The sequence below is a fragment of the Staphylococcus sp. HMSC062H10 genome (genome assembly GCF_001836945.1).
Lineage (GTDB): Bacteria > Bacillota > Bacilli > Staphylococcales > Staphylococcaceae > Staphylococcus > Staphylococcus aureus.
Genome location: NZ_KV830972.1, coordinates 553,675 through 594,133 on the forward strand (window position 1 = coordinate 553,675; position 40,459 = coordinate 594,133).

Below are 40,459 nucleotides of genomic sequence, written 5' to 3' on the forward strand. Positions count from 1 at the left end.
TGGTCAAACTTCTTTTTGAACCTACTACTACTCACACCTTCATTTAAACGCAACCCAAGAAACATTTCTTCTTCCATTCTCTCAGTCAAAGAAGGTTTATTTGATACTAAAATTGCTTTGCTTTCTTTATTTATAGCTTTGATATAATGATTCACTGGATTGATATTCGTATAACGAACACCATCTACATAACCACTTGCACCTGCTCCAAATCCATAATATTCCTCATTAAACCAGTAAACCTTATTATGTTCTGATTCATGGCCATCTAATGCAAAATTAGATATTTCGTATTGATGGAAAGGAGATTGTTCTATCTTAGACATCAGCAACTGATACATGTCAGCACCTAAATCCTCATTAGGAAGTTTGAGCAAACCTTTTCTATACATATTATAAAATTGGGTTTTAGGTTCAAGTATTAAGCCGTAACTCGAAATATGTTGAATATCCATATCTAAAGCTAGATCTAAACTTTGTTCAAAATCTTCAATCGTCTGTTTCGGTAAATGATACATTAAATCTAAACTGATTGATTTAATACCTGCGTTTTTAGCATTTAACACCGAAGCGTAAATATCTTCAGTATTGTGCGTTCTACCTAAAACAGACAATAACTCCGGCTTGAATGTCTGAACGCCCATTGAAATTCTGTTTACTCCATATTTCTCTAATAGTTGGACTTTCTCTTTAGTTAACTCATCAGGATTTGCTTCAAATGTATACTCACCTGTGATTGTAAACGTATCACGTATTGCTTTAAGTAATCTTTCCAACTGATTAATAGAAAGGGCCGTTGGTGTGCCGCCACCTACATACATGGTCTTTAAGTTCCTATATTTTGCTGTAGACATTTCTGTGATTAGTGCATCTAAGTACTCATCTACAGGTTGATTCTGTATAAAATATTTATTGAAATCACAATATGTACATATTCTTACACAAAATGGAATATGTATATATGCACTTTGTACCGTCATTTTAATGCCCCGCTTCTCAGACTTTTTATCCAATCGGCTATATCCTGTTGGACTATCTGCAATTATTCTTACTTTTAACTTTAACGTTTAATCAATGATTGTCTAATATATCGATTCATTTTAATATTTATAAATGTTAAGAGGGAGTGAGATAGAAATAATAAAGAACCACTAATGATTTATTATGTAGTGGCTCTTACACATTAGCCGGAGGTAATATGTACTTAAAAATAGAATTACATGAGTTAAACTCATGCATAAGGGAGTGGGACAGAAATGATATTTTCGCAAAATTTATTTCGTCGTCCCACCCCAACTCGCATTGCCTGTAGAATTTCTTTTCGAAATTCTCTGTGTTGGGGCCCCATTGTTATAAGCTCATTTTAACTCTGTCGATGACTGCCAATATAACATTGTAAAGCCCAGGACGTTAATTTATCCTAGGCTCCCTCTTTTTAGTTATTAAACTTTATTCATTGTAAATTGTTAATAGATTTTTTAAAAATTATTCGTCATCCATTTTCAATACAGCTAAGAAAGCATCCTGTGGTATTTCAACATTACCAACTGCTTTCATCTTAGCTTTACCTGCTTTTTGTTTTTCAAGTAATTTACGTTTACGGCTTATGTCACCGCCATAACATTTAGCTAAAACATTTTTACCCATTGATTTAATATTTGTACGTGCTACAATTTTTTGTCCTATTGCAGCCTGTACAGGCACTTCAAATTGCTGTCTTGGAATTAACGTTTTAAGTTTTTCAACTAATGCTTTACCACGTTCATATGCAAAATCTCTATGAACTATGAAGCTTAGCGCATCCACTTTATCACCGTTTAATAAAATATCCATCTTCACTAAATTACTTTCTTTATTTTCGATGAACTCATAATCAAATGATGCATATCCTTTGGTATTAGATTTAAGTTGATCGAAGAAATCAAATACAACTTCAGCTAAAGGTAATTCATAAACAATATTTACACGAATATCATCTAAATAGTCCATATTTATAAATTGTCCACGTTTACGTTGACATAATTCCATTACTGCACCTACATAGTCATTTGGAACCATCATAGTTGCACGAACATATGGCTCAAATATTTTATCAATTTTATCACGATCTGGCATTTGTGCTGGGTTATCAACCGTCACTTCTGAACCGTCCCTTAAAATACATTGATAAATTACAGATGGTGCGGTTGCAATTAATTCAATGCCAAATTCTCTTTCAATTCTTTCTTGAATTATTTCCATGTGTAACATACCTAAGAAACCAGTTCTATAACCAAAACCTAATGCTTGTGATGATTCAGGCTCGAATTCTAACGATGCATCATTCAATTGTAATTTTTCTAATGCTTCTCTTAAATCATTATAATTTTTGTTATCTATCGGGAACAGTCCGCAATATACCATTGGATTCATTTTCTTATAACCTTGCAATGGTTCTGATGCAGGTCTACTAGCTAATGTGATTGTGTCACCAACCCTAGAATCATCAACATTTTTAATACTTGCAATAATATAACCAACATCACCAACTGTTAATTCATCAACTGGAAGCTGCTTAGGTGTATTAATTCCAACTTCTGTTACTTCGAACTCTTTACCAGTGGCCATCATTCGAATTTTATCTCCGGCTTTAACAACACCGTCTACAATTCTTATCGATGAAATTACCCCTCTATATGGATCATACTCAGAATCAAAAATTAACGCTTTTAGTGGTGCTTCTGGGTCACCATCTGGAGCTGGCACAACTTCAACTATTTTCTCAAGTATCTCTTCAATTCCAATGTTAGATTTAGCACTTGCTAAAACAACATCATCTTGGTCTAAACCTATCATATCTTCAATTTCTTGTTTCACGCGTTCAGGTTCTGCAGCAGGTAAATCAATTTTGTTAATAACAGGCAATAACTCTAACTCATTATCTAATGCCAAATAAACATTTGCTAATGTTTGTGCTTCGATACCTTGAGCCGCATCTACTACTAAAATCGCGCCCTCACAAGCTGCCAAAGAACGTGACACTTCATATGTAAAATCGACGTGTCCAGGCGTATCGATTAAATGGAATGTATAAGTATTTCCATCTTTAGCTTCGTACTTTAAACGTACTGCGTTTAATTTGATTGTAATACCACGTTCTCTTTCTAAATCCATTGAATCTAGTAACTGATCTTGCATATCTCTTGTTTCAACTGATTTGGTATTTTCTAAAATTCTATCAGCCAATGTAGATTTTCCGTGGTCAATATGTGCTATAATCGAGAAATTCCTTATATTCTCTCTTCTTTTTAAGCGTTGCTCATTATCCATTTTATCCTTCTCACTTTCATAAAATAAACCCGTATTATCTTTCGCATCTTTGATATAATAACGTTTTTAATAGGTAAATGCAAACGCCATAATCTTGGATGAACTTTGAAATTATAACAATCTTTATTTAAATACATACTTGCGATATGTTAATATGTTAATTACGTACTTATAATTATAAAACGTATTGATTGTGTTTCCAACACAATTTATTAAATCTGCAAAATTTTAAGCTAACCCCATCAAATAAATGATTGCACAACGGTTAGACTTTTGTTAAAATATTTCTTGTTGTAATCAAATAAAATTTTGATAAGATGAACTCACTTTTAGGAGGTGACAGAAATGGCAAATATCAAATCTGCAATTAAACGTGTAAAAACAACTGAAAAAGCTGAAGCACGCAACATTTCACAAAAGAGTGCAATGCGTACAGCAGTTAAAAACGCTAAAACAGCTGTTTCAAATAACGCTGATAATAAAAATGAATTAGTAAGCTTAGCAGTTAAGTTAGTAGACAAAGCTGCTCAAAGTAATTTAATACATTCAAACAAAGCTGACCGTATTAAATCACAATTAATGACTGCAAATAAATAATCTTTTTAAATAAAAGTTCAAGCGCATGCTTGAACTTTTATTTTTTATAAAGATAGAATGAATAATTCCAGTATTAACTGTTTATCCATATATGATGATTTAAGTTTATAATCAGTTTCCGCACAAGCATCTATAATATTCAATAATTCATCAAGTTGATAATGTCTTACTTGTCCTAACGCTAATTTTACTCTGTATGGATGTACGCCTATTGTTTTAGCAATTTGCTGTCCACTATATCCTTTTTGACTCAGAATCTTACATTGATAAAATAATCGGTAATTACTTGTAATTAGTGCAAGTAATTTAATAGGTTCTTCTTTCATAGTTATTAAATCTTTTACTAAATGAATTGCTTGTTCTTTATTTCTTTTCTGAATGTATTCAGTCAGTAAAAATACATTTTGTTCTAAACTTCTATTAATAATTTGGTTAACATCCTGCTTATTGATTGTTGGTCTATCGCCTAAAAATAAAATCAACTTTTCTATCTCTTGTGAGACAATATTAAAGTTAATACCTGTCAACTCAATAAATAAATCTAATGCATCTCTTTTGATATCTTTGAAATTCTCATTTAATTTACTTTGAATCCATTTTTTTATTTCTTCTTCAGACATTTGCTCTATTTTTTTAAGTCTTGCATGCTTTTTTAGAGTTTTAGTTAACTTTTTTCTTTCATCAAGTTTATTTTGATATATCTCAAAGACAATCAAATTTTCGCCATCATATTTTTCAATAAATTCTATTAATTGATCTACATTGTGAGCCATATCTTTTGGTGATTTTTCACCTGTAAATATATATGCATTTTTAACCAAAATTGCTTTTTTATCTGAAAAGAAAGGCAATGTTAATGTTTCTTCAACAATTGGTGCAATCTCTGTTTCGTATAAATTATATTTCACAAAGTTAAAGTCATCTCTATCACTTTTCAAAAATTGTGATATGATTTCTGCACTTTGTTTTTCAACCAATTCAGGCACATCTCCATAAATAGCTACAATATTGTCGCTCATTCAGTACACCCTTTCATTCGTTTAACACATCAATAGATTATATCATGTTTCTGTATCTATAAACCACTTGCATTTCTATAAGAGTTTGAATCAACTTTTAAATTATCATCTAAGTCAATTGTAACTTGACCGTTTTGTTGACTATTGTAAATGCGACTGCGAATCCTTTGCAATCGTTTAACAACTTCTATGTTAGGAAGATGATACATATTGTTCTTCCCAGAAGAAATCAAACTTATTTTAGGCTTAATCATCTCTATAAATTCTTTAGAACTACTTGTCTTGCTCCCATGATGTCCTACTTTTAAAATATCAATCTCCGGCAAGTTATATTTTTTTAGTAGTAAATATTCATTATTTTTACTAGCATCGCCCATTAATAAAACTTTTTTATTTTGATATGTAATCATAGTAATAATCGAATATTCATTTTTATCTCGGCTATTTGGAATAAAACTATCAAAAAATAGAAAACTACTATCTCCAAGTTTAAAACTACTAACTTGTCTTACATCCATAAGTTTAATGTTGTACTTATGGCTTAATTTCGATAATAACATCAATGTATTACTACTATATCCTTTATTGTATATCACTATATGTTTAATTTTAATATGACTAATAATATATTCCACTTCGCCAATATGGTCATTGTGTGGATGTGTTAAAATTAGGTACTCTAATTCATTTATCCCTCTTTCATTTAACGTTGGTAAAATATGATATTTAGAAATTGAATAACTAGGTTGTTTAGTATCATCAAACACTTTCCCACCTGTATCAATCAATACATTTTGGTTCTTACCACCTTCATATAAAATACTGTCTCCTTGTCCCACATTTAACATTGTAATTTTGTGATGTGAATTTGTTGGAAGCGTTATTAATAATGTCAGAATAATTATAGTCCAAAACGTAACCAATATATATTTACGTTTAGCCAATAACCAAAATATGTAATAAACAGAAATTATAAATATTATAAATATCCAATCATTAAACTTGGGAACAGAAAAATGTGATTGCTTGATTCTTGTGAATAAGTCTAGTAACCAGTCATGAAAATTAAAACTTAGGTCAACCAAGTAATTTAGCGGCGTTAATCCCACAATAAAATGACTTGTAATAAAGAATAAAATAGATAGCGGAAACAATATAATCGAATAGTACGGTACAAAAATCAAATTAGATAAAAATCCCACCCATTGAAGTTGATGAAAGTTTGGAATGGCAACGATAAATGAAGCTAATTGTGCAATAAACGTAATTATGAATAATGATTGTAACTTTGACAATTGCTGTAAAAAAGGGAAAAGCAGCATAATAAAAAATGAAATGATGAATGAAAATTGAAATCCAATATCATAAACAACTAGCGGATTTAAAATAAACATAATTATAAATGCAAATGCTAATAGTTGAATACCCTTTATTTTAATTTGCTTAGTAATAAGCAGTACAAGCGTTGTCATTATTATAGCTCTTACAGCACTAGGTGCATAATTTGTGTATTGAGCAAATAAAGCTAATACAATGATTGTAATTCCTTTAATGACAAATAAAGGTAAATTTAATCGTTTTAAAGGTTGGTAAATTAATAATACAATTGCAGCTATATGCGAGCCACTAACTGCCAGCAAATGATATATACCTATTTCTTTAACACGTTCCTTAAATTGCTCATTAATTTCTTTTACGTTACCAGTAATCAATGCCATAATACGATCCGGAAACTTAATACCCGAATCATAAATTCGATTCATTATAAACTGTTTATGTTTCTCAATTAAATTAGACCGGTTCGATTCTAGGCAGCTTTGTACAACTATACTTTGTAATTTAAGAGTTACAAACTTATTGTCATTAACTTTGAATTGTCCTTTAACAATACAATTACGACTTTCAATTTTCTTTAAATCAAAATTCTTTTTATTTGTTAAAAAGAAAGGATATATTTCATTTTTTAAACTTAATCTACCTTTATATGTGTCACTACCTTGACGTTGAATTTGGATTACTTGAGCACGCTCATTAAACTGAGAATTACGTTCAATATAATTGATATAATTAAATATTGCTTGTTGTGAATAATGTAAATACCATGAGGAGAAAATGATTAAAAAGAGAGAAATAGGGGCATAAACGATTTTATTTTTACGATAAGCAATATACAAAAGTAAAATAAAAAGAAATGTAGAGAGCACTTTGCTAGAATTCCAAAGTACTCCTACAATCATTGATAACGCGACATACAGCAAAACATTAACCTTTAGTCAGATATTTAGCAACATATTCTGGTGAAAATGGAATTTTTTTAAATTCAATACCAGATTGTTTGAGTAATTTAGTTGCATATTCATGGTTATGATAATCTTCTGCATAGTAGATACGCTTTATACCTGCTTGAATAATTGACTTTGTACAATTTAGGCATGGAAAATGAGTAACATAGATTGTTGCACCTTCAGTAGATACACCTTGTTTTGCACATTGTAATAAAGCATTCATTTCTGCATGTATCGTTCTGATACAATGTCCATCTTCAATTAAACATCCTTCATCTATACAATGCACCTCGCCAGCTACAGAGCCATTATAACCACCAGCAATAATACGATTATCCTTAACAATCGTTGCACCTACAGATAATCTTTGACAAGTTGAACGTAATGCTAGCAAATGACTTTGTGCCATAAAATATTCTTCCCATTTGATTCTTTCCAAGATGTTCACCTTCCATACTTAAAATTTAGTAACATTTTCTAATAATATAAGGTTAATCACAAAAAATAAAATTTGCAATTAAAATAATCCATTATGTCGTGAAATAAGATTTCAGTTTATCAAAAGTTTTACTTCCAAAACCTTTTACTTTTTTCAAATCGTCAATTTCTTGAAATGCACCTTGTTGGTTGCGATATTCAACAATTGCATTAGCTTTAGCTTGCCCTACTCCAGGAACAGACATCAATTCTGATACAGATGCCGTATTTAAATTTACTTTAGTATTATTTGTGTTCCCATTTTTTACGTGCACACTGTTTTCTCCAAATTGTGGTTCAACATTCTTTTGTCCTTTATGAGGAATGAAAATCATTTTTTGATCTGTTAATTTTTCAGACAAATTAATTTGACTTACATCTGCATCATCCAATAATTGTGCTTTATCAAGTAAATCAACTACTCTATCCTTAGATGTCATTTTATAAACATTAGGGTGTTTAACAGCACCTTTTATATCGACATATACAGGACCTTTATTTTTGGAATTATCTCCATCTTTGGCCTGGACATCTTCTAATTTGGACAAACTACTATTTTCACTAGTGCTTTGTTTCAGAGCAGTATCTTTATTTTCAAAATCTCTTGAAGTATAATCATCTTGTCTCCAGAATATAAAACCAATTAATACCATAATTAAAACAACAGCACTTATAATATATAACTTCCATTGAGTTAAAAAATCTTTATAGCGTAATAAAAATTGATACAATAAAACCACTCCTCAACTTTATACACGTCTGAGCGAGTGGTTTTACTTTTATTTTTTCGCAATGAAAAACAATCTTTCTGCATCTTCATTATGTTCATCTATATTAAAATCAGTAAATGTTTCAACATGTTTAAAACCAACTTGAGCTAACCAAGACAAATATGTCTTTTCATCAAATGTTCTCTGAAAATGAGACTCATCAAATCTTGAATATGTTTCATCTTCATGTCGAATGAAAAATGTCATATCATGATAAACACTTAAAGGTAGATCTCCTTGCACAGCATCCCATGCTAAAAAAATGTCCCCTTTATCATCAATATAACTTTGATTATTAAACAAAGTCATCATTTTATAAACAGTATGTACATCAAAAATAAATACACCTGAATCAGTCAGATGATGATAAACGTTGATGAATGTTTCAATAACTGCAGTTTCATCTTGCAAATAATTTAGAGAGTCACAAAAAATAGTGATGATATCAAATTGTTGTTGCAAATCAAAAGATGTCATATCTCCTTCAAGCCAATTTACATTTGCTGATTTTTGAGCTGCAACAGTCAACATATCAACACTTAAATCCATACCAGTAACATTACCTAAAGCTTCTAATTGAACTGTTAAACTACCAGTACCGCATCCAACATCTAAAATATTTGATTCATCTTTGCAGTGATTTTTTACAATTTCAAACCATTTTTCATATGGTTGATCTTGAGTCAATTGATCGTACACTAGGCTCATTTCTGCATATTGCGACATAATTAATACGCAACCTGACCATATGATTCTAATGGTGCATCTTGATATAACTTTTCAATATTATAATAATTTCTTTCGTCTTTATGGAAAACATGAACCACAACATCAGCTAAGTCAATTAATATCCAACGTGCTTCATTGTATCCTTCCATACGTTTTACTTCTATATTTTGTTCATTGGCTACTTCTTTCACCGCTCTAGCAATCGCTTGAACTTGTCGTTCATTATTTCCGTGCGTTACAACAAAATAATCTGTCATATCGCTGATACCTTTCATTTCTAAAGAAATCGTATCTTCGCCTTTTTTATTGTCAATTGCATCCACAGCAATTGCTAATAATTCTTGTGAATTCATTTAATCATCCTTTATTCTTTCGTCACTATAGTTATAATAATTTAAACAGTCAATTGTCTTATTATATACCGTAATATCTTTCTGTATTAAAAATAGTACTGTGCGTTTAGAAATTTCATAAATTGTCTTATCTAAACTATCTTGATTGTATGCCATATCTCGAATATCATCAACTCCTGGGATTGTTCTACCAGGTTCGATGTAATCTGCAATAAAAATCAGTTTTTCAGTTTTTGTCATTTGTTGACGTCCCGTAGTATGGTATTTGATAGCCATTAATACTTCCTCATCATTGATACCATATTCATGTTCCATGATTGCTGCACACACTGGGCCATGTAATATTTCACTACCATAACTCAGTAGATCATTACCTAATTCGTATTGTCGAACAATTTGATACATTTTACCTAAATCATCATATTTACAGAAATCATGTAATACACCTGCTAATTCTACTTTACTAGTGTCTCCATCATAAATTTCTGCTAATTTAATCGCTGTTTCTGCAACTCTTAAAGAATGATTATAACGTTTCTCTGGCAGTTTCTCTTTTGCAAGCCGTTTTGCTTTATCAATGTTCATATAATCCTTCCCCCTTAATATAGTTTTCAACGGATTTAGGAACAAGAACTTGGATAGACTTCCCTTCACTAACTCTTTGTCGAATCATTGTCGAACTTATATCTACCCTAGGTATCTGAATTGCAATCATACCATTTTCAACATTTTGACTATTTTTGTCTCGATTTACAACTACAAAAGTAACCATTTCTTTTAAGTATTCAATTTGATACCATTTCTCTAGTTGGTTATACTGATCCGTCCCAATAACAAAGTACAACTCACTGTCTTTGTGCTGCTCCTTGAAAGTCTTGATTGTGTCATAGGTATAGCTTTGACCACCACGTTTAATTTCATCGTCGCAAATATTTCCAAAACCAAGCTCGTCGATAATCATCTGTATCATTGTTAATCTGTGCTGAACGTCTATAAAATCATGGTGCTTTTTCAATGGAGACATAAAACTAGGTAAAAAATAAAATTCATCTGGCTGTAATTCATGAAATACTTCGCTAGCTACTATCATATGTGCAGTATGGATAGGGTTAAACTGACCGCCGTAAAGTACTATCTTTTTCATTATTATGGCAATTCAATTTCTTTATTATCTTTAGATTCTCTATAAATCACGATCATAGATCCAATCACTTGCACTAATTCACTACGCGTAGCTTCGCTTAATGTTTCAGCTAATTCTTTTTTATCATCAAAGTTATTTTGTAGTACATGTACTTTAATCAATTCTCTGTTTTCTAACGTATCATCTATTTGTTTAATCATGTTTTCGTTGATACCGCCTTTTCCAATTTGAAAAATCGGATCAATGTTGTGTGCTAAACTTCTTAAGTATCTTTTTTGTTTGCCAGTAAGCATATGTTATTCTCCTTTTAATTGTTGTAAAACTGCTGTTTTCATAGAATTAATATCAGCATCTTTATTAGTCCAAATTTTAAAGCTTTCCGCACCTTGGTAAACAAACATATCTAAGCCATTATAAATATGGTTTCCCTTGCGCTCTGCTTCCTCTAAAATAGGTGTTTTATACGGTATATAAACAATATCACTCATTAAAGTATTGGGAGAAAGATGCTTTAAATTAATAATACTTTCGTTATTTCCAGCCATACCCGCTGGTGTTGTATTAATAACGATATCGAATTCAGCTAAATACTTTTCAGCATCTGCCAATGAAATTTGGTTTATATTTAAATTCCAAGATTCAAAACGAGCCATCGTTCTATTCGCAACAGTTAATTTGGGCTTTACAAATTTTGCTAATTCATAAGCAATACCTTTACTTGCACCACCTGCTCCCAAAATTAAAATGTATGCATTTTCTAAATCTGGATAAACGCTGTGCAATCCTTTTACATAACCAATACCATCTGTATTATACCCTATCCACTTGCCATCTTTTATCAAAACAGTATTAACTGCACCTGCATTAATCGCTTGTTCATCAACATGATCTAAATACGGTATGATACGCTCTTTATGAGGAATTGTGATATTAAAGCCATCTAATTCTTTTTTTGAAATAATTTCTTTAATTAAATGAAAATCTTCAATTGGAATATTTAAATCTTCATAAGTATCATCTAATCCCAAAGAATTAAAATTTGCTCTATGCATAACGGGCGACAAGGAATGTGAAATAGGATTTCCGATAACTGCAAATTTCATTTTTTAAATCACCTTATAAAATAGAATTTCTTAATACAACATCAACATTTTTAGGAACACGAACGATTACTTTAGCTCCTGGTCCTATAGTTATAAAGCCTAGACCAGAGATCATAACATCACGTTTCTCTTTGCCTGTTTCAAGTCTAACAGCCTTTACCTCATTAAGATCAAAATTTTGTGGATTTCCAGGTGGCGTTAATAAATCGCCAAGTTGATTACGCCATAAATCATTGGCCTTCTCCGTTTTAGTACGATGTATATTCAAGTCATTAGAAAAGAAACAAACTAACGGACGTTTACCACCTGATACATAATCTATGCGCGCTAGACCGCCGAAGAATAATGTTTGCGCCTCGTTTAATTGATATACGCGTTGTTTTATTTCTTTCTTAGGCATAATAATTTTCAATTCTTTTTCACTAACTAAATGCGTCATTTGATGCTCTTGAATAATACCTGGTGTATCATACATAAATGATGTTTCATCTAATGGAATATCTATCATATCTAAAGTTGTTCCAGGGAATCTTGAAGTTGTTACTACATCTTTTTCACCAACACTAGCTTCAATCAGTTTATTAATCAATGTAGATTTCCCAACATTCGTTGTCCCTACAATATACACATCTTCATTTTCTCGAATATTCGCAATTGATGATAATAAGTCGTCTATGCCCCAGCCTTTTTCAGCTGAAATTAATACGACATCGTCAGCTTCCAAACCATATTTTCTTGCTGTTCGTTTTAACCATTCTTTAACTCGACGTTTATTAATTTGTTTCGGCAATAAATCCAATTTATTTGCTGCTAAAATGATTTTTTTGTTTCCGACAATACGTTTAACTGCATTAATAAATGATCCTTCAAAGTCAAATACATCCACAACATTGACGACAATACCCTTTTTATCCGCAAGTCCTGATAATAATTTTAAAAAGTCTTCACTTTCTAATCCTACATCTTGAACTTCGTTATAATTTTTCAAGCGGAAACAACGTCTGCAAATCACGTCATCACGAAACATATTATGCTCTGGTACAAAACCAGGTTTATTTTTATCTTCAGATTGAAGTGGCGCACCACAACCGATACATTTTAAAATGTCAGACAATCAATTTTCCTCCCATGTGATATAACCTTTTTTACTGAAATGACGTAATAATCGTCTTTCAATTAATCTATTAAACTTAGTAATAAAGCCATCCGTTCGTTTAACTGGAACGACCATAATTGTATATAAACCTCGACGATTACCACCAAATACATCAGTAAGCATTTGGTCACCTATAACAACAGTTTGATCAGGTCTGATATTCATCTTAGTTATTGCTTTATCAAACGCTTTTCCCATTGGCTTTCTCGCTTTAAAAATAAAATCGATGTCTAGATGCTGACTAAAACTAGCAACACGAGACTCATTATTATTAGACACGATTGTAATTGTGATTCCTTTTTCATTAGCTTCCTTAAACCATGCTTTAACACGTTCTGTAGGTTCCTTAACATCCCAACCTACTAGCGTATTATCTAAATCTGTAATAATACCTTTAACGCCTTTGTCCACTAACTTGTCTAAATCAATTTGAAATATTGATTGAACATATGAATTCGGCATAAAAAACTTGCGAACTAAACCCATTTAACTCACCTTTACCTTTTTATAATTGAGACACTAATGCTTCAACAGTTTGACTTGATGATACAGCTGCTTTTTCTAAAAATGCTTCGAAGCTCATTTCCGCTTCTCCATTTGCTAAGTCTGAAACTGCACGAACTACAACAAATGGTACATTAAATTGATAACACGTTTGTGCAATTGCAGTTGCTTCCATTTCAACCGCCATCGCATTTGGAAATGCTTTTTTAATTTTTTGGCGTTGTTCAACACTACCGATAAAGCTATCACCACTTACAATTAAGCCTACTTTAGCTGTTAATTGTTGTTGTTGTACAACTTGAGATACTTTTTCTATTAAAGGTTTACTTGATTGAAATGCTACCGGCATCTGTGGTACTTGTCCATATTCATAACCAAATGCTGTTGCATCCGCATCATGATATTTTACATCATCACTTATAAGAACGTCACCTACATTTAAACTTTCATCTAAAGCTCCAGCAGAACCTGTATTAATAATGATGTCCGGTTTAAACTTATTAATTAATAATGTCGTAGAAATTGCAGCATTAACTTTTCCAATGCCGCTTTGGGTAATCACTACTTCTCTATCTTTTAAAATGCCAGTATAAAATTTAACATGTGCAACTGAAATTTCGCTTAATTGTGTTAATTTATTTTTTAATATTGTTACTTCTTCTTCCATGGCACCAATTATACCAATCATCCTTTGATTCACCTCTTTTAAAAAATCCTAGCATTTGTTATTTTATCACATTTTAATCACTACAACGACAAGTATCATAATTTTCGTTACTGTATAAAACTTTTGCTTTATTTTTATAAAAAGCTTTCACAATAACGTGGTATCATAAATAATTATTTTTGAACTCATAACAGTGAAATCGATGCTTCTAATTTGTGTATTTTTCAAAAACTAATCATATCAATTACATCAACCAATGGTGTCAAGAAACTTTATTAAATAACGAGAAAATGCTATGTTTAAAATAATAATGATGAAATAAGAGGATTTTACAATGGCTGAAAATAATCAAAATAGTCTCGTAACAAAGATAGCTACATACGGCAGTTTTATTGCAATTGCGTCGTTTGTCATTTTATTTATAAGTATATTTTTAAAGTTTTCATTTAATATCGAGTTTACAGCAACAATTATGAACATATGTCGCTACACTCTAATTCTAGGATTTATACTTATGTCCTTACCTAATGTTGTTGATAAAAACATCAAGAAAATTATATTCGATGCATTTATTATCATCGTCTTTATCTTCTTTTTACTTTAGTAGTTTTATTTTGTAATTACACAGTTAATCATATTTGTTTCGTATCGAATTCCTGTGTGCATTAAAGATTATTCTAATAGAAAACAGCAGTAAGACTTTTCTGAGTAATAGCCTCCTTACTGCTGTTTTTATTTGTAACAATATAATGACAGGTACTTTATATTTCACTGACAAAGATCATTAATGATTAACTCACTTAAATTATGATTTGAATAAATAGATATCTAAATGCAATTTGTCACTATTGATAGTTTTATTATCAGCATACATTTTTAATACCTCATGACCATACTCACCATTTAAATTATAAAAATCATATTCTACATTTTTTTCATCATCATTATGATATTTAACATACCCTTTAACAATGTCGCCACCTTGTTCGTACAACTTATACTTCTCATTCAAATAATTTCTTAATTGAACATCTAATTCTTGAATGGTAACAATTTTCTTTTTCGTTTTTACTGCAGTTAGTTCTATTTCTGTTTGATGTCCGTCAATCCATAAATTACAAGGTATATTCTTATCATTATCGTACTTATTATTGTCACTTAAAGTAACCCCTCCATAACTACATTGCGTTTTATTGGTTTCTCCCCCATGACATCCGTATCCATAATTTCCAGCAAATATATCGATATCCTTATTTATAAATTTCTTTGAAAGTGCCTCATTTTCGAATTCAACTTTAAAATCTTTTTTCCAATCATCATTTACGAACATGTCATGAAATAACAAATCATGCTTCAACAGTCTATCGTTTGTTTTTTTATTTTCAAGATCAGTTGGATTAGCAAATGACACCTTAGCATTATATAGACGCTTTGAATCAAGTTTACTTTTATGATGTAAGTCTGAATATTCGATTGCACTTGCTGAATTTGTAAAAATTCCTTCTAACAATAATATTAAAATAAATCCTGTTAAATATTTAACTTCAAACTCCCCCAAAACAATTATTAATTTACATTTGAGAGCGAGACATAAATGATAAAGAACCACTTATGGTTTATTATGTAGTGGTTCTTGAGCCTACAATTTTGATTATGTATCACGCTCATAATACTTTTCAATTTGAAATACCCTGTTCGCAATTATTAGTTGAGTTATATCAACCAATACAGTGTAGCGTAAAAATTCCAAACCGTTTAACAGTATATCAGAAAAAAATGATAATTATTTCAATTATTTTTATTAAATTTCATAATGATTCATAAAATATTCGCATTAAAACATCACAATACTGATACACAACAAAAAGAGCAGTACATTTGTCATGCACCACTCTCAAAAAATATATTTTTTCAATGAAGCAATTACGCGATCTTACAAATACTATAAGTATAGCTGAATCACATATTACATTTATTTTATAATTGAATTTAGAAATTCATCACTTATCTCATAAATTGTTGGTCTACTTTTAATTTTAACTAAGTAGTTACCATATTTTTTAATTGTATTATTAATTTTTACTCTTCCTACTCCCAATATGTTTTCTAAATCAATTAATGTTAATCTATTTCTTTTATTGCCAAACAATTTATCCATTGAAAGGAGATACAAAAATTCATAATCTATCTTTTTATAATGACTAGTTAAATAAACCGTTAATTTTTCAGTCGCATCCATTTTTGGTATTAACTCATCAAGTATTCTTTCTTGTCCTGCTATCAATAAATCAAGCATTGTGTCAATAAATTCCGTCAAATCACCACAATTCAAATGATTTGAAGCAGTCATAAACGCCTTGTAATATTTCGATTTATTCCTATTTATAACATATGAAAATGTCAAAGCAGTATAATTATCATAATAATCACTCAAGAGCTTGGCAATTATAAATCTTCCAACTCTACCATTGCCATCATAAAAAGGATGTATATATTCAAACAGATAATGACTAGCCATGATTTTGAACGGCTGAGGCGCATCAAAATATTTTAAAAATGTTAGCATTTCACCTATATATTCAACAATTTTGGTTTCAGGTTGTAACCCAACATGTATATATTTATTCGTTGACCCATCATGCACACCGACAAAATTTTTACGAAATAGCTCTCCATCTAACTTATCTTGTTCGTTAATTTCATTTGAAACTAATTTATCATAAATCGCTCTAATGTCTCTTACATTATCAACTTTAATTTTTTTATTAAGTTCTATCTCTTTATATTGATCCACGAGGCCCCTGAACTTAAGAAAGTCTGATGATTGGTTATTTAACGCATGTGCAATCTCTTGTTTAGTACTAAATACATTTTCAATTTCATTAGTACTTTGTAATTCATCGATTAATAAATCATTAAAATATTGTTCTCTAGCTGCATATGGTAAAGAATTAAGTGCTCTATCAATTTTTCTACTATTAATTGATATTAATTCTTGTTTTTTTGATAGATTTTTAGTCACCATAAAGAATAGAGGATATTCCAAATCATTAACTTTTTTTCCATTTCCCATAGGTATGATATTAATATTAGTATTGAAAGAAGTTAAAGAATTAAATCTTTTAGTATACTCGTCTTTCATTTTACTTTCGTTATGCTCATGAAAAATAGTTTTTAAAGTTCTGTAACCCATTTGCAACCTCCTCTACTTATTTAAAATGTATTTTTAGTCCAATAAATCCATTTTCATTAGATTAGCTAAATATTATCACTTTTTTCTTTAAAAACTATATAAATATCTATTTATCCAAACAACAGAAACAGAAGTTTCATCATAACAAAAAAAGAGCTGTACATTTGTCATGCACCACTCTTCCTTAAAATATATCTAATTATGCTGTATAAATGAATCACCGGAAATCAAAACACATTTCGGCCTAATACTAACAACATTTACAGTGATGCTATTAGTCGAAATGTCTTTTAAAATAACTGAAGTACTTCTTTGAATGAGAATATACCTGTCAATATTGTAACAAGTACTGCAACGATACCAAAGATGAACATCCAATTTGGGTGTTTATAATCACCGACAATTGATTTCTTTTTACTTGCAATCAAAATTGCACCTAACGTAATAGGTAAAATCCATCCATTTATCGCGCCTGCTATAATTAAAAGGCTGATTGGTTTTCCAATAATTAAGAAAATCATTGTTGAAATAACGATAAACACAATCACAATTAAATTACTTCTTTCGTTAAGTGATTTATGAAGTGTTTTTAAAAATGTTGCGCTTGTGTATGCTGAGCCAATTACTGATGACATAGCTGCAGCAAATAACACAATACCAAAAATATTCTTTCCAATTGGTCCAATTGCGTGTTCAAAAACTGACGCTGGTGGATTTTCAGAACTTAGTGTCACACCTGTTACAACAACTCCTAATACCGCTAGGAATAGTAACGTTCTCATAATACCTGTAGTTAAAATACCAGCAATTGCTGATTGATTTACAAATGGTAAATATTGCTTACCTTTAATGCCAGAGTCTAATATACGATGTGCACCTGCAAAGGTAATATAACCACCTACAGTTCCACCAACTAACGTAATGATTGGCAAGACTAATTTCATTGGATGTTCTGGCGCAAATGTATGCACAAAAGCATCACCATAAGGTGGATTAGAAACAAACATCACATATGCCACAACTAAAATCATCACAATACCAAGAATCATTGAAACAACGTCCATAATTTTTTGGCCACTTTTACTTACAAAGATTAATATTGCAAAGATTGCAGTAATAGTTGCGCCCCATTTTACATCTAATCCAAAAATTGCATTTAAACCTAAACCGGCACCAGCAATATTACCAATATTAAAGGCAAGTCCGCCAAATGCGATTAATATTGAAATTACAGTACCTAGCCCAGGAACAACTTTATTTGATATTTCTTGACCTCTTAAGCCAGTGACAACCAATATGCGCCATATATTAATTTGTGCACCAATATCAATAATGATAGATAGTAAAATTGCGAATGCAAAACTCGCCAAAAATTGCGATGTAAATACTGCCGTTTGTGTTAAAAATGCTGGTCCTATTGCAGAGGTTGCCATTAGAAATACAGAACCTAACAATAATCTCTTATGGTTTTTAGTAAATTCGAAATCACTTTCACGATGTTTAAGCTTTAAATTTCTCCCCATTTTTTAGCCCCCTATAAGGATTGAATATCAATGCCTTCTTTCATTAAAATTTCTCTAATTTTCGAAACAAATAATAATGCATGTTCTCCATCACCATGCACACAAATTGTATCTGCTTGTAACGTTACTTCCTTATTGTTTTTTGAAATAACTTTATTTTCCTTCACCATCTTCAAAACCTGCTTAAGTGCTTCGTCAGTATCAGTAATCACAGCATCACTTTCTTTTCTACTAACGAGCTGCCCATCATCTTCGTATCGTCTATCAGCAAACACTTCAGAAGCTGTAATTAATCCGACATTCTTTGCTTCTGAAATTAGATATGAATTTGCTAATCCTACTAACACTAGTGATGGATCAAAGTCATAAACAGCTTGTGCTATAACGCTTGCTATTTCTCTGTCTTTTGCACCCATCTGATACAATGCACCATGCGGTTTAACATGATTAATTTTAACTTGATGAATGCGACAAAACCCTTGTAATGCACCTAATTGATAAATCATCAAATTATAAATTTCCTCGTTAGAGATATCTATATTTCGTCTGCCAAAGCCTTTCAAATCAGGTAAACCAGGATGTGCACCTACTGCAACATTATGTGCTTTGGCAAGTTTTACCGTTTCATTCATTACATTTTCATCACCAGCGTGAAAACCACAAGCAACATTCGCACTAGTAATTAACGGAATAATTTGATGATCACCACCAAAGGAATAATTTCCAAATGCTTCTCCTAAATCACAATTCAAATCAACTCGCATTATAATTCCACCCCTTTAACAATTTGATGTTTTTCTAAAAATTTAATATCAACATCTTTTGCATCTCCATCACGATATAGTGGATAATTTAAAACTGCATATAAAAAATCGGCAGTTGTAGAAAATCCATCTATCACCATTTCATCTAAGGTGGCTTTCAATTTATCAATTGCTGAAGCTCTATCATGAGATTTTACAATCACTTTAGCTACTAAAGAATCATAATATGGTGAAACTTGATAACCGTGATATAGTAAAGAATCGACTCGCACATTAAAGCCTTGTGGTAAATGTAACGCTGTCACTTTACCTGGTGTTGGTTGAAATTTCTTTTCAGGATTTTCGGCATTTATTCTCGCTTCTATCACATGACCATTAAATTGAATATCGCTTTGTGAAAATGGTAAATGATTATGTTCCAATAAATACAATTGTGCTGCAACCAAATCACGTTCTGCTCGCATCTCTGTAACAGTATGTTCAACTTGAATTCGAGCATTCATTTCAATAAAGTAATGTGCGTTATCAGTTACTAAAAATTCAATCGTACCTGCACTTCTATAATTTGCTGCACGTGCAACTTTAACAGCATCGTTACATATTTGTTGTCGTCTTTCTTCAGTTAATGCTGCACAAGGAGATTCTTCGATTAATTTTTGATTTTTACGTTGTACAGAACAATCACGTTCCCCTAAATGTACATAATTATCCTGCCCATCCCCCATAACTTGAACTTCAACATGTTTTGCAACAGGTATAAAAGCCTCAACATAAACACGATCATCATCAAAGTATTTTTTTCCTTCACTTTTAGCTTCTTTAAATGCCTTTTCTAAATCTTCAGCTTTCTTTACAATACGTATACCTTTACCACCACCGCCACTGGCAGCTTTGATAACAACTGGATAACCGATGTCTTTGGCAAGCTTCTCAATTTCAGACACATGATTCACAGCATCATTTGATCCTGGAATCACAGGAACACCTGCATGATGAACTGTTTGTCTTGCTGTTATTTTATCCCCCATCATTTCCATCGTTTTTTTAGTAGGCCCTATAAACGCTATGCCTTGTTCCTCAACGATTTGAGCAAATTTTGTTGATTCTGATAAAAAGCCATATCCTGGGTGAATTGCATTAGCACCAGTGATTTGTGCAGCAGATATGATGTGGTCAATATTTAAATAACTATCTAAAGCATTAGCTTCTCCAATACATATAGCTTGATCTGCTAAATGTACATGCAAGCTTTGCTCGTCCCCTTTTGCATAAACTGCTACAGTTTCAATCCCATATTCTCTGCAAGCTCTTATAATCCTTACAGCAATTTCACCTCTGTTCGCAATTAAACAACGAAGCATTTACTTACCCCCTTTACTTAATACGTACCAAAGCTTGGTCGTATTCAACATTTGTGCCATGATCAGCTACTATTTCAGTGATTTCTCCAGCAACATCTGTTGTTACCTCGTTTAATACTTTCATCGCTTCAACATATCCTATAATATCTCCTTTGTTAACTTTGTCCCCGACTTTCACAATTGGTTCAGTTAATTCTTTACTGTCTTGTAAAAAGAATGTACCTACCATTGGTGATTTAATGTCATGATAATCATTTGTCGAAACATCGGAGTTATCATGCGCTTTTGAAGCTGTCAAATCATTATTGTTCATACTTTGATTTGATTGATTACTGTGTGCAGCCAAATGATTCGAGTCAGTGAAGTCAATTTCTATTTCATCTTCAAAATTTTTATATTTAAATTTCTTAACATCATTTTCCTTCACTAATTTGATTATTTGTTCGATTTTTTCAATATTCATTTTACAAATCCCCTTTTAAAATTGTTGCTAATTTTTTCGAAGTATGTCGCATGCTAGTTGTATCAAAAATTGGAGCCTTTTGATGACTCTTAAGAATTTCATTAAACAGAAACATTTGTTCACGATTCTTATCTACAGCTTCTTGGATTGATATCCATTTAAATTGAATTGTATCTTGTGGTTTCATCTGTGCTAACTTTGGCAGATCAAATTTGCATACAGTTGCAATTTTGGTATAACCACCTATCGTTTGCTTATCATTAAGCAGAATAATAGGTTGACCATCATTTGGTACTTGAACACTGCCTAGAGCAACCGGTTCAGAAATGATATCTGCTTGATTAATTGGTGCAACGCTGTCACCTTCCAAACGATATCCCATACGGTCTGATTGTTCAGTAATTAAATATGGATGATTTACAATTTTCGCTCTAGCCTCTTCAGAAAATGCCTCGAATTGAGGTCCTTGAAGAATGTGTATAATATTATTTTCTGGCAATAAATCGTCCTGTAAATGAATAGTCTTTCCAATGTTTTCTTTAAAGTCATTATTTATTTTCACTGTTATTACATCATTAGCTAATAACTTTCTACCTTTGAATCCTCCTATACTGCTCCGGGTATGTGTTGCATAACTTTCAGCAATAGGAGGTACGTTGATAGTATGACCAAAAGTAAGATAACCGCGTGCACCTTTAGTTATAGCACCTATTTTTAAAATGTCACCTTTCTCAGCTAATATGACAGAATTCATTGATATAGTTTTATTATTTAGCGAGGCATTAACACTACCACCGGTTATAACAAATGTATTTTGCGTATTGAATTGAATGGTAGGACCAATCAAAGTATATTCAATCGCTGGACCATCATTGTTAATTAATGACTGCGCAACCTTAAAACTAAATTGATCCATGGCACCTGCGCCTGAAAATCCAATATGTTCATAACCTTTTCTTCCAAGATCTTGTACCGTTGAAAAGAGACCTGGTTGTAAAATCTTAATTGACATTTTCAATCACCACCCAGTCATCAACATTAAATTTGCCATCTGATATATCTCTTTCGATTTGTATAAATTGCTGTTCATCTATTGCATAAAATTGTATCCAATCTCCTGCTTCGTACATTGACATTGGTTCACGCTCGCTGCTAAATACTTTTAACGGTGTGCGTCCAATAATTTGCCATCCGCCTGGAGAATCTGATGGATATAGTCCTGTTTGATTATTCGCAATACCTACAGAACCTGCATGAATTTTTAACCTTGGCTGATTACGTCTAGGTGTATGTAGTTGTTCATCAAGTCCGCCTAAGTATGGAAATCCAGGCATAAATCCTAGCATATATATTAAATAAGGTTTACTTGTATGTTTTTCAATAACTTGCTCAACAGTTATTCGATTATGCTTTGCTACTTCTTCAATATCAGGTCCATATGTACCACCATATTGAACAGGTATTTTAATAATACGATTGGTTTGATTCACAGCATGAACATTTTTTTCATTAAATTTGTTAAGTTCTAAATTTTCAATTAATTTAGAAGGTGTTATAGCTTGTTCATCAAAATATATTAGAACTGCTCGATACGAAGGGACAATATCTTGAATTTCTAATATTTCTTTTTCTCGTATCCACCGTACCATTGCTGTGACATTTCGATATGTCTCTTCGGATATTTTATTTTCAAAATAAATCATAATTGTCTGCTCGTTAATAAATCTTACATCCACTCTAAATCCCCCTTTGTATTGCAATAAACCAGTATTGAATACCTTTTCATTGTATCATTGAGAAGCACAAGTTGTTTAATAAGTAATTCAAATCGTATACAATAACAAATGATAATCAATTTGTTTTCTTGGAAATATTTTGCTTTTTTTAAAATGGAGTAGTTAATATTGAAGCTCTTACACTAATTTAGGTTCTGCTATCAATCGGTCTGATGGAAAATTTTTACTTTTCATCTGTCCGATTTTTTGATTTTGAATATAAAAAAGCACGACCGAAGTATCATTAACACACTTCAATCGCACAATTAAAAAATCTATTTAATCATTTATTGGATATTAACAATTTTTACGTTCATTTCGCCACCATTTGGTAGTGGAACACGAACTTCATCATCTAAACCTTTACCAATTAACGCTTTAGCCATTGGTGATTCATTTGAAATCTTTCCATTAAATGCATCTGATTCAGCTGAACCAACGATTTGATAACTTTCCTCTTCATCACCTGGTAATTCTACAAACGTTACTGTTTTACCAATTTTAACAACGTTGTTATCTCCAGTATCTTCAATGATTAATGCGTTTCTTAACATATGCTCAATTCTTTGAATATCTTGTTCGATGAATCCTTGTTCATCTTTTGCCGCATCATACTCAGAGTTCTCTGATAAGTCACCAAATGAACGTGCAACTTTAATTTTCTCTACAACTTCAGGACGCTTAACTGTTTTTAATTCTTCAAGTTCACGCTCTAATTTTTCAAAACCTTCTTGAGTCATTGGATATTGCTTTTGATTTTCCATATTGTCATCTTCCTTTACTGAATTATACTATTGCTTGCTAACTAAAGACTGAATTTTTGTTGTCATAATATCTATTGCAACTTTATTGCTCCCACCTTCAGGAATAATTATATCAGCATATTTCTTAGTCGGTTCAATAAATTGGTCATGCATAGGTCTAACAACACTTAAATATTGATTGATAACAGAGTCCATTGAACGCCCACGCTCTTTAGTATCTCGTGTTAAACGGCGTAATATTCTCAAGTCTGCATCTGTATCAACATATATTTTAACATCCATCATATCACGTAATACCTTATTTTCTAAAGCGAAAATACCTTCTACGATAATAACATCTTTAGGTTTAAAATCAATGGTAATATCACTTCTTGTATGACTAGCATAATCATATGTCGGTACTTCTACTGCTTTACCATTTTTCAAGTCTTTAAGATTTTCAATTAATAAATCATTATCGAATGCAAATGGATGGTCATAATTGGTTTCTAGGCGCTCGTCGAAAGTCAAGTGCTTTTGATCTTTATAATAGTAATCTTGAGCAAGTAAAGCGACACTATGACCTTCTAAGTTTTTCATAATTTCGTTAGTTACAGTTGTTTTTCCTGAGCCAGATCCACCAGCTATGCCAATGATTGTAGTAGCTTTCATTAGCCAATTTCCTTTCTCATCATGTTGTTTGGATATATCGGGCGATCCACTTTAATTTGAACGATTTGTAATGGATGGCGCGCCGCGTCTAAGCTGTTACCTTCTTCATCATAAATTGCTTCTACTACTTGTGTAAATGTTTCAATTTCTGGACCAAAGAATTCTATTTCTTGACCCGGTTTAAAGTTATTTCGTTGTTGAATAGTCGCAATTTTTGTATCTTCATTATAATCTAATACCAAACCACAAAAATCAAATGGTGATTTTTTAGATTGTTGTTGACCAAACATCTGTTCTTCATAACCAGGTGTACCCTCAAAGAATGCTGGTGCAGTGTCCCTATTTGCACATTTATCTAACTCAATTAACCATTCCGGATTAATCTTAAAGTTGTCTGGATCTGCCGCATACGCATCAATGACTTTACGATATACTGAAACAACTGTTGCAATATAATGAATTGACTTCATACGTCCTTCAATTTTTAATGAGTCCACACCAATATCCATCATTTGAGGAATAGATTCGATTAATTTTAAATCTTTAGGACTCATCGCAAACGGTGTAACTTCACCTTGATTATAAAATACATCAAGTTCACCATTATCATCAACTTCTAATAATTCATAATCCCAACGACAACTTTGACAGCAACCACCTCTGTTGGAATCCCTTGCGGTCATATGATTACTTAATGTACATCTACCTGAATAGGCGATACACATAGCACCATGAATAAATGCTTCGATTTCAATATCTACTTTTTCCTTCATTTCACGCATTTCCATCGCGCCGGTCTCACGTGCTAATACAACACGATCCAATCCTTCTTCTTTCCAATATTCTACAGCTTTGTAATTAGAAAGTGATTGTTGAGTAGATAAATGAATTTCAAGTTTTGGCGCAACTTCTTTACATGTTTCAATAATTAAAGGATCTGCAACAATGATACCTGTCGCACCAGTCTTTTCCAAATTACGCAAATATGATTCTAGACCTTCAATATTCTCATCATGTGCAATAATATTTGTCGTAACATAAATTTTGGCACCGTAACGGTTCGCAAATTCAACACCTTCAGCTATTTCTTCCATCGTGAAATTATCAGCATTTGAACGTAATCCATATTCTTGACCACCTAAAAATACGGCATCAGCGCCATAATGTACTGCTATTTTTAACTTTTCTAAGTTTCCAGCAGGTGCTAATAATTCTGGTTTCTTCATAACTGTTTTAGGAGTTGATTTAATCTCTTCTATTGTCTTCATGATTAACCTCCTTAATATACTGTTTGTTTATATAAGAAACCTTCGTCAAATGGTCGATGATCAGGTTGAATTTCTTCAATTGGGTCCATCAACATAAATTTCTCATCTTCATAGATTTCAGGATCTTCATTGTACAAATCTATCGCTTGACGATACTGTTCCGTTACCACATTAATATATTCTTCCGTTTGTAGAATACCATCGATTTTAAATGAATCTATTCCCGCCTCAAAAAATGGTGCTAATTCTTCAATTAAACAAATGTCGTTTGGTGACATAATGTGCGTACCATTGTAATCTTCGTAAACTGGGTAATTATTTTGTCTTTCTTCATCATAAAGTAATAAAGATTGTTCATCATTGCGACGTTCAATTTTCATTTGGCGATCTTGGAACGTATAATAATTGCCTAGTAGCATACGCTTTGATTGGAACATACAAGTCATTCCTTGAACTTGCACCTCAATTTCCACATTTGAATTTTCTTTTATATTAATAATTTCATCCAAATTCAGCTCACGTGCTAAGACAGCTCTTGATGCGCCTCTTTTACCCCAGTAATTACATTGAAAATGATTAGTTACTAACGTCTCTGCATTCCAATGAAGTGGTATTGGATTCTCTTGCGCCTTCACATACATTACTACTGCTGGATCCCCGAAAATAATTCTGTCAACTCGTATTTCATGTAAAAAATTAATATAATCTTCTACAGCATCTAAATGATAATTATGAAATAATCCATTCACCGCCGCATATACTTTTTTATCGTTTTTGTGAGCTAATGCGACAGCCTCTGTCATTTGTTGTCTATTGAATTCCCCTGGAAGTCTTAAACCAAACTTTTGCTCGCCAATTACAAAAGCATCTGCACCTAAATCAATAAGTGTTTCCATATGGCTTAATGACTTGGGTGTGACAAGTAATTCTGTCATAGTCATTCTCCTTTAATTGAAATCGCTAATCCATCGTCTATATTTAAAAAATTCGTTGTATATCCTGGTTGCTTTATTAACCACTCATTATAATCTTGAACCTTTTTAACCATTTGTCTTACATTTCTCGATCTAACAATCCCAATATCCGATACAAAACCGTGATATAAAACATTATCAGTAATTACGAGACCTTGGTGCTTTAAAAGTGGTGTATATATTTCAAAAAATTTCTTTGATTGCGCTTTTGCTGCATCAATAAATATCATATCATAAACTTTGTCATTTACATTTTCAAATTGCTCTAAAGCATTACCTTCAATAATTCGAACCTGGTTTTCAAAATGATAAGTAGCTAAATTTTGTTTAGCATATTGAATCATCGTTTCATTACGCTCTATCGTTGTGACATGAATGTCATCAGATATAGAAGCGAATTGCATAGAACTATAGCCGATTGCTGTCCCAATTTCTAAAATATTTTTAACATTATTCATACGAATTAATTGCTTAATTAAATCTAAAGTCAAACGATCTACGATTGGTACTTCATTTACTTCGGCAAATTCACGCAAAACTTCGATTGAACTATTTTGATGTTGATGTAAATCTATTAAATATTTTTTATTTAGGTCATCCATGTTTTAAACTTCCTTTATGTAAAATAAGTCAATATGATTATGACAATAAAATAAATCAGCCTTCACAATTGATTATAATTTTGCCAACCAATTAAATGACTGATTTCGTGTTAGACGCAAAGCTATTTTATTTATAGAAGCGAATCATTCATATAAAATTTAACTTTAGATATTTTACCATATTTTCAATAAAATTATAAGCGTTAATTATTTATACATTGCTTGACCTAAAAAAATACTCTTGCCTCCCCATCTTAAGGTTAGCAAGAGTATAATCTTTTTAATTATTCTTCCATTTCAGTATTTACAACTTCTTCAATCATGTCCCATTCTTCATCAGTTTCGATTGGTACTAACTTACCACCGTCACCTGACTCATCTGGTTCATTGATCATTGGTACAAGCTCAATCATATCATCTTCATCTGATTGAGCACCTTCTTCAGCTAAGATAACATACTCTTTTTTGAATTCAGGATGATAAAATTCTAAAACTTTTCGGTATAAAACTTCATTTCCCTCTTCATCGAATAAAGTTAATAATTCTTCTTCGTTATTAATTTCTAGTTGTGAATCATGATTATGTTCAGTCATAGTAAAATCTCCTTTTAATGTAGTGAATCTAAATAGCCTTGTAAAATAAATACTGCTGCCATTTTATCAATCACTTGTTTTCTTTTTTGTCTTGAAACATCTGCTTCTAATAATGATCGTTCAGCAGCCATTGTGCTTAATCTTTCATCCCACATCACAATCTCAATAGAAGGATAAGCTTCTAATAATTTTTCTTTATATGTTAACGAAGCTTCGCCTCGAAACCCTATTGAATTATTCATGTTTTTAGGTAGTCCTATTACGACTGTACCCACATTATGTTTTTTAATAATGTCTACTAATTGGTCAATACCTAATTCATTATTTTCTTCATTGATTCGGAGTGTGTCTAATCCTTGTGCCGTCCAACCCATTATATCACTAATTGCAATTCCTACCGTTCTACTACCGACATCGAGTCCTAAAATTTTATGTTGTAACATAAATTATTTATTTTGCTCTTTTAAATAGTAAGAAACAAGCTCTTCCATAATAACATCTCTATCAATATGACGAATTTGATTTCTTGCTTCATTTTGGCGTGGAATATACGCAGGGTCACCTGATAATAAATAACCTACAATTTGGTTTACGGCATTATATCCTCGTTCATCTAATGTTCGATAAACATTATTTAAAACATCTCTTACATCTTGTGTTGGAAGTTCTTCATAGTCGAATTTCATTGTTTTATCAAAGTTTTCCATTTGCGACACTCCTTTAATTACAAATATAACTCACTATCATCATACAATATTATGGCTTTAAATTATAGATTTTTAATGTAATCTTTAATAAAGCTTAATGATTTTGAGATATTTTCAGGTTGTGTACCGCCACCTTGAGCCATATCTGGACGACCGCCACCTTTACCACCAACGATTGGTGCCATTTGTTTGATAAGATCACCGGCTTTAACGTTATTTGTTAAAGATTTAGGGACAGTTGCAACCATCGATACTTTATCATCAACATTACTTGCAAGAATGATAATTGTATCTTGTAGTTTAGATTTAAAATCGTCCATTGTCGAGCGAATTGCTTTCGCATTTGGTACATCCACTTCAGTAACCAATACTTTATAGCCATTGATTTCTTCAACTTGATCTTCAATATTACCCATTTTAAGTGATGTAATTTCTTTGTCACGTTGCTCTAATTGTTTTAATAATGCTTTTTCTTCATCTTGTAATTGTGTTAACTTATCAACTACTTGATCATTAGATTTCACTTTCAGCTGTGATTTCATCGTATTAAATTTCTCTTGAATATCTTCTAAATATAAGAAAGCTGCTTTACCTGTTAATGCTTCAATACGACGCACACCAGCTCCTGTACCTGACTCACTTACTATTTTGAATAAGCCAATTTCAGAAGTATTGCGGACATGAATACCACCACATAATTCAATTGAAAATGGTGCCATATTTACTACACGCACAACATCACCATATTTTTCACCGAATAAAGCCATTGCGCCCATTTCTTTAGCTGAAGCAATATCCATTTCTTGAATGTTAACGTCAATACCTTTCCAAATCTCTTCATTTACTAAGCGTTCAACTTGATCAATTTCATCATTAGTCATTGGACCAAAATGAGAGAAATCAAAACGTAAACGATCTGCTTCTACTAGTGAACCAGCTTGGTTAACATGATCACCCAGTACTGATTTCAACGCTGCATGTAATAAATGTGTTGCACTATGGTTCTTTTGAATGTCACGTCGATCATTTTGGTTCACTTCAGCAGACACTGTAGCGCCAACATTTACTTGGCCAAATTGTACTACTCCTTTATGCAAGTTTTGACCATTTGGTGCTTTGGTTACTTCACTAACAGCAATTTCAAAATTGTCATTATAAACAATACCTGTATCCGCAACTTGTCCACCACTGACTGCATAAAATGGTGTTTCCGTTAACATGAAGTATACTGTTTCACCCGCTTCAACTTGTGAAACTTCTTCACCATTATATATCAAGTGTGTTAGTGTTGTTTGAGCTGTCGCAGTATCATAACCAACAAAAGTACTTGCAGATGTAATATTTTTCAATACTTCACTTTGAACTTGCATTGATTGAGAATTTTGACGTGCTTGACGTGCACGATCACGTTGTTGTTGCATTTCTGACTCGAATGTTGTCATATCAACTTTCAATCCTGCTTGCACTGCTATTTCTTCAGTTAATTCAATTGGGAACCCGTACGTATCATACAATTTAAATGCATCTTTCCCATTAATTTCATTTGTTGTCGCTTTAGCTTTTTTAATTAATTCATTTAAAATCGCTAAACCATCTTCTAATGTTTCACGGAATCGTTCTTCTTCAGATTTTATAACACGCTTAATGAAATCTGCTTTTTCCTTAACATTTGGATAATATGGTTCCATAATATCTGCAACAATATCAACAAGTTTGTACATAAATGGCTCATTGATTCCTAACGTTTGACTAAAACGAACGGCACGACGTAACAATCGACGTAATACATATCCTCTACCTTCATTGGCAGGTAATGCACCATCAGAAATTGCAAATGCAATCGTACGAATGTGGTCAGCAATTACTTTAAATGCCACATCTTGTTCGTTGTTTACTAAATATTGTTTACCTGATACTTTTTCGATTTCATTCATTATAGGCATAAATAAATCTGTTTCATAGTTAGTACGTACATTTTGAGAAACTGAGGCCATACGCTCAAGCCCCATGCCGGTATCAATATTTTTATTAGGTAATGGTGTGTAACTATGATCTTTATTATGATTGAATTCACTAAACACTAAATTCCACACTTCAAGATAGCGTTCATTTTCTCCACCTGGATACATTTCTTCTGCCGGATCGTCTTGTCCATATGCTTCTCCGCGATCATAGAAAATCTCAGTGTTCGGTCCTGAAGGTCCTTCACCAATATCCCAGAAGTTACCTTCAATGCGAATAATACGACTTTCTTCAAGCCCAATATCTTTATGCCAAATGTTGTATGCTTCCATATCTTCCGGATGAATCGTAACGTACAATTTATCTGGCTCCATACCCATCCATTTATCACTCGTTAAAAATTCCCAAGCAAATTCAATCGCTTCTTGTTTAAAGTAATCACCAATTGAGAAGTTACCTAACATTTCAAAGAATGTATGGTGACGCGCTGTGAAACCAACATTTTCAATATCATTTGTACGAATAGCTTTTTGAGAGTTTACAATTCTTGGCTTTTTAGGTGTTTCACGTCCATCAAAATATTTCTTTAATGTTGCTACACCTGAATTAATCCATAATAAGGTATCATCATCAATTGGCACTAATGGTGCAGAAGGTTCAACCATATGTCCTTTTTCAACAAAGAAATCTAGATATTTTTGTCTAATTTCACTCGCTTTTAACTTTTTCATCATTTACACATCCTATTTACTGTTTTTAAATTACCATTCCATAAAAATTGATGACACAGATAGTCGATTTGAAAAACTAGTATAAATCAATATCATTTTTAATTATTAAAAAATAAAAAACGCCCATCCTCAAAAGGGACGAACGTTATCGCGGTACCACCCTAGTTATAAATGCAATTCAACACATTTATCACTTTAAATCGACTATACAGTTGTGCATAAAGTAGCGTTCACTAATGTTTGTTGTACTTTTCACCAACCAGTACATCTCTGATAAACAAATCATTAACTACTCATCTTTATACGAATTTAATTCTATTTTAGTTACATTTACGCTTGTTGTCAACGTTCTATAAAGTCATACGGCGTGATTTCTCCCATATTAATCATTGGATCAATTTTAAACATTGTAGCTTCCGTTAATACATTTGTATCTGTTTTTATTGAATCAGACGTAACTTCTTCACTATCATTCGATGAAATTGGCGCTTCTACTTGATCATTTATTGTCGTTTGTGAAGCTCCTGTATCATTAGTTGCTGTATTTTCCAGTATTTCTTCATCTTCTGAATTAAAATAATTTTTCAACAATGTACATAATTGTGTTAAACGCGCTTGACCATTTGTTTTTAATCCAATATCAAATGCTTCTGGATCACCAAGTAAAACTAAACTCGTTTTCGCTCTAGTTAAACCAGTATATAATATCGGTCTTTGTAACATTCTAAAATACTGTTTAACAATTGGCATGATAACAATAGGAAATTCTGAACCTTGTGATTTATGGATTGATGTACAATATGCATGCGTTAATTCCATCATATCTTGTTTCGTAAATGTAATTTCATTACCTTCAAAATCCACAACAAGTACATCTTTATTAAGAGCATTTTCTTTCGCCCAAAAAATACCAACAATAACTCCTATGTCACCATTGAATATGTTATCATTTGGCCTATTAACAAGTTGTAATACTTTGTCACCTTTTCTAAAAACTACATCACCAAACTCAATTTCTCGTGTGTCTTTCTTTTTAGGGTTTAAAATATCTTGTAAAACTTGATTTAAACGTTTAATACCGGCATTTCCTTTATACATTGGTGCAAGCACTTGAATATCAGCCATAGTATACCCTTTATTAACAGCACTAGTAACTACCTTCTCAACAACTGTTGGTATTTGGTTTGCCTGACAGTTAATAAAACTTCTATCATGAAAACGCTGTGTAATATCAATTTTCTGACCCAACTTCATTCGATGTGCTAATTCTATAATGCTTGAACCATCTTGTTGACGATATACTTCAGTCAGATTAACTCGTGGTATAGCTTTCGATTCAATTAAATCTTTAAATACTTGACCAGGACCTACAGAAGGCAATTGGTCCTCATCACCTACAAATATCAATTGTGCATCTAAAGGAACTGCACTTAAAAATTGGTGGAACAACCAAGTATCTACCATAGACATCTCATCAATGATTATGAGTCGTGCGTTTATTTCATTTTCTAATATATCCTCTGGCTTTGTGTCTTGATTCCAACCTATTAAACGATGAATCGTCATAGCTTCTAATCCAGTTGACTCTTGTAGTCTCTTGGACGCTCTTCCTGTTGGCGCTGCTAATACAACTGGATAATCATCATTAACATAATCATCATAATCTAATGATAAGCCATGAATCTCAGCATATAATTCTACAATGCCTTTAATTACTGTCGTCTTTCCTGTTCCCGGTCCACCGGTTAATAGCATCACCTTAGAATTGATAGCCGTTTGCAAAGCTTCTTTTTGTGAAGCTGCATAGTTCACTTGATTCGTATCTTCTATTTCACCAATATGCATTTGTAAATCTGACTGTTCAATTTCCGTAAGTTTATTTGTATGCGTCTTTATTCTGAATAAGTTTTGAACACTTTTGATTTCAGAATAATACAAACTTGGAATTGCAACTTGTTCATTGTCAATAATTAGTCGTTTTTCCTCATTTAAGTATTGCAACATTTCGTCTAATTTTTCAGGTTCAATGACCTCTTCATCTTGATAATTTAATACATCAACTGTTAAGTCTATAACAACATTGATAGGCAAATATGTATGTCCCTGTTTAATACATTCTTCTTCTAACGTATAGAGCAACGCAGCTTTTAATCGTTCATTATCGTTATAAGCGATACCAATATTTCTAGCAAGTTGATCTGCTTTATTAAAACCAATACCTTTAATATCATAAATCAATTGATATGGATTTCGATCTAAAATAGTCAGTGTATCACCGAGATAAAACTGATAAATTGCCATTGAAAGTTTAGGACCAAACCCTAAATCATGTAAACGAATCATTATTTTTTCAGATTCTTGATTTGCTGAAATTTGTTCTGCAATTTGTTTCTGTTTCTTTTTAGATAATCCCGAAACTTTTTCTAGCACTGAATGGTCATCTAATATATCATTTATCGCATTGTCACCTAATGTATTAACAATATTTTGAGCTGTCTTTTTACCTACACCTTTAAACAAATCACTTGATAAATAACTTATAATTGCTTCTTTCGTTTGTGGCATTTCTTTTTCAAAAGTCTCTGCTTTTAATTGTTTACCATAACGTGGATGATCAACAACTTGCCCTTTAAATGTGTAGACATCGCCTTCAACAATATTCGGAAGAAACCCTACAACAGTTGGCATTGTATCAAAGTCTTCATTTGTTTCAATAGTATCTACTTTAAGCACTGTATAAAAATTATCACTGTTTTGAAACAATATCGCTTCAACAGTACCTTTGATCATTGAATAATCAAATAGTGTAGGGTCTGACATGTTACTCCTCCTCTTTCATTTTAGTGAATGTTTTCAGCGCATGCTGACTTAATAAGTGTTTAGGGTCGATAGTCACAGCTTCTTTAAAATGAGTTATGGCTTCATCAATATCTTCATTTTTCATAAATAACGCTAAACCTAAATTGTATCTTGCATCAACATGATTTTTATCAATCATTAATACATGTTTAAGTTGAGTTATGGCTTCATTAAACATCTCTAATTGACATAATACAAGACCATATTGAAATTGAACTTCTGCATCTTTGTCTTTATCTAGTTCCGCAGCAGTCATTAAATACGGCAATGCCAGCTTAAATGATTCTAACTGATTAAACGCCATACCGATCATATAATTACAATCAACTTGTTCAATCTCTGTTTGTAATGCTTGTTGATATAATTTAATAGATTCTTGATAACGTTGCTGATTATAATATACATTTGCTAGATTATAAAATACGACGCCATTCTTCGGATCTATTGTTAAAGCTTTTTGGAAAAAACGCTCTGCCTTTTCAATCTCATTCGCATCAGCAAGTACGATACCGGCATTAATATAATTTTCAATAATTGTAGGATCTTCTTCGATATTTCCGAACAATGCTTGTAACGCTTCTTCTATTTTTCCATTTTGTATGTATTGATAAATTGTTTGTTGATCTATCATTTACGAACCTCATTTCTCATCAATTATAACATCTTGATAAATTGTATGTCTCGAATCACTTAACAACGAATAAAATATAATCTAATATCATCTTCATTCATGAAAAAGCGGGAATGGAATGGAAATGCTAAAGAACCATTAACGGTTTATTATGTAATGGTTCTTCCACATTAGCCACCACTATTATGTACTTAAAATAGGAATACATAATTAGACTCATGCATAGGGGTGAGACAGAAATGATATTTTTACAAAATTAATTTCGTTGTCCCCAACTTGCATTGCCTGTTGAAATTGGGGTTCCAATTTCTCTATGTTGGGGCCCCGCCAACTTGCATTGCCTGTTGAAATTTGGGTTCCAATTTCTCTATGTTGGGGCCCCGCCAACTTGCATTGCTTGTTGAATTTTTTTACGAATTTCTCTGTGTTGGGGCCCATCCCCAACTTGCACATTATTGAAATCTGACTTTCCGTCAGCTTCTGTGTTGGACCCCGTCCCTAACTTCCATTGCCTGTTGAAATTTGGGTTCCAATTTCTCTGTGTTGGCGCCCCGCCAATATAACATTGTAGAGCCTAGGACATTGTGATGTCCCAGACTCTATCATCATGAATTATTCTCATCAAAAACTGTCTTTCGTCATTTCCAACGCTGAAATTTCAAATAAGTAATTTATTGTTGCCATTGTTTATACAACATAATTTAATTGACCTTCATTTTTGAACACATCGTCAATTGTTGCACCACCAAGACACACATCACCTTGATAAAAAACAACTGCTTGTCCAGGTGTGATTGCTCTTACTGGCTCATCAAAAGTAACACGTAGTGCATGGTCGTTTTCACGTTTCACAAAAACTTTCGTATCTTTTTGGCGATATCTAAATTTAGCTGTACATTCAAAATCTTGATCTAAGTCATTATCTTCTGGATTTACAAATGAATAGTCTGAAGCAATTAAGTAATCACTGTATAATGCATTGTGATGGAATCCTTGTTCTACATATAAAACATTATCTTTTAGATTTTTACCGACAACAAACCAAGGATCGCCATCTCCACCTATACCTAAACCATGTCTTTGTCCTATTGTGTAATACATCAACCCACTATGTTTACCCATTTTCTTACCATCAAGTGTTATCATATCACCCGGTTGCGCAGGTAAATATTGAGATAAAAATGTTTTAAAGTTTTTTTCGCCGATAAAACAAATGCCTGTAGAATCTTTTTTCTTAGCAGTAACAAGTCCTTGTTCTTCAGCAATTCGACGCACTTCACTCTTTTCGATGTCACCAATTGGGAACATTACTTTTGAAAGTTGTTGTTGAGATAATTGATTCAAGAAGTATGTTTGATCTTTATTATTATCTACACCACGTAACATTTCAACATGACCATCTTCATGACGATGTATGCGTGCGTAATGTCCTGTTGCTACATAATCTGCACCTAAATTCATCGCATGATCTAAAAAGGCTTTAAACTTAATTTCTTTATTACACATAACGTCTGGGTTTGGAGTACGACCTTTTTTATATTCATCTAAGAAATACGTAAAGACTTTATCCCAATATTCTTTTTCAAAATTAACAGCGTAATATGGAATGCCAATTTGATTACACACTTCAATAACATCGTTGTAATCTTCAGTTGCAGTACATACGCCATTTTCGTCAGTGTCATCCCAGTTTTTCATAAATATGCCAATGACATCATAACCTTGTTCTTTTAAGACGTGGGCTGTTACAGAACTATCTACACCGCCTGACATACCAACGACAACACGTATATCTTTATTTGACAATTATGACTCCTCCTTAAATTTAAAATATATTTTATGAATTTCAGCGACAATTGCATTAATTTCATTTTCAGTAGTCAATTCGTTAAAACTAAATCGAATCGAATGATTTGATCGCTCTTCATCTTCGAACATTGCATCTAAAACATGCGACGGTTGTGTAGAGCCTGCTGTACATGCAGATCCAGACGACACATAGATTTGTGCCATATCCAACAATGTTAACATCGTTTCAACTTCAACAAACGGAAAATATAGATTTACAATATGGCCTGTAGCATCCGTCATTGAACCATTTAATTCAAATGGAATCGCTCTTTCTTGTAATTTAACTAAAAATTGTTCTTTTATATTCATTAAATGAATATTGTTATCGTCTCGATTCTTTTCTGCTAATTGTAATGCTTTAGCCATCCCGACAATTTGTGCAAGATTTTCAGTTCCTGCACGGCGTTTCAATTCTTGTTCACCGCCAAGTTGAGGATAATCTAATGTGACATGGTCTTTAACTAATAATGCACCGACACCTTTTGGTCCGCCAAACTTATGAGCAGTAATACTCATTGCATCGATCTCAAATTCGTCAAACTTAACATCAAGATGTCCAATTGCTTGAACCGCATCAACATGGAAATATGCATTTGTCTCAGCAATAATATCTTGAATATCATAAATTTGTTGCACTGTGCCAACTTCATTATTTACAAACATAATAGATACTAAAATCGTCTTATCTGTAATTGTTTCTTCAAGTTGATCTAAATCAATAGCACCTGTATCATCAACATCTAGATATGTTACATCAAAACCTTCTCGCTCTAATTGTTCAAAAACATGTAACACAGAATGATGTTCAATCTTCGATGTGATAATGTGATTACCCAATTGTTCATTTGCTTTTACTATGCCTTTAATTGCCGTATTATTCGATTCTGTTGCACCACTCGTAAATATAATTTCATGTGTATCTGCACCAAGTAATTGTGCAATTTGACGTCTTGACTCATCTAAATATTTACGCGCATCTCTTCCCTTAGCATGTATTGATGATGGATTTCCATAATGCGAATTGTAAATCGTCATCATCGCATCTACTACTTCAGGTTTTACTGGTGTGGTCGCAGCATAATCTGCATAAATTTCCATGTTTGGACACTCCTCACAATTTTATCAATGTTCCAATAATAGCACCTTACATACTATTTTTCTACTTTTCTGTTTAACTTTATTTATAATGTTTTTAATTATATTTTACCATTTTCTACACATGCTTTTCGATAGGCTTTTTTAAGTTTATCGCTTTATTCTTGTCTTTTTTATAAATTTTAGTATTTGCAGATATTTTTTCATTTGTAAAATGTAATGTACTATTATTTTGGTTATGAGCAATTTAATATTTATCTCGTTATTCGATTGGTATACTTCTTATATCATAAAAAAGGAAGGACGATACAAAAATGGCGATTAAATATTCAGCATTAAACCTTGTCCCTATTCGAGAAGGTGACGATGAACGAACAGCAATTAATGATATGGTTAAGCTCGCACAACATTTAGATGAATTATCATATGAAAGATATTGGATTGCTGAACACCATAACGCTGCCAATCTAGTAAGTTCAGCAACTGCTTTATTAATTCAACATACGTTAGAACATACGAAACACATACGTGTAGGTTCTGGAGGAATCATGTTACCTAACCATGCTCCATTAATCGTTGCGGAACAATTTGGCACGATGGCAACATTATTTCCAAATCGTGTCGATTTAGGATTAGGACGTGCACCTGGAACAGATATGATGACCGCAAGTGCATTAAGACGAGATCAACATGATGGTGTTTATAAATTTCCGGAAGAAGTTTCATTATTACAACAATATTTCGGCCCCGCTCACCAACAAGCATATGTTCGTGCTTATCCAGCAGTAGGTAAAAATGTGCCTTTATACATTCTTGGTTCTTCAACAGATTCTGCACATCTAGCTGCACGCAAAGGGCTTCCATATGTGTTCGCTGGACATTTTGCACCTCAACAAATGAAAGAAGCTATCGAAATCTACAAAACGTTATTTGAACCTTCTGATGTATTAGACGAACCTTATGTTATTGTATGTTTAAATACAATCGTTGCTGAAAATGATGACGAAGCACAATATTTAGCTTCATCTATGGCACAAGTAATGGTTAGTATCACTCGTGGCAGAATGCAGCCCGTTCAACCGCCAACACATGAACTACAAAATATATTAACGCCGAGAGAATATGCGATGGCTATGGAAAGACAGAAAATATCATTAATAGGTTCAGAAAATACTATTCAACAAAAAATTCAAGATTTTATGGAAACTTATGGTGAAGTCAACGAAATTATGGCAATAAGTTATATTTATGATAAAGATATGCAATTAGACTCTTATCGTCGGTTCAAGAATGTTATAAATCAGATAAATGAAAAAAACACTTTATAGTGTCATAAATAAACTAAGTGAAAGTATGTATCCATAATATAAATAAAAATAAACAGTAACAGCATTTTAAATGAAAGATGTCCGTATTGATCAATCATTTATTTTAGGAATGATTCAAATTCACTTAAAATTCTAATGCAAATATGAAAGCACCCCTTCAACTTTACACTGTGTAAGTGTTTATTTGATGGGGCGCTTTCAAAATATTGAAAAGCATATCCAAAATTTAAAGAAATTTATTTCTCTTTATCTTCATTTTCTTTTTTCTCTTCGTTATTCGATCCTGTATATTCATTTATCTTATCTTTTACATTTTTAACTTGTTCATTATCGCTATTTTTAAATTTTTCTACTGCGTCTTTTGCTTTGTCCATAAAACTCATATTAATCGCTCCTCTTATATTTGATTAGTTTAATTGATCTTATTTTTTAAGTTTATCAATTGCATCAGTTATTTTATTTTTAGCATTTTCAACAACTTCTTTTGCTTTACCAGTCGCTTTATCTTGCTGACCTTCTTTTTCTAATTCTTTGTTATCAGTAACGTTACCTACTGTTTCTTTAACATTGCCTTTAAATTGATCGAACTTACTTTCGTCTGCCATAGTGAAACCTCCTTAGATGTATATATTTATATACCACAAAGGAGGTTCACTAAACATTATAATATGAAGTTTTTATGTTATAGTATAGTATTTATACAATTAAATATAAAACATGTATCCGTCTAAATCTTCACTTGTATCTACATATTCCGCTAAATATTTCAATGTTGTATTATCTAAAACATCTCTCACTGCATCTCTCATGCGAATCCATAGTTGTTTTTGCGCAGGTGGTTCTGATTCAATACTTTCAACAAATGTAATTGGACCTTCTAACAGTCTTATAATATCCCCTGCTGAGATTTCTTCCGCTGGCACTCTTAATTGGTATCCACCTTTAGCACCGCGTACACTTCGAATTAACCCCGCATTTCTTAAAGGACCTACAAGCTGTTCTAAATATAAATCACTCAAATTATTTTCTTCAGCAATTGACTTTAATGATATACATCCTTGCCCCTCTTTTTTAGCAAGAGAAATCATCAATGTAAGTCCATATCTCCCTTTAGTAGAAATTTTCATTGTATAACCTCACTTAATTCGAATATTGATATTCCCATTTTAGCATTTTTTGAGTTAAGATAGTATAAGAAAGGTGTGACAAATGTGAGTACAGAACCATTAGCATCGAGAATGCGCCCAAAAA

The 40,459-nt window shown here is 32.1% G+C and carries 42 protein-coding genes (1 of these 42 cut by a window edge); 3 read left to right on the plus strand and 39 right to left on the minus strand.

Annotated elements, in window-relative coordinates; all coding sequences use genetic code 11:
- Both hemW and lepA read right to left on the minus strand, forming a co-directional pair.
- Positions 1-980, minus strand: partial view of a radical SAM family heme chaperone HemW gene (hemW, locus tag HMPREF2658_RS05320; protein ID WP_000218098.1) — the 5' portion only. It extends 145 nt beyond the left edge of the window; the window shows 980 of its 1,125 coding nt (coding positions 1-980); its start codon is at positions 978-980; the stop codon falls past the left edge of the window.
- A 505-nt stretch (positions 981-1,485) separates the two neighbouring features.
- Complete coding sequence (gene lepA / locus HMPREF2658_RS05325; RefSeq protein WP_000368338.1) at positions 1,486-3,309, minus strand: translation elongation factor 4; 1,824 nt, start codon at positions 3,307-3,309, stop codon at positions 1,486-1,488.
- Between the two features lie 345 nt (positions 3,310-3,654).
- Here lepA and rpsT point away from each other — a divergent pair, with 345 nt between their 5' ends.
- Positions 3,655-3,906 (plus strand): 30S ribosomal protein S20, encoded by a 252-nt coding sequence (gene rpsT / locus HMPREF2658_RS05330; RefSeq protein WP_001274017.1) that lies wholly within the window; start codon positions 3,655-3,657, stop codon positions 3,904-3,906.
- Between the two features lie 44 nt (positions 3,907-3,950).
- On the opposite strand, the gene holA is transcribed toward rpsT, so the two are convergent.
- The 13 genes from holA to mtnN all read right to left on the minus strand — a co-directional run bounded on the left by holA (position 3,951) and on the right by mtnN (position 14,134).
- Positions 3,951-4,925, minus strand: a complete 975-nt coding sequence (holA, locus tag HMPREF2658_RS05335) for a DNA polymerase III subunit delta (protein WP_001282573.1) — start codon at positions 4,923-4,925, stop codon at positions 3,951-3,953.
- Between the two features lie 56 nt (positions 4,926-4,981).
- Positions 4,982-7,183: a DNA internalization-related competence protein ComEC/Rec2 gene (locus HMPREF2658_RS05340; RefSeq protein WP_054194573.1), complete on the minus strand. Its 2,202-nt coding sequence runs from the start codon at positions 7,181-7,183 to the stop codon at positions 4,982-4,984.
- A gap of 4 nt (positions 7,184-7,187) precedes the next feature.
- The gene (locus tag HMPREF2658_RS05345) at positions 7,188-7,649 is read right to left on the minus strand and encodes a ComE operon protein 2 (RefSeq protein ID WP_000439693.1); all 462 of its coding nucleotides are present in this window, start codon (positions 7,647-7,649) and stop codon (positions 7,188-7,190) included.
- A 91-nt stretch (positions 7,650-7,740) separates the two neighbouring features.
- Positions 7,741-8,427 carry a ComEA family DNA-binding protein gene (locus HMPREF2658_RS05350; protein WP_072468915.1) on the minus strand — a complete coding sequence of 229 codons (687 nt, stop codon included), beginning with the start codon at positions 8,425-8,427 and terminating at the stop codon, positions 7,741-7,743.
- A gap of 39 nt (positions 8,428-8,466) precedes the next feature.
- Positions 8,467-9,183 carry a class I SAM-dependent DNA methyltransferase gene (locus HMPREF2658_RS05355; protein ID WP_000084840.1) on the minus strand — a complete coding sequence of 239 codons (717 nt, stop codon included), beginning with the start codon at positions 9,181-9,183 and terminating at the stop codon, positions 8,467-8,469.
- A gap of 2 nt (positions 9,184-9,185) precedes the next feature.
- Positions 9,186-9,539: a ribosome silencing factor gene (rsfS, locus tag HMPREF2658_RS05360; RefSeq protein WP_001088020.1), complete on the minus strand. Its 354-nt coding sequence runs from the start codon at positions 9,537-9,539 to the stop codon at positions 9,186-9,188.
- Positions 9,540-10,124, minus strand: a complete 585-nt coding sequence (gene yqeK / locus HMPREF2658_RS05365; protein WP_001017837.1) for a bis(5'-nucleosyl)-tetraphosphatase (symmetrical) YqeK — start codon at positions 10,122-10,124, stop codon at positions 9,540-9,542.
- Entirely contained in the window at positions 10,114-10,683 is a 570-nt protein-coding gene (gene nadD / locus HMPREF2658_RS05370) for a nicotinate (nicotinamide) nucleotide adenylyltransferase (RefSeq protein WP_000725165.1), read from the minus strand. The genes yqeK and nadD overlap by 11 nt, the downstream gene beginning before the upstream one ends.
- A gap of 2 nt (positions 10,684-10,685) precedes the next feature.
- The gene (yhbY, locus tag HMPREF2658_RS05375) at positions 10,686-10,976 is read right to left on the minus strand and encodes a ribosome assembly RNA-binding protein YhbY (RefSeq protein WP_000955234.1); all 291 of its coding nucleotides are present in this window, start codon (positions 10,974-10,976) and stop codon (positions 10,686-10,688) included.
- 3 nt (positions 10,977-10,979) lie between these two features.
- Complete coding sequence (aroE, locus tag HMPREF2658_RS05380; protein WP_000666766.1) at positions 10,980-11,786, minus strand: shikimate dehydrogenase; 807 nt, start codon at positions 11,784-11,786, stop codon at positions 10,980-10,982.
- A gap of 13 nt (positions 11,787-11,799) precedes the next feature.
- On the minus strand, positions 11,800-12,900 hold the full coding sequence (yqeH, locus tag HMPREF2658_RS05385) for a ribosome biogenesis GTPase YqeH (protein WP_001280146.1): 1,101 nt from the start codon (positions 12,898-12,900) through the stop codon (positions 11,800-11,802).
- A complete protein-coding gene (locus tag HMPREF2658_RS05390; RefSeq protein ID WP_000524902.1) occupies positions 12,901-13,428 on the minus strand; it encodes a YqeG family HAD IIIA-type phosphatase in 528 nt (175 codons plus the stop codon).
- Positions 13,429-13,447: 19 nt separating this feature from the next.
- Positions 13,448-14,134: a 5'-methylthioadenosine/S-adenosylhomocysteine nucleosidase gene (gene mtnN, locus HMPREF2658_RS05395; protein WP_000579273.1), complete on the minus strand. Its 687-nt coding sequence runs from the start codon at positions 14,132-14,134 to the stop codon at positions 13,448-13,450.
- 313 nt (positions 14,135-14,447) lie between these two features.
- Here mtnN and HMPREF2658_RS05405 point away from each other — a divergent pair, with 313 nt between their 5' ends.
- Positions 14,448-14,717 (plus strand): hypothetical protein, encoded by a 270-nt coding sequence (locus HMPREF2658_RS05405; RefSeq protein WP_000829752.1) that lies wholly within the window; start codon positions 14,448-14,450, stop codon positions 14,715-14,717.
- A gap of 201 nt (positions 14,718-14,918) precedes the next feature.
- On the opposite strand, the gene sel26 is transcribed toward HMPREF2658_RS05405, so the two are convergent.
- The 21 genes from sel26 to HMPREF2658_RS05515 all read right to left on the minus strand — a co-directional run bounded on the left by sel26 (position 14,919) and on the right by HMPREF2658_RS05515 (position 37,883).
- The gene (sel26, locus tag HMPREF2658_RS05410; RefSeq protein ID WP_001622271.1) at positions 14,919-15,671 is read right to left on the minus strand and encodes a staphylococcal enterotoxin type 26; all 753 of its coding nucleotides are present in this window, start codon (positions 15,669-15,671) and stop codon (positions 14,919-14,921) included.
- A gap of 414 nt (positions 15,672-16,085) precedes the next feature.
- A complete protein-coding gene (locus HMPREF2658_RS05415; RefSeq protein ID WP_000542326.1) occupies positions 16,086-17,306 on the minus strand; it encodes a Fic family protein in 1,221 nt (406 codons plus the stop codon).
- A gap of 290 nt (positions 17,307-17,596) precedes the next feature.
- A complete protein-coding gene (locus tag HMPREF2658_RS05420; RefSeq protein WP_000533228.1) occupies positions 17,597-18,829 on the minus strand; it encodes an NRAMP family divalent metal transporter in 1,233 nt (410 codons plus the stop codon).
- A gap of 11 nt (positions 18,830-18,840) precedes the next feature.
- Entirely contained in the window at positions 18,841-19,593 is a 753-nt protein-coding gene (gene pxpA / locus HMPREF2658_RS05425) for a 5-oxoprolinase subunit PxpA (RefSeq protein ID WP_001261800.1), read from the minus strand.
- Positions 19,593-20,954 (minus strand): acetyl-CoA carboxylase biotin carboxylase subunit, encoded by a 1,362-nt coding sequence (locus HMPREF2658_RS05430; RefSeq protein WP_000942723.1) that lies wholly within the window; start codon positions 20,952-20,954, stop codon positions 19,593-19,595. Before HMPREF2658_RS05430 ends, pxpA begins: the two co-directional genes overlap by 1 nt.
- Before the next feature lie 13 nt (positions 20,955-20,967).
- Complete coding sequence (locus tag HMPREF2658_RS05435) at positions 20,968-21,417, minus strand: acetyl-CoA carboxylase biotin carboxyl carrier protein (protein ID WP_001019335.1); 450 nt, start codon at positions 21,415-21,417, stop codon at positions 20,968-20,970.
- Between the two features lies 1 nt (position 21,418).
- Positions 21,419-22,429, minus strand: a complete 1,011-nt coding sequence (locus tag HMPREF2658_RS05440) for a 5-oxoprolinase subunit C family protein (RefSeq protein WP_000023331.1) — start codon at positions 22,427-22,429, stop codon at positions 21,419-21,421.
- A complete protein-coding gene (gene pxpB / locus HMPREF2658_RS05445) occupies positions 22,419-23,153 on the minus strand; it encodes a 5-oxoprolinase subunit PxpB (protein WP_000383166.1) in 735 nt (244 codons plus the stop codon). The genes HMPREF2658_RS05440 and pxpB overlap by 11 nt, the downstream gene beginning before the upstream one ends.
- A gap of 326 nt (positions 23,154-23,479) precedes the next feature.
- Positions 23,480-23,956 (minus strand): transcription elongation factor GreA, encoded by a 477-nt coding sequence (greA, locus tag HMPREF2658_RS05450; protein WP_000431312.1) that lies wholly within the window; start codon positions 23,954-23,956, stop codon positions 23,480-23,482.
- Positions 23,957-23,983: 27 nt separating this feature from the next.
- Positions 23,984-24,607 carry a uridine kinase gene (gene udk / locus HMPREF2658_RS05455; protein WP_000648617.1) on the minus strand — a complete coding sequence of 208 codons (624 nt, stop codon included), beginning with the start codon at positions 24,605-24,607 and terminating at the stop codon, positions 23,984-23,986.
- A complete protein-coding gene (locus HMPREF2658_RS05460) occupies positions 24,607-25,875 on the minus strand; it encodes a peptidase U32 family protein (protein WP_000848304.1) in 1,269 nt (422 codons plus the stop codon). The genes udk and HMPREF2658_RS05460 overlap by 1 nt, the downstream gene beginning before the upstream one ends.
- An 11-nt stretch (positions 25,876-25,886) precedes the next feature.
- Entirely contained in the window at positions 25,887-26,810 is a 924-nt protein-coding gene (locus HMPREF2658_RS05465) for a peptidase U32 family protein (RefSeq protein ID WP_000137775.1), read from the minus strand.
- Between the two features lie 2 nt (positions 26,811-26,812).
- The gene (locus tag HMPREF2658_RS05470) at positions 26,813-27,451 is read right to left on the minus strand and encodes an O-methyltransferase (protein ID WP_000342266.1); all 639 of its coding nucleotides are present in this window, start codon (positions 27,449-27,451) and stop codon (positions 26,813-26,815) included.
- A 284-nt stretch (positions 27,452-27,735) separates the two neighbouring features.
- On the minus strand, positions 27,736-28,044 hold the full coding sequence (locus tag HMPREF2658_RS05475) for a DUF1292 domain-containing protein (protein ID WP_000134779.1): 309 nt from the start codon (positions 28,042-28,044) through the stop codon (positions 27,736-27,738).
- A gap of 14 nt (positions 28,045-28,058) precedes the next feature.
- On the minus strand, positions 28,059-28,487 hold the full coding sequence (gene ruvX / locus HMPREF2658_RS05480; RefSeq protein ID WP_000939059.1) for a Holliday junction resolvase RuvX: 429 nt from the start codon (positions 28,485-28,487) through the stop codon (positions 28,059-28,061).
- A 3-nt stretch (positions 28,488-28,490) separates the two neighbouring features.
- Positions 28,491-28,751: an IreB family regulatory phosphoprotein gene (locus HMPREF2658_RS05485; protein WP_000426912.1), complete on the minus strand. Its 261-nt coding sequence runs from the start codon at positions 28,749-28,751 to the stop codon at positions 28,491-28,493.
- Positions 28,752-28,813: 62 nt separating this feature from the next.
- A complete protein-coding gene (gene alaS / locus HMPREF2658_RS05490) occupies positions 28,814-31,444 on the minus strand; it encodes an alanine--tRNA ligase (RefSeq protein WP_054194572.1) in 2,631 nt (876 codons plus the stop codon).
- 342 nt (positions 31,445-31,786) lie between these two features.
- Positions 31,787-34,264: an SF1B family DNA helicase RecD2 gene (locus HMPREF2658_RS05495; RefSeq protein WP_001283324.1), complete on the minus strand. Its 2,478-nt coding sequence runs from the start codon at positions 34,262-34,264 to the stop codon at positions 31,787-31,789.
- A gap of 1 nt (position 34,265) precedes the next feature.
- On the minus strand, positions 34,266-34,934 hold the full coding sequence (locus HMPREF2658_RS05500) for a tetratricopeptide repeat protein (protein ID WP_000567023.1): 669 nt from the start codon (positions 34,932-34,934) through the stop codon (positions 34,266-34,268).
- A gap of 687 nt (positions 34,935-35,621) precedes the next feature.
- Positions 35,622-36,740: a tRNA 2-thiouridine(34) synthase MnmA gene (mnmA, locus tag HMPREF2658_RS05510; RefSeq protein WP_070854233.1), complete on the minus strand. Its 1,119-nt coding sequence runs from the start codon at positions 36,738-36,740 to the stop codon at positions 35,622-35,624.
- Positions 36,741-37,883 (minus strand): cysteine desulfurase family protein, encoded by a 1,143-nt coding sequence (locus HMPREF2658_RS05515; RefSeq protein WP_000409162.1) that lies wholly within the window; start codon positions 37,881-37,883, stop codon positions 36,741-36,743.
- Between the two features lie 311 nt (positions 37,884-38,194).
- On the opposite strand from HMPREF2658_RS05515, the gene HMPREF2658_RS05520 reads away from it, so the two are divergent.
- On the plus strand, positions 38,195-39,208 hold the full coding sequence (locus HMPREF2658_RS05520; RefSeq protein ID WP_000985875.1) for an LLM class flavin-dependent oxidoreductase: 1,014 nt from the start codon (positions 38,195-38,197) through the stop codon (positions 39,206-39,208).
- A 236-nt stretch (positions 39,209-39,444) separates the two neighbouring features.
- Here HMPREF2658_RS05520 and HMPREF2658_RS05525 read toward each other — a convergent pair whose 3' ends face one another.
- The 3 genes from HMPREF2658_RS05525 to cymR form a co-directional block, all read right to left on the minus strand.
- Positions 39,445-39,591 (minus strand): SAS049 family protein, encoded by a 147-nt coding sequence (locus tag HMPREF2658_RS05525; RefSeq protein ID WP_000009238.1) that lies wholly within the window; start codon positions 39,589-39,591, stop codon positions 39,445-39,447.
- A gap of 39 nt (positions 39,592-39,630) precedes the next feature.
- A complete protein-coding gene (locus HMPREF2658_RS05530; protein ID WP_000752909.1) occupies positions 39,631-39,813 on the minus strand; it encodes a CsbD family protein in 183 nt (60 codons plus the stop codon).
- 99 nt (positions 39,814-39,912) lie between these two features.
- Positions 39,913-40,335 carry a cysteine metabolism transcriptional regulator CymR gene (gene cymR, locus HMPREF2658_RS05535; protein WP_000704122.1) on the minus strand — a complete coding sequence of 141 codons (423 nt, stop codon included), beginning with the start codon at positions 40,333-40,335 and terminating at the stop codon, positions 39,913-39,915.
- Between the last annotated feature and the right edge of the window lie 124 nt (positions 40,336-40,459).

Coding starts and splice junctions, on each gene's coding strand:
- HMPREF2658_RS05515 (WP_000409162.1), bottom strand. CDS start 37,883: ATGGAAATTTATGCAGATTATGCTGCGACCACACCAGTAAAACCTGAA.
- nadD (WP_000725165.1), bottom strand. CDS start 10,683: ATGAAAAAGATAGTACTTTACGGCGGTCAGTTTAACCCTATCCATACT.
- yqeK (WP_001017837.1), bottom strand. CDS start 10,124: ATGAACATTGATAAAGCAAAACGGCTTGCAAAAGAGAAACTGCCAGAG.
- HMPREF2658_RS05530 (WP_000752909.1), bottom strand. CDS start 39,813: ATGGCAGACGAAAGTAAGTTCGATCAATTTAAAGGCAATGTTAAAGAA.
- udk (WP_000648617.1), bottom strand. CDS start 24,607: ATGAAAGCTACTACAATCATTGGCATAGCTGGTGGATCTGGCTCAGGA.
- HMPREF2658_RS05465 (WP_000137775.1), bottom strand. CDS start 26,810: ATGACAGAATTACTTGTCACACCCAAGTCATTAAGCCATATGGAAACA.
- pxpA (WP_001261800.1), bottom strand. CDS start 19,593: ATGCGAGTTGATTTGAATTGTGATTTAGGAGAAGCATTTGGAAATTAT.
- HMPREF2658_RS05500 (WP_000567023.1), bottom strand. CDS start 34,934: ATGATAGATCAACAAACAATTTATCAATACATACAAAATGGAAAAATA.
- HMPREF2658_RS05495 (WP_001283324.1), bottom strand. CDS start 34,264: ATGTCAGACCCTACACTATTTGATTATTCAATGATCAAAGGTACTGTT.
- HMPREF2658_RS05470 (WP_000342266.1), bottom strand. CDS start 27,451: ATGGATGACCTAAATAAAAAATATTTAATAGATTTACATCAACATCAA.
- mtnN (WP_000579273.1), bottom strand. CDS start 14,134: ATGATTGGTATAATTGGTGCCATGGAAGAAGAAGTAACAATATTAAAA.
- yhbY (WP_000955234.1), bottom strand. CDS start 10,976: ATGCTTACTGGCAAACAAAAAAGATACTTAAGAAGTTTAGCACACAAC.
- HMPREF2658_RS05440 (WP_000023331.1), bottom strand. CDS start 22,429: ATGTCAATTAAGATTTTACAACCAGGTCTCTTTTCAACGGTACAAGAT.
- lepA (WP_000368338.1), bottom strand. CDS start 3,309: ATGGATAATGAGCAACGCTTAAAAAGAAGAGAGAATATAAGGAATTTC.
- HMPREF2658_RS05430 (WP_000942723.1), bottom strand. CDS start 20,954: ATGCTTCGTTGTTTAATTGCGAACAGAGGTGAAATTGCTGTAAGGATT.
- HMPREF2658_RS05525 (WP_000009238.1), bottom strand. CDS start 39,591: ATGAGTTTTATGGACAAAGCAAAAGACGCAGTAGAAAAATTTAAAAAT.
- HMPREF2658_RS05420 (WP_000533228.1), bottom strand. CDS start 18,829: ATGGGGAGAAATTTAAAGCTTAAACATCGTGAAAGTGATTTCGAATTT.
- HMPREF2658_RS05475 (WP_000134779.1), bottom strand. CDS start 28,044: ATGACTGAACATAATCATGATTCACAACTAGAAATTAATAACGAAGAA.
- HMPREF2658_RS05485 (WP_000426912.1), bottom strand. CDS start 28,751: ATGGAAAACTTTGATAAAACAATGAAATTCGACTATGAAGAACTTCCA.
- ruvX (WP_000939059.1), bottom strand. CDS start 28,487: ATGTTACAACATAAAATTTTAGGACTCGATGTCGGTAGTAGAACGGTA.
- HMPREF2658_RS05415 (WP_000542326.1), bottom strand. CDS start 17,306: ATGGGTTACAGAACTTTAAAAACTATTTTTCATGAGCATAACGAAAGT.
- HMPREF2658_RS05520 (WP_000985875.1), top strand. CDS start 38,195: ATGGCGATTAAATATTCAGCATTAAACCTTGTCCCTATTCGAGAAGGT.
- HMPREF2658_RS05390 (WP_000524902.1), bottom strand. CDS start 13,428: ATGGGTTTAGTTCGCAAGTTTTTTATGCCGAATTCATATGTTCAATCA.
- alaS (WP_054194572.1), bottom strand. CDS start 31,444: ATGAAAAAGTTAAAAGCGAGTGAAATTAGACAAAAATATCTAGATTTC.
- HMPREF2658_RS05405 (WP_000829752.1), top strand. CDS start 14,448: ATGGCTGAAAATAATCAAAATAGTCTCGTAACAAAGATAGCTACATAC.
- greA (WP_000431312.1), bottom strand. CDS start 23,956: ATGGAAAATCAAAAGCAATATCCAATGACTCAAGAAGGTTTTGAAAAA.
- aroE (WP_000666766.1), bottom strand. CDS start 11,786: ATGAAATTTGCAGTTATCGGAAATCCTATTTCACATTCCTTGTCGCCC.
- HMPREF2658_RS05355 (WP_000084840.1), bottom strand. CDS start 9,183: ATGTCGCAATATGCAGAAATGAGCCTAGTGTACGATCAATTGACTCAA.
- cymR (WP_000704122.1), bottom strand. CDS start 40,335: ATGAAAATTTCTACTAAAGGGAGATATGGACTTACATTGATGATTTCT.
- HMPREF2658_RS05460 (WP_000848304.1), bottom strand. CDS start 25,875: ATGAAGACAATAGAAGAGATTAAATCAACTCCTAAAACAGTTATGAAG.
- HMPREF2658_RS05435 (WP_001019335.1), bottom strand. CDS start 21,417: ATGAATATTGAAAAAATCGAACAAATAATCAAATTAGTGAAGGAAAAT.
- rpsT (WP_001274017.1), top strand. CDS start 3,655: ATGGCAAATATCAAATCTGCAATTAAACGTGTAAAAACAACTGAAAAA.
- holA (WP_001282573.1), bottom strand. CDS start 4,925: ATGAGCGACAATATTGTAGCTATTTATGGAGATGTGCCTGAATTGGTT.
- rsfS (WP_001088020.1), bottom strand. CDS start 9,539: ATGAATTCACAAGAATTATTAGCAATTGCTGTGGATGCAATTGACAAT.